This window comes from Pedobacter sp. GQ55 (genome assembly GCF_059758925.1).
Genome location: NZ_JCAXEI010000007.1, coordinates 230,687 through 279,060, shown reverse-complemented (window position 1 = coordinate 279,060; position 48,374 = coordinate 230,687). Strand labels below are relative to the sequence as shown.

General features: G+C 38.3%; 39 protein-coding genes (1 of these 39 cut by a window edge). 17 read left to right on the top strand and 22 right to left on the bottom strand.

Going from position 1 to position 48,374, the window contains the following annotated elements; translation table 11 throughout:
• Positions 1-252: 252 nt before the first annotated feature.
• The 6 genes from AC6CH7_RS19100 to AC6CH7_RS19075 are packed head-to-tail and all read left to right on the top strand — an operon-like array spanning position 253 to position 6,336.
• The gene (locus AC6CH7_RS19100) at positions 253-1,212 is read left to right on the top strand and encodes a stage II sporulation protein M (RefSeq protein WP_498264246.1); all 960 of its coding nucleotides are present in this window, start codon (positions 253-255) and stop codon (positions 1,210-1,212) included.
• Complete coding sequence (locus AC6CH7_RS19095) at positions 1,205-2,095, top strand: hypothetical protein (RefSeq protein ID WP_498264245.1); 891 nt, start codon at positions 1,205-1,207, stop codon at positions 2,093-2,095. Before AC6CH7_RS19100 ends, AC6CH7_RS19095 begins: the two co-directional genes overlap by 8 nt.
• Before the next feature lies 1 nt (position 2,096).
• Complete coding sequence (locus AC6CH7_RS19090; RefSeq protein WP_498264244.1) at positions 2,097-2,819, top strand: DUF4129 domain-containing protein; 723 nt, start codon at positions 2,097-2,099, stop codon at positions 2,817-2,819.
• Complete coding sequence (locus AC6CH7_RS19085) at positions 2,816-3,997, top strand: DUF4350 domain-containing protein (protein ID WP_498264243.1); 1,182 nt, start codon at positions 2,816-2,818, stop codon at positions 3,995-3,997. Before AC6CH7_RS19090 ends, AC6CH7_RS19085 begins: the two co-directional genes overlap by 4 nt.
• 3 nt (positions 3,998-4,000) lie before the next feature.
• Positions 4,001-4,978: an AAA family ATPase gene (locus AC6CH7_RS19080; protein ID WP_498264242.1), complete on the top strand. Its 978-nt coding sequence runs from the start codon at positions 4,001-4,003 to the stop codon at positions 4,976-4,978.
• An 11-nt stretch (positions 4,979-4,989) separates the two neighbouring features.
• Positions 4,990-6,336: a DUF58 domain-containing protein gene (locus tag AC6CH7_RS19075; RefSeq protein ID WP_498264241.1), complete on the top strand. Its 1,347-nt coding sequence runs from the start codon at positions 4,990-4,992 to the stop codon at positions 6,334-6,336.
• Between the two features lie 7 nt (positions 6,337-6,343).
• Here the strand turns inward: AC6CH7_RS19075 and AC6CH7_RS19070 are convergent, their stop codons facing one another.
• From AC6CH7_RS19070 to miaB, 9 genes are all read right to left on the bottom strand, one after another.
• Positions 6,344-7,771 (bottom strand): L-serine ammonia-lyase, encoded by a 1,428-nt coding sequence (locus tag AC6CH7_RS19070; protein ID WP_498264240.1) that lies wholly within the window; start codon positions 7,769-7,771, stop codon positions 6,344-6,346.
• A gap of 16 nt (positions 7,772-7,787) precedes the next feature.
• Positions 7,788-8,447, bottom strand: coding sequence for an MgtC/SapB family protein (locus AC6CH7_RS19065; RefSeq protein ID WP_498264239.1), 660 nt, complete (start codon positions 8,445-8,447; stop codon positions 7,788-7,790).
• A gap of 90 nt (positions 8,448-8,537) precedes the next feature.
• Positions 8,538-10,178, bottom strand: coding sequence for a chaperonin GroEL (gene groL / locus AC6CH7_RS19060; RefSeq protein ID WP_048907795.1), 1,641 nt, complete (start codon positions 10,176-10,178; stop codon positions 8,538-8,540).
• A 76-nt stretch (positions 10,179-10,254) separates the two neighbouring features.
• Positions 10,255-10,548 carry a co-chaperone GroES gene (gene groES / locus AC6CH7_RS19055; protein WP_048907794.1) on the bottom strand — a complete coding sequence of 98 codons (294 nt, stop codon included), beginning with the start codon at positions 10,546-10,548 and terminating at the stop codon, positions 10,255-10,257.
• A 229-nt stretch (positions 10,549-10,777) separates the two neighbouring features.
• Positions 10,778-11,137: a preprotein translocase subunit SecG gene (gene secG, locus AC6CH7_RS19050; protein WP_498264238.1), complete on the bottom strand. Its 360-nt coding sequence runs from the start codon at positions 11,135-11,137 to the stop codon at positions 10,778-10,780.
• Between the two features lie 14 nt (positions 11,138-11,151).
• Complete coding sequence (locus AC6CH7_RS19045; protein WP_498264237.1) at positions 11,152-12,288, bottom strand: DUF8458 domain-containing protein; 1,137 nt, start codon at positions 12,286-12,288, stop codon at positions 11,152-11,154.
• Between the two features lie 45 nt (positions 12,289-12,333).
• Positions 12,334-12,828 carry an LptE family protein gene (locus tag AC6CH7_RS19040; protein ID WP_498264236.1) on the bottom strand — a complete coding sequence of 165 codons (495 nt, stop codon included), beginning with the start codon at positions 12,826-12,828 and terminating at the stop codon, positions 12,334-12,336.
• A gap of 2 nt (positions 12,829-12,830) precedes the next feature.
• Positions 12,831-14,066, bottom strand: a complete 1,236-nt coding sequence (locus AC6CH7_RS19035) for a sigma-54 interaction domain-containing protein (RefSeq protein WP_048907791.1) — start codon at positions 14,064-14,066, stop codon at positions 12,831-12,833.
• 16 nt (positions 14,067-14,082) lie between these two features.
• The gene (miaB, locus tag AC6CH7_RS19030; protein ID WP_498264235.1) at positions 14,083-15,531 is read right to left on the bottom strand and encodes a tRNA (N6-isopentenyl adenosine(37)-C2)-methylthiotransferase MiaB; all 1,449 of its coding nucleotides are present in this window, start codon (positions 15,529-15,531) and stop codon (positions 14,083-14,085) included.
• A 66-nt stretch (positions 15,532-15,597) separates the two neighbouring features.
• On the opposite strand from miaB, the gene AC6CH7_RS19025 reads away from it, so the two are divergent.
• Positions 15,598-17,484: an AsmA family protein gene (locus AC6CH7_RS19025; RefSeq protein ID WP_498264234.1), complete on the top strand. Its 1,887-nt coding sequence runs from the start codon at positions 15,598-15,600 to the stop codon at positions 17,482-17,484.
• Positions 17,485-17,529: 45 nt separating this feature from the next.
• Positions 17,530-19,332: a hypothetical protein gene (locus AC6CH7_RS19020; RefSeq protein WP_498264233.1), complete on the top strand. Its 1,803-nt coding sequence runs from the start codon at positions 17,530-17,532 to the stop codon at positions 19,330-19,332.
• 10 nt (positions 19,333-19,342) lie between these two features.
• On the opposite strand, the gene AC6CH7_RS19015 is transcribed toward AC6CH7_RS19020, so the two are convergent.
• From AC6CH7_RS19015 to AC6CH7_RS18980, 8 genes are all read right to left on the bottom strand, one after another.
• The gene (locus AC6CH7_RS19015; protein ID WP_498264232.1) at positions 19,343-20,410 is read right to left on the bottom strand and encodes a phytase; all 1,068 of its coding nucleotides are present in this window, start codon (positions 20,408-20,410) and stop codon (positions 19,343-19,345) included.
• Between the two features lie 53 nt (positions 20,411-20,463).
• Positions 20,464-21,717, bottom strand: coding sequence for a right-handed parallel beta-helix repeat-containing protein (locus AC6CH7_RS19010; protein WP_498264231.1), 1,254 nt, complete (start codon positions 21,715-21,717; stop codon positions 20,464-20,466).
• Between the two features lie 31 nt (positions 21,718-21,748).
• The gene (locus AC6CH7_RS19005) at positions 21,749-24,514 is read right to left on the bottom strand and encodes a TonB-dependent receptor (RefSeq protein ID WP_498264230.1); all 2,766 of its coding nucleotides are present in this window, start codon (positions 24,512-24,514) and stop codon (positions 21,749-21,751) included.
• Positions 24,515-24,773: 259 nt separating this feature from the next.
• A complete protein-coding gene (locus tag AC6CH7_RS19000; protein ID WP_498264229.1) occupies positions 24,774-26,369 on the bottom strand; it encodes a tetratricopeptide repeat protein in 1,596 nt (531 codons plus the stop codon).
• A gap of 69 nt (positions 26,370-26,438) precedes the next feature.
• Positions 26,439-27,248: a glycoside hydrolase family 16 protein gene (locus tag AC6CH7_RS18995; RefSeq protein WP_498264228.1), complete on the bottom strand. Its 810-nt coding sequence runs from the start codon at positions 27,246-27,248 to the stop codon at positions 26,439-26,441.
• A 25-nt stretch (positions 27,249-27,273) separates the two neighbouring features.
• On the bottom strand, positions 27,274-29,391 hold the full coding sequence (locus tag AC6CH7_RS18990; RefSeq protein ID WP_498264227.1) for a S9 family peptidase: 2,118 nt from the start codon (positions 29,389-29,391) through the stop codon (positions 27,274-27,276).
• An 80-nt stretch (positions 29,392-29,471) separates the two neighbouring features.
• Positions 29,472-30,770 carry a hypothetical protein gene (locus tag AC6CH7_RS18985; RefSeq protein WP_498264226.1) on the bottom strand — a complete coding sequence of 433 codons (1,299 nt, stop codon included), beginning with the start codon at positions 30,768-30,770 and terminating at the stop codon, positions 29,472-29,474.
• Entirely contained in the window at positions 30,767-31,354 is a 588-nt protein-coding gene (locus AC6CH7_RS18980; protein WP_498264225.1) for an RNA polymerase sigma factor, read from the bottom strand. The genes AC6CH7_RS18985 and AC6CH7_RS18980 overlap by 4 nt, the downstream gene beginning before the upstream one ends.
• A 129-nt stretch (positions 31,355-31,483) precedes the next feature.
• On the opposite strand from AC6CH7_RS18980, the gene AC6CH7_RS18975 reads away from it, so the two are divergent.
• Complete coding sequence (locus AC6CH7_RS18975; RefSeq protein ID WP_498264224.1) at positions 31,484-32,407, top strand: class I SAM-dependent methyltransferase; 924 nt, start codon at positions 31,484-31,486, stop codon at positions 32,405-32,407.
• Between the two features lie 126 nt (positions 32,408-32,533).
• Here the strand turns inward: AC6CH7_RS18975 and AC6CH7_RS18970 are convergent, their stop codons facing one another.
• From AC6CH7_RS18970 to AC6CH7_RS18955, 4 genes are all read right to left on the bottom strand, one after another.
• Positions 32,534-33,598 (bottom strand): branched-chain amino acid aminotransferase, encoded by a 1,065-nt coding sequence (locus tag AC6CH7_RS18970; RefSeq protein WP_172661759.1) that lies wholly within the window; start codon positions 33,596-33,598, stop codon positions 32,534-32,536.
• A 79-nt stretch (positions 33,599-33,677) separates the two neighbouring features.
• Positions 33,678-34,643 (bottom strand): tryptophan 2,3-dioxygenase family protein, encoded by a 966-nt coding sequence (locus tag AC6CH7_RS18965; RefSeq protein ID WP_498264223.1) that lies wholly within the window; start codon positions 34,641-34,643, stop codon positions 33,678-33,680.
• Between the two features lies 1 nt (position 34,644).
• Positions 34,645-35,943 (bottom strand): HAD family hydrolase, encoded by a 1,299-nt coding sequence (locus AC6CH7_RS18960; protein WP_498264222.1) that lies wholly within the window; start codon positions 35,941-35,943, stop codon positions 34,645-34,647.
• Between the two features lie 2 nt (positions 35,944-35,945).
• Positions 35,946-36,914: an NAD-dependent epimerase/dehydratase family protein gene (locus AC6CH7_RS18955; protein WP_498264221.1), complete on the bottom strand. Its 969-nt coding sequence runs from the start codon at positions 36,912-36,914 to the stop codon at positions 35,946-35,948.
• A 75-nt stretch (positions 36,915-36,989) separates the two neighbouring features.
• On the opposite strand from AC6CH7_RS18955, the gene AC6CH7_RS18950 reads away from it, so the two are divergent.
• Complete coding sequence (locus tag AC6CH7_RS18950; protein WP_498264220.1) at positions 36,990-38,171, top strand: formimidoylglutamase; 1,182 nt, start codon at positions 36,990-36,992, stop codon at positions 38,169-38,171.
• A gap of 108 nt (positions 38,172-38,279) precedes the next feature.
• Positions 38,280-39,431 (top strand): redoxin domain-containing protein, encoded by a 1,152-nt coding sequence (locus AC6CH7_RS18945; RefSeq protein WP_498264219.1) that lies wholly within the window; start codon positions 38,280-38,282, stop codon positions 39,429-39,431.
• Positions 39,432-39,762: 331 nt separating this feature from the next.
• Here the strand turns inward: AC6CH7_RS18945 and purD are convergent, their stop codons facing one another.
• Positions 39,763-41,034 carry a phosphoribosylamine--glycine ligase gene (purD, locus tag AC6CH7_RS18940; protein WP_498264218.1) on the bottom strand — a complete coding sequence of 424 codons (1,272 nt, stop codon included), beginning with the start codon at positions 41,032-41,034 and terminating at the stop codon, positions 39,763-39,765.
• 158 nt (positions 41,035-41,192) lie between these two features.
• Here purD and AC6CH7_RS18935 point away from each other — a divergent pair, with 158 nt between their 5' ends.
• The 6 genes from AC6CH7_RS18935 to AC6CH7_RS18910 form a co-directional block, all read left to right on the top strand.
• A complete protein-coding gene (locus AC6CH7_RS18935; protein ID WP_498264217.1) occupies positions 41,193-41,495 on the top strand; it encodes a hypothetical protein in 303 nt (100 codons plus the stop codon).
• 157 nt (positions 41,496-41,652) lie between these two features.
• Positions 41,653-44,967, top strand: coding sequence for a preprotein translocase subunit SecA (secA, locus tag AC6CH7_RS18930; RefSeq protein ID WP_498264216.1), 3,315 nt, complete (start codon positions 41,653-41,655; stop codon positions 44,965-44,967).
• 69 nt (positions 44,968-45,036) lie between these two features.
• On the top strand, positions 45,037-45,489 hold the full coding sequence (locus AC6CH7_RS18925) for an SPOR domain-containing protein (RefSeq protein WP_498264215.1): 453 nt from the start codon (positions 45,037-45,039) through the stop codon (positions 45,487-45,489).
• Positions 45,473-46,660: a M20 metallopeptidase family protein gene (locus AC6CH7_RS18920; RefSeq protein WP_498264214.1), complete on the top strand. Its 1,188-nt coding sequence runs from the start codon at positions 45,473-45,475 to the stop codon at positions 46,658-46,660. The genes AC6CH7_RS18925 and AC6CH7_RS18920 overlap by 17 nt, the downstream gene beginning before the upstream one ends.
• A gap of 122 nt (positions 46,661-46,782) precedes the next feature.
• Positions 46,783-47,727 carry a hypothetical protein gene (locus AC6CH7_RS18915; RefSeq protein ID WP_498264213.1) on the top strand — a complete coding sequence of 315 codons (945 nt, stop codon included), beginning with the start codon at positions 46,783-46,785 and terminating at the stop codon, positions 47,725-47,727.
• 53 nt (positions 47,728-47,780) lie between these two features.
• Positions 47,781-48,374, top strand: partial view of an SGNH/GDSL hydrolase family protein gene (locus tag AC6CH7_RS18910; protein WP_498264212.1) — the 5' portion only. It continues 72 nt past the right edge of the window; only the first 594 of its 666 coding nucleotides appear in the window; it begins with the start codon at positions 47,781-47,783; its stop codon lies off the right edge, out of view.

Sequence of the window (48,374 nt, the reverse complement as noted above, 5' to 3'; positions counted from 1 at the left end):
TTATAAGCATGGGCAACTTTTGTAAATGCGCGTACAAGCATTTGAGAAGAAAGCTCAAATTTACATCTAAAAATAATAGCTATTTTAACTAAAAATAATAGTAATATTTTAGTTTTAAAACTAGAGGGTAGCTGCTTTCCCCCCACCCACGCTTAGGCCATGACTGGGTTTCCGCAGCTTTTTTATGAATTTTTCTTGTAAAAATCTTTTTTATGCTATTTTACATGAAAATTAAAGCCCTCGCAAAAACCTATGAGAGAATCGTTGTTCGTTAAACAGAATTCCACTAAATGGAAATCCTATGAGCAAATGAGTGCAGCCACGCCAGATGAGCTGGCTGATAGGTTTGTTGACATTACCAATGATCTCGCTTACGCCAAAACATTTTATCCAAAATCAAAAACAACAGAATATTTAAACGGGATTGCTGCATTGTTGCATCAGTCTATTTATAAGAATAAAAAAGAAAACAGCAATACCTTCATCGAATTCTGGAAATTTGAGTTGCCTATCCTTTTTTATACTTATCGCAGGCAGTTGCTGTATGCACTGATATTTTTTGTAATCTCTAGCTTAATAGGAATACTATCTGCAAAATATGATGACTCTTTCTTAAGGTTAATACTTGGTGATGGATATGTAAATATGACTAATGAGAATATTGCTAAAGGAGATCCATTTGGCGTTTATAAAAAGCAAGGTGAGTTCAGTATGTTTTTTATGATTGCGGCCAACAATATTTATGTTTCCTTATTGATGTTTGTAAGCGGAATATTCTTCTCGATTGGCCCCGTGTTCTTTATTTTAAGGAATGGAATAATGCTTGGCTCATTCGAATATTATTTCTTTAGTAAGGGATTGGGAATGGAATCTATACTGGTTATATGGATTCATGGAACTTTAGAAATATCAGCTATTATAATTGCTGGTGGTGCAGGTTTGGTTTTAGGGCATGGTTTATTGTTTCCTAAAACCTACACACGTCTTCAGGCATTTATAAAAAGCGCAAAAGACGGAACTAAAATAGCTTTGGGAATATTACCTATAATTGTAGTGGCCGCAATATTTGAGAGTTTTGTTACCAGGCATACCAATATGCCTGTTTGGTTAAGTGTATCCATTCTCGGAGCATCATTTTTATTTATGGTTTGGTATGTAGTATTGTATCCTGCCCAACTTATTAAACGCACTCAAAATATAAACAATGTCTGATAAATTAGAATTTAGAAAGCTTAGAGAGTTTGGAGAGATCATTAATGATATGTTCCAATTCATAAAACAGAACTTTAAGCCATTAATGAAAACGTATATTTATTTATGCGGGTTCTTTGTACTTGCCGGAATGTTGGCGGCAATAATGTATCAGGTCGGATTACAAAAGATCGGTTTCGGTAATGGTGGCAATCAGGCGAACGCCAACCCTTTTAATAGATTTGGCCAGCTGTTCACATTCAATTATTTTCTTGTGATTATATTTTCATTACTAAATTATACTGCAGTAATTGTTTCAACCTTGAGCTTTATTGCGCTATATATTCAAAAAGGAAACCAGGCACCAGCGGTGGAAGAAGTTTGGTCATATTTCAAATATTATTTTCTTCGGGTATTTGGGAGTAGTATAGCTGTGTGTATTTTTCTTATTGTTTGCCTTCTATTCTGTGGCTTGCCATTCTTTTACGTATTTCCGGCAATGTCTCTCTTTTATTCTGTAATGGTACTTGAGAATGGGAGTTTTGAATATTCATTTAGCCGATCTTTCAAACTGTTAAAAGATCAATGGTGGGTAACCGCGGGAGCGATATTAGTAATATGGATAATTACTTATGCATGCATGTCTATGGCTTCTATGCCAGCTATAATACTTACCATGGTTTCTGCATTTACAAAAGCATCCGGTGGTATGAGCACTTTGATCATTGTGGTCTCTACAGTTATTCAATATGTTTGTCAGGTGTTTATGGTCTTGCCTGTTATAGGTGTTACACTTTGTTATTTTAATTTGGTAGAACGTTTGGATAATACCGGATTATTGGAAAGGATAAATCAACTTGGAAAGTCCGAAACGGATTTGAATTCTACCCCTGAGGATTATTAGCATGCGTTTACTGCTCTTCATTTTTCTTTTTTTTGGAGTATCACTGGCTCGGGCCGATGTAGGGAAGCTGGATTCTGTTGCAGGAAAAACAGCCGTTAGGTTGGATACGACTAAGGTTGATCTGCGTAAGTTCGATAAAAGCAAACTGGAAGCACATAGTAAAGAAACTGATTTTATTTATGATGATGTGCCAGCGCCAAATCTTAGCTTATGGGACAGGTTTTGGCGATGGGTTTGGCACTTGATAGGCCAGGTTTTAAGCAATAAGGTGTCTGGTGGTTTAATAAAGTATTTAATAATTATTGCACTGGTTGGATTGGTGGTTTTCATCGTCCTAAAAATTATCGGAGCTGACCTGAAGATATTTTCCCGTAAGTCTCAAATAGTAGAGGTGCCCTATAGCGAGTCTGATGATAACATCCATGAAATTAATTTTAACGAGCAGATAGAAAAGGCAATAGGGAATACTAATTACAGATTAGCTGTCAGGCTTTTGTATTTGCGGACACTTAAGAAACTGAGCGATAAAAACCTGATTCATTGGCTCCCTGAAAAAACAAATCAAACGTATATCAGCGAGATTAATGATTCGGATAAGAAGAAAGAATTTAGCAATCTTACTCATCAATTTGAATATGTTTGGTACGGTGAGTTTTTTATTAACAAAGAGGACTTCAATGCCATTAAAGATAGTTTTGAACGGTTTAATCTACATAGCTCATGAAGGGATTAAGAAGATATCTTATTGTCAGTGCCGTGCTGTTGGTTGGTTATCTGCTTGCCCAGTATTATAAACCCAAACCAACAAACTGGACTCCCAGCTATTTAAAAGAAGATAAGATTCCGTATGGCACGTACATTCTGTTTCATGAAATACATAATTTATTTCCCAAAAGAGATGTGCGAATAATCAGAGATCCTATATATAATACTTTAAAGGATAGGAAGTTTAGTAATACCAGCTATCTTTTTATCGCTCATTCGATGGAACTTGATAAGCTGGATTTTAAAGAACTTATCAGCTTTGTAAAAGACGGGAATAATGCATTTTTTGCCGCCTTTGATTTTGGTAAAACTTTAGGTGATACACTTAAGTTTGATATAGGGTCGTCGTATAACTATTCAACAGAAAAATCTACCGGAATTAATTTCACCAATCCGAAGTTAAAAACGAAATACAATTATGCATTCGGAAAGCAAATCGCCGAACAGTATTTTAGTAAAATCGATACTTCCAGGGTAACGGTATTGGGTAAAAATGCGAATGGAAAGCCAAACTTTATTAAATACAGTTTTGGTAAAGGAAATATATACATTTTACCAAATCCTCAACTATTTACCAATTACAGCCTGATAAATCCTTTAGGAGCGGATTATGCAGCAAAGGCCTTATCATACCTTCCCAGCGCTGCAAGTTTAATGTGGGATGAACACAATACCCGAGGTAATATTGATGATTCTGCCGTTTTGAGAGTGATTTTCAGGAATGAATCACTGCGATGGGCATACTATATTGCACTAGTAGGGTTGATCATCTTTGTTTTATTTGAAATGAAGCGTAGGCAGCGGATAATTCCTGTAATAGAACCCTTAAAAAACTCATCCTTAGATTTTGTTAAGGTTGTCGGAAAAGTATACTATCAGCAACGGGACAATGGGGATATCGCAAGAAAGAAGATAAGTTACTTTCTTGAGTATATTCGAAGTACCTATAACCTGAAAACAACCTCACTGGATAAAGAATTGGAACAAGCTTTAAATATCAGATCAGGAGTGCCCGAAGAAACAATTGACCAACTGTTCAGTCTTGTAAATGTGATAAATAACAATCAGTATGTTGATGATAACTCACTGATCAACCTTAATAAACTAATTGAAAGATTTTATAAACAAGCTCAATAAACTATGGAACCGGAAATTTTTAATGAAAGAACCGACTTAACTGAACTTAATCAGGCTGTTGATCAGATAAGACAAACACTGAGCAGTATTATCATTGGGCAGAAGGAAACAATAGATTTTCTCATTGCAGCCCTACTTGCCGATGGCCATATATTGCTCGAAGGGGTTCCTGGTGTAGCTAAAACATTAAGTGCTAAACTTGTGGCCAAAAGCATTGATGCTTCATTTTCACGAATTCAGTTCACTCCTGATTTAATGCCTTCCGATGTATTGGGAACATCCGTATTTGACCCCAGATCTTCGTCGTTTGAATATAGAAAAGGGCCCATATTTGGACATATCATATTGGTAGATGAGATTAACCGCGCTCCAGCAAAAACTCAGTCAGCTTTGTTTGAAGTGATGGAAGAACGACAAATAACTGTAGATGGACATACCTATCATATGGATGAGCCTTTTATGGTATTGGCAACTCAAAATCCAATAGAACAGGAAGGGACTTATAGATTGCCCGAAGCCCAGCTAGATAGATTCTTATTTAAGATCGAAGTAAAATACCCTACTCTGGAAGAAGAGATAGTTATCCTTCAAAATCAACATCAGCAAAAGCTTGAGGTAGAAATAAATGCAGTTAAAGCAGTTCTAAGTATTGCTAAGATCAAGAAATGCAGGGCAATAATTAAGGCCTTGCATGTTGAGCCTAAACTAATAGAATATGCAGCAAGGATAACCCATGAAACAAGGAATAATAAATCACTTTACCTGGGCGCTTCACCTCGCGCATCCTTAGCAATGATCAATAGCGCTAAAGCGATTGCAGCAATGCAGGGCCGTGATTTTGTTACGCCAGAGGATATCATAAAAGTGGCGGTACCTGTTCTTGCACACAGAATTATGCTGACACCAGATAAAGAAATGGAAGGACTTACGCCTGCAGATGTAGTTGGTCAAATTATTCAAAAATTAGAGATTCCAAGGTAATACCTAAGCTGTTGAAGAACTTTTTTAAAACATATTATACAGACCTGTTTTTGGGTAGAAGGTTGCTTGCCGGGATCGGGCTTTGTACTACTTTGTTCCTGTTCTCTTTCTTTTTTCCGTGGCTTGGTGATATCCCATTTATTGCTTTTTGGACGCTGATCGCATTGGTTGTTATAGATATGCTTATGCTTTATCGACAAGCCAGGGGCTTCTTTTTAAGACGGGATCTTCCAGAAAGATTAAGTAATGGCGATGAAAATGAAATCAATATTTATATCGAGAGCTTTTATCCCTTTGCAACTAAAGTTGGTATTATTGATGAAATTCCTTTACAATTTCAAAAAAGAGACATCTGGTTTACAACTAATTTAAAGCCCCGTGAACATAAAACAATCAATTATACTTTAAGGCCAACCAAAAGGGGGGAGTATGCATTCGGATTGATTCGTTTGTATGTTAATTCGCCGTTAGGCTTAGTTGTAAGGAGGTTTAACTTTGGAGAAGAAACAACAGTGCCTGTTTATCCTTCCTTTCTGCAATTAAGAAGATATGAATTGATGGCCATATCAAACAGACTGAATGAAATTGGGATTAAAAAAATAAGAAGGATAGGTCATAGCCTGGAGTTTGATCAGGTAAAGAGTTATGTGCCGGGCGATGATTATAGAACTGTTAACTGGAAAGCAACAGCCCGGAAAGGAGAGTTGATGGTGAATTCCTTCACTGACGAAAAAGCCCAGCATGTGTATTGTGTAATTGACAAATCAAGGGTCATGAAAATGCCTTTTGAGGGCTTGAGCCTATTGGACTATGCCATTAATGCAAGCCTGGTTCTTTCTAATGTGGCTTTGTTAAAGGAAGATAAAGCGGGCTTGATAACGATAGCTGAAAAGACAGGAAGTATTGTGCCAGCTGATAGAAAACCTGCTCAGCTTGGTAAGATTATGAGCGTTTTGTATAAAGAAAAAACAAGATATCTTGAAACCAACATGGAAGCCCTTTATACCAGTATCCGAAGTGTTTTAAAGCAGCGTAGTTTGGTAGTTTTCTTTACAAATTTTGAAAGCATGTCTGCATTAAACCGACAGCTGCCATTTTTAAAGCGTGTTGCGAAATTCCATTTGCTGCTTATTGTGTTTTTTGAAAACACCGAACTGAAATCTCTTACCGAAGAGGAAGTAAAAGACGTAGAAGGGATTTACATTAAAACTATTGCCAGCAAATTTGCTTATGAGAAAAAGTTGATCGTAAAGGAACTTGCTAAACATGGAATCTTAAGCATCCTTACTCCACCAGAAAAACTGACCATAAATGTAATCAACAGATACCTTTCTATTAAAGCACAACAGAAAATCTAATAATAGTTTAGCACTCAGGCAAACTTATTGGGATATTGGTAGCTAAACCGCCATCAGATGTTTCTTTGTATTTCGAATTCATATCTAAAGCAGTTTCCCACATCGTATTAACAACGGCGTCTAAACTTACCTTGGCTTTGTCCGGATTACTTTGCAACGCAAGCTGGCTTGCCGTAATTGCTTTAATAGCCCCCATAGTATTCCTTTCTATACATGGTATTTGAACTAAACCACCAATAGGGTCACAGGTAAGCCCTAGGTGATGCTCCATGGCTATTTCCGCAGCCATCAAAACCTGCCTCTGAGAGCCTCCTAAGCACTCAGTAAGCGCAGCTGCAGCCATTGCTGAAGATACTCCGATTTCGGCCTGACATCCGCCCATTGCAGCAGATATAGTAGCTCCCTTTTTGAAGATACTGCCTACTTCAGATGCGCAGGCAATGAACTGTGTAATTTTTTCTTCATCAAATCCATCACAAAATGTGATAAAGTATTGTAGCACCGCTGGTATAACTCCAGCCGCGCCATTGGTTGGGGCCGTTACCACTCTGCCAAATGAAGCATTTTCTTCATTAACAGCCAGGGCAAAACAGCTCACCCAGTCAAGCGTATAATTAAACCCATTTCCACCTGTTCTAATGGCCATTACCCAACTTTCATAGTTAGTGTAAACACTATTGCCCATCAGCTTTTTATTAAGCGCTGCGGCCCTTCTGGCCACGTTTAATCCTCCCGGTAAAAATCCGGAGGTATGACACCCTCTGTAAATGCAATCTTTCATTACATTGAAGTGCTGCAAAATTCCTGTTCTTGTTGCAGCTTCTGTCCGCCAGGCCAGTTCATTCTCCATTACTACCTCAGAAACTTTAAGTCCTGTAGTAAGACACCAGTGTAACAGATCTCCTGCTTTTTCAATAGGGAATGGTAAATCTACCTGCTCTCTTTCTTTACCATCCTCCCCCTCTTTAACTACAAAGCCACCGCCAATAGAGTAATAGGTTTCAGATATGGCTTTGCCAGTTTTTAAAAAAGCTTGAAAAGTAACCGCATTGGGATGGAAGGGTAGGCTTTCAAAAAAAAGGAATACCAGATCATCATCATAATTGAATATAGTTGGTTTTTCTCCTGCCAGAATTAGTGAATGATCTTTTTTGATTGATTCAATAGTACACTCAATCGAGTTTACATCAAAGGTTACCGGATCTGCACCTGCCAATCCAAGTAATATGGCAACATCAGTTCCATGTCCTTTACCAGTTTTTGCTAAGGATCCGTAAAGCAAAATCTTTATTTGCTCAACATCATCTAGTAGATTTTGTTGTTTTAACGAAGTTGTAAATTGCTGTGCTGCTCGCCACGGACCAAGTGTATGTGAACTTGATGGCCCAATTCCTATCTTAAAAATATCAAATACTGAGATCTGTTCCCTTTGCATGATGCAAAGCTAAAACTTAAAAGTCAAATGCTATTATATTTCTATCCTGAAGCATGCGATCTACAAATCTTTTGTGGTTTTTAGGGCTTCCTACAGCTATCCATGTTCCGCTTATAATGCCATTTGCCAGTTCCTGCTTGCCTCGGGTAAGCTTTAATTTAGAGGTCTTGATGTCTTCTTCATATTTCTCGAGACTTTCATTTTCAAATCTTTTTACGATCCTGTAAACTCTTTTGGTAAAGCGTTGCTCTACCATATCTTCTAAAAAGGGAAAAGTAAATAAGGCAAGTAGAACAACCGATGTTACACCTATTGCCTGTTCATAATATCCAGAGCCAATGGCCATTCCAATTGCGGCTACAATCCATATTACACAAGCTGTAGTTAGGCCTTTAACCTGATTGTCTTCCTTAAAAATTACACCTGCTCCCAGAAAGCCTATTCCGGTAACAATATTGGAGGCAATACGATCATGACTACTTAAACCAATTTTTATAGATAGAATTGTGAATAATGTAGAACCAAGACCAATCATGATCATTGTTTTTAGTCCAGCTTGTTTGCTTCTAAACTCTCGTTCTGCACCAATTAAACCACACAGTAGTGTTGCCAGTAAAAATTTGTTCACTTCGCTAACTGTAAGGAAATGACCGTTCTCTAAAAAATTCTCCATCATGTTTTAACTACCTAAATATAACAAAGATTTAAAACAAAAAGACCCGCTGTTATCAGCGGGTCTTTTTTATATGTGTAAGGCAAATGATGATTACATCATTCCACCCATGCCACCACCACCCATAGGAGGCATAGCACCACCAGCAGGAGCTTCTTCCGGATCATCAGCTAAAACAACCTCAGTTGTTAATAACATAGCTGCAATAGAAGCTGCATTTTCTAATGCTACACGACCAACTTTAGTTGGATCAATAACACCAGCCGCAATTAAGTTCTCATACACATCAGTACGGGCATTGTAACCGAAGTCAGCTTTACCTTCTTTAACTTTTTGTACAACGATAGAACCTTCGATACCAGCATTCTGGCAAATCTGACGTAAAGGCTCTTCAATAGCACGACGAATGATCTGGATACCAGTAGTCTCGTCATCATTTGAACCTTTCATGCCTTCTAATGCCTCGATAGCACGGATGAAAGCAACACCACCACCAGCTACGATACCTTCTTCAACCGCTGCACGGGTTGCATGTAAAGCATCATCAACACGGTCTTTTTTCTCTTTCATTTCAACTTCAGAAGCTGCACCTACATAAAGAACTGCAACACCGCCAGCTAATTTAGCCAAACGCTCTTGTAATTTCTCTTTGTCATAATCAGATGTAGTAGTCTCAATTTGAGCTTTGATCTGGTTAACACGAGCTTTAATATCTTCAGACTGACCAGCACCATTGATGATTGTAGTGTTGTCTTTGTCAACAACAACTTTCTCAGCAGTACCTAAATAAGTAAGGTCAGCATTCTCTAATTTATAACCTCTTTCTTCAGAGATAACAGTACCGCCAGTTAAAATAGCGATGTCTTCTAACATTGCTTTTCTTCTGTCGCCAAAACCTGGAGCTTTAACAGCAACAACTTTCAGAGATCCACGGATTTTGTTAACTACTAAAGTAGCTAAAGCTTCACCGTCTAAATCTTCAGCGATGATCAATAGTGGTTTACCAGTTTGAACTTGTTTTTCTAATACAGGCAACAATTCTTTCATGTTGCTGATTTTTTTGTCGTAGATCAAAATGTAAGGGTTTTCTAATTCCGCTTCCATTTTGTCTGCATTAGTTACAAAATATGGAGATAAATAACCACGGTCAAATTGCATACCTTCAACTGTTTTTACTTCAGTTTCAGTACCTTTTGCTTCTTCAACAGTAATAACGCCATCTTTACCAACTTTGCCCATAGCCTCAGCGATCAATGCACCAATTACTTCGTCATTGTTAGCAGAGATAGACGCAACTTGTTTGATTTTGTTGTTGTCTTCACCAACAGTTTGCGATTGAGCTTTTAAGTTCTCAACAATTGCAGTAACTGCTTTATCGATACCACGTTTTAAATCCATTGGATTTGCACCAGCAGCTACGTTTTTAATACCAGCAGTTACAATTGCTTGAGCTAATACAGTTGCAGTTGTCGTTCCATCACCTGCAATATCAGCAGTTTTAGAAGCTACTTCTTTAACCATTTGAGCACCCATATTTTCAATTGGGTCTTTCAATTCAATTTCTTTGGCTACTGTAACACCATCTTTAGTGATAGCAGGTGAGCCAAATTTTTTGTCAATGATTACGTTACGACCTTTTGGGCCTAAAGTTACTTTTACAGCATTAGCCAAAATGTCAACACCTCTTTTCAGGGAGTCGCGAGCTTCTACATTATATTTTACTTGTTTTGCCATTTTATTTTTTTTGATTCTTGTTTAAGCTGAAATGAATTAAGCATTAACCAATTTCATTTCTATAATTATACTTGGATTAAAGAGTTCCTAAGATATCAGAATCTCTCATAATTAAATACTCAGTACCTTCAATGGTAACTTCAGTACCACCGTATTTACTGTATAAAACCTGATCACCAACCTTAACACTTAATGGGATTAGATTTCCAGTTTGATCAGCATATTTACCAGGTCCTACAGCTACTACTATTCCTTGTTGAGGTTTTTCTTTAGCGGTATCAGGGATATAAATACCAGAAGCTGTTTTTTCTTCTGCAGCAGCAGCTTCAACAACTACTCTATCTGCATTAGGTTTAAAGTTTAAAGCCATAACTTATTATTGTTTTGTTTTTAGATTTATAAATGTAAAAGTAATTTAATTACGCAGGAAAGAACATATCAGTTTTTGTGCCAAGGGGCTTAAGCTTGACAAATTTACACAGCCTTGTCAGCTAATGGATTAAGGCAAACTATTTTTGTGTCAGAGTGGCAGGGGGATAAAAAAGCCCGGAAGAGGTATTAACCTTCCGGGCTTTTGCATTCTTATAGAATATAAGAACTTATTTTTTTGTAGTGTCTGCTGCTGCTGGTGGCGTATTTGCCGGAGCAGGAGCAGTATTACCGCCACCAATTGGAGATGGAGTAGGAGTTTTGTCAAGTTGTTCCTGAATTTTAGAACCAGCTCCAGTTGCTGATGAGCCGCCTGATTTACCAATAGTTGTAATTGATAAAGTAAGCACTACAACAAGCGCTAATAAAACCCAGGTTCCTTTTTCTAAAACGTCACCTGTACGTTGAACGCCAAACATATTACTGCCAGATCCGCCTGTTGCCAGACCACCACCTTTAGGATTTTGTATCAAAACAAATAGCGCTAAGGCAATACAAACGATGATTAATAAAATAATTAAGAAAAGCATATTATGTTAGGTTGTTAAATTTTTTTTTCTATCGATTGAATAAGGTCGGCAAAGTAACGGCTTTTTTCTGGAAACATCAAACTTAATTTTCCATAAGTCTCTATGGCCTTGTCATAAAGCATCTGCTCAATATAGATGTTTGCCAGCGTTTCAGATACCAGGTCATTATGGTCCTCGGCGCTTTTTTTGGCTTTATTCTCGTTATTTATTTGCTCCGGCTTGGGTGGACTTATCTGAGGCTCGTTCTTTATAAAGCTTTCAATAATTTCAGCTCCCTTTGAGCGTTGTTTAAACTCATTTGGCGAATATTCACTTTCTTCTTCATCAAATGGACTCTGCATGTGAAATATATTCTCCACATATTGCTGCTGAAGCTCATTTGCTTTTTTGTTTCTATCCGATTTTTGCTCCTGATCTTGCTTAACATGCTTGGGCGAAGCGTAGGGTTGAAATATTTGCTGATGCTCTTTTCTTGTTTTAGCAAGCCACCATAAAAATGTGTAAGGAAGCTGATCATCATCATATTTACTGATTACAATCGTATCATCTTCTTCAACAGGCTCATCTTCTTTATATTCCTCAATTTGATTCTCAGTAACTTCCGAAGTTTCTGTTACTGGTTCAACTTTAAAGTTTTCCTGAAAGGCAAAGAAATCTGTAGCTACAATGTTCTCTAAAACAAGATCATCCTCTGGGTTCTCTCTGCTTTCTTCAGGAGTAATCGGATCTGTATCAGCGTAATTATAATGACTTATGTTTACTTCGCCAATTTCATCAAATACTTCCTGATCATCGCTTATCTTCAATTCTTCTAATTCAGAAGGAACCTCATCAATTACAAATTCATCTAAGGTTTCAGGGTTATTACCGAAAGCTTCTGAAGATGAATAGCTGATAACGTTGAAGTCTACAGGTTCTAAGTGTTCAGTTTCATGAAGCAAATTATGGAGTAACTGCCCGTTCGTGTACAGCGCAGCGGTAGCAAGATTGGTGTTACCCTCGTCGCTATTCAAAGTGGCTTTTGCCAGCAGCAGATGAACGGGCTGAAAATAAGGATACTGCTTAACGAGATCTTGAAGCATAACTGTGTCATCCTGAGATGTTTTCTCAGGTACAGCAATTAATCTTGTTAGCTGTTCTTTAATGTTCATATCCTGCTCCACGATGCTAAGTTAATAATTGATCTCTATTTTAGCCTACCATTGTGCAAAAGCTGCATTAAAAATATCTTCAGTAAGCTGAGCAGTAACGTCTTTAATTAATGCGGGTTCTTGAGCTTGTAAGTTTCCGGCCAGTTTAAAATCCTTATGACGCTCAAATGACTGCTCAAAGCTTTGTTTGGGATCAATGTTGTTTACATATTTCACGTTAACTGTTATTGATAACCTGTTGGCACCTGCTGTAGGTTGTTTGTTGTCTGTTATCGCTACAGGAGTAATGCTATATCCGGTAATGTTTCCTGTGAAAATGGCATTAGCATCATTCTGTGTAATACTTAAGCTAGTCTGGTTCCGAATACGTGTTTTCAATTCTTCTGTAAACTGTGAGCTTAAAGATGCTACCACTAATGGCGCATTGTTTTCAAAAACTTTAACGCTAATCGTTTTCAAGCCTACAGTAGACGCTCCGTTTAGTCCTATTTTACAGCTGCTAAGAAAGAATAGCAATATGATTACAGATAAATTTTTCATCCTTAGTTTAAATTCAATTCTTTAATTTTTCTATATAATGTACGTTCGGAGATGCCTAATTCCTGAGCAGCAAATTTGCGCTTTCCTTTGTGTTTTTTCAATGCTTTTTTGATCAGATCAGATTCCTTGTCTATTAAAGATAAAGATTCTTCAACTTCTTCTGCTTCATGGGTATAGTTGTAATCAACAGGAGCGTTTTGAACGGGTTTTTTAATCGTAAGGGTAGGCTGCTCATTGCCATAAGTCTGGTCTACCTCCTGATAAAGCTGATTGATATAATGAGGGTTGTCTGCCATGATGTGCGAAGTATTTCCTCCGCTCTGAATGATTTCGGCTACCAGCTTTTTCAATTCCATCATATCTTTTTTCATATCAAAAAGAACCTTGTAAAGGATATCTCTTTCTGTATAATCTTCTTTCGTGTTCCCGTTAATTGCGACAGGCAAATTTGTAGCACTTTCATTGGGGATGTAATTCAGCAAAGCTGCAGCAGTTACGTTTCGGTCTTTCTCGAGTACACAGATCTGCTCAGCAATGTTCTTTAACTGGCGTACATTTCCTGGCCAGCTGTAATTACTCAAAATCTGTATTGCTTCAGGCTCAAGCTGTATGCCCGGACTGCGGTATTTATCACTAAAGTCTGCCGAGAATTTTCTGAATAATAAATAAATGTCCTCTTTACGCTCATGCAAGGCAGGAATGCGCAACGGAACAGTATTTAGTCTATAATATAAGTCTTCGCGGAATTTACCAGATTTTACACGGTTATAAACATCAACGTTGGTTGCTGCAATAATTCGTACATCTGTTTTTTGCACCTTAGAAGACCCTACTCTAAGATATTCACCGCTTTCAAGGATACGTAACAAACGGGCCTGTGTACCTAATGGCAATTCTGCAACCTCATCAAGAAAAATTGTGCCTCCGTTTGCTACCTCAAAATAACCTTTACGGGCTTCATGAGCGCCGGTAAAAGATCCTTTTTCGTGGCCGAATAGTTCAGAATCAATAGTCCCTTCGGGAATGGCGCCGCAGTTTACCGCAATAAAAGCTCCGTGTTTGCGGGTACTCATCTGGTGGATGATATGAGAGAAAACCTCTTTACCACTACCACTTTCACCAGTAATTAAAACAGACATGTCGGTTGGTGCAACCTGCCTGGCAATATCTATAGCCCGGTTTAATAGCGGAGAACCACCAATTATCCCAAAACGATTTTTTATGTCTTGTACGTCCAATGTAATCTGTGTTTAATTAAACAATTTCAGGTTCTTCAACTACAACGGTCCCCAATAAGGTTGCCGAGGTACAACGGTCTATATGTACATATACATATTGCCCTGCGGCAACACCTTCTGTTGCCGGGAAAACCACCATTGCATTCTGATCATTTCTGCCACAGAAATCTTTATCTGATTTTTTTGAAGTCCCTTCCACTAAAATCCTAACAGTTTTTCCAACAAATTGTTGTAAACGATATAAAGAAGTTTCCTGTTGCTTAATCAGGATCTCACTTAACCTGCGTTTTTTAACATCTTCCGGAATATCATCTTCAAACTTACGTGCAGCAAGGGTTCCTGGTCGCTCAGAATAACTAAAGGTAAATGCGAAATCATATTTCACATAGTCCATAATGCTAAGCGTTTCCTGATGTTCTTCTTCTGTTTCTGTACAAAAACCGGCAATAATATCAGATGAAATTGCACAGTCAGGAATGATATTCCTAATCGCATCAATCCTGTTAATGTACCACTCTCTGGTGTAAGTACGATTCATCAATTCTAATACCCTGCTGCTTCCTGATTGAACAGGTAAGTGTATGTAGTTGCAGATATTATCGTATTTAGCGATGGTGTATAAAACTTCGTCGGTAATGTCTTTAGGGTGAGAAGTAGAGAAGCGAATTCTTAATTCAGGACTAATCAAAGCTACTTTTTCAAGCAATTGAGCAAAGTTAACCTCAATTTCAGTACTGTCATCAGCATCGTTACCCTTCCACTTGTATGAATCTACATTCTGGCCAAGTAAAGTAACTTCTTTATAGCCACGGTCAAATAAGTCCTGAGCTTCCGCCATAATCGAATGTGGGTCTCTGCTGCGCTCGCGACCTCTTGTAAAAGGGACTACGCAAAAAGAACACATGTTATCACAACCACGCATAATAGAAATAAATGCGGTAATGCCATTTCCGTTTAACCTGACAGGACTAATGTCTGCATAAGTTTCCTCACGTGATAGTAGTACATTTATAGCTTTGTGGCCACTTTCTACTTCACTTAGCAATTGTGGCAATTCACGGTATGCATCTGGCCCAACAACTACATCAACCAATTTCTCTTCTTCCAGAAATTTTGATTTCAAGCGCTCGGCCATACAGCCCAGAACACCTACAATAAGTTTAGGGTTTCGGCGCTTTTCGGCACCAAATTGCGACAGGCGGTTACGTACTCTTTGTTCTGCATTTTCGCGGATAGAGCAAGTATTTATAAATACTACATCAGCCTCCTTGTAATCACCCGTGGTTTCAAATCCCTGATCTAATAATATAGATGCAACAATTTCGCTATCGGCAAAATTCATTTGGCAACCATAACTTTCGATATACAGTTTGCGGCCATTGCGCACCAAAGGTGCATCAACAATTAAAGCCTCGCCCTGGCGCTCTTCATCATGTGTCTTATCTGTCAGCTGTAAATCAATCATAAATGGTCAATTGTTTTATGGGCTTCAAAAATACGTAATTTAATTTACAAATGACAAATTGGCAGAATGCTAAATGAATATTTTGTGACAATAGCCAGCCTTATTTCTCATTATGGCCTTGATATTGTATGCTACACGAATATGACGTCCAATAAACCAGGAAAATACAAAGTATTAAAGTGGCTTGCAGGCATCCTTACAGCCCTGATCCTCATAGTTGGAGGTGTGGCTTTATATTTTAGCGCAAAATGGAAACCTCTACTTACCGAAAAGATAAAAGATGGGGTTTACAATGGTTCTCATAAACTTTATAGGATTAATTTTAAAGATATTCGCCTCAATCTGATTACCGGAAGTGCGGTACTGGATAGCGTTACTTTAACGCCTGATGCTACTGTTTTTAATCAGTTAAAAGAACTAAAACTTGCTCCTGCTAACCTGTTTCAGATAAAACTGGCGCGTCTTCAGTTAAGCGGAATCGGTGTGCTTACTGCCTACTTTAAGAAACGGATAAGCATGAATTCCATCATCATGGAGCAACCCTCCATTAATGTGATTCATTATAAAGTAACTAAAAAAACAGATACCGCTGCAGATAAGCAGAGTTTGTACGATCAGATATCCAAAACATTAAAATCTATCCACGTAAAGGCCATTAAAATAATAGATGCTGACTTTCAATATATTAATGGAGCTACTTCTAAACCGTTAAATTCCATAAAGCATCTAAACATCAATGTAAAAGACCTGCTTATCGATTCTCTTTCCAAGTTCGATACCACACGTTTTTATTATACCAAAGACATCAGCTTTGAATTCACCGGATATAGGGCTACAGGGAAGGATCGAATGTATACCACCAAAATAGATACAATTGCAGGTTCGGTAAGGGATAAGAATATTCGTATAAAGGGTTTGCAAATGATTCCCCTTCATCCAGACTTAGCATTTACCCGGAAATATAAATATGGAAAAGACAGGTACGATTTAAAATTTAATGAAATAACCTTTACAGGGATAGATTTTGGTAAATTAAGTGCAGAAGGCAGTTTATATGCGAGGGCCCTAAAGGTAGGTCCTGCAAAAGCCGGCATTTTTGTGAATAGGGAATTACCTCCTCCCCCTAATTTTGATAAAGCTCATAATTTTCCTCATATCGCACTGAAAAGATTACCTATTGAAACCATTATTGATACCGTTAAACTGGCTAATATCGATGTTGCCTATACAGAGTACAATCCGATCACTCAAAAAAGAGGGACGGTGTACTTCCAAAACCTTAGCGGGAATATTCTCAATTTAACTAATGACTCTCTTGGGCTTACAAAGAACAACCATGCTATTGCTAATTTAAGGGCATTGGTAATGAAATCCAGCCGGATTAAGGTTACTATAAACTTTAATTTAACAGATAAAAATGCCTCTTTTACCTATAAAGGTAAGATAGCTGCAATGAATATGATGGTTTTAAATCCAATGGCAAAGAACATGGGCTTAGTTGAAATAGAAAGCGGACAAATGCAGGGAATCGATTTTGACATTCAGGCCAATGTAAAAGGTGCTTCAGGTATTGTTCATTTCTATTATAAAGACCTTAAAATAAAGCTACTTAAAGAAGGGGAAAATGGGGGTATAGGCAAGAAAAAAGGATTCTTGTCTTTTCTTGCAAATAGCCTTCTAATTGAAGATGCAAATCCGGGTAAAGGAGCTGCACCCAGAACGGCCAGGATTACTTTTGAAAGAACACCTGCCGCCTCGTTTTTTAATTTATTATGGAAAGGTGTTTTCATAGGGATGCGTGAAACCGTTGGATTAGGTGCTGTTCCAGTAAAAACACCGGAACAGGCAATGGAAAAAGTAAAGGATAAAAAACAGGAGCGGCGCGAAAAAAGAGAAGAAAGACGGAAGGAGCGCGCCGAAAGAAAGGCCAAGAAAAAAAAGACTGATATCTAACGCCTGAGTAATAAATTCGTATATTAGGTTAAACCACTAAGGCCTATGATCAAAAAAGTCCGAAAGAGTTATAGTACGCTTAAATGGGTTTCTGGGATTATGCTTTTCTTTATTTTACTGTTGGTTGCTGCATCCAGACATTTAAGCGCCAGGTTTCAACCGATAATTAAGGCACAAGTCAGAGATCTTGTTTTAAATGCTACGGACAGCTTGTACAGCATAGAATTTTCTGATGTGGGGACAAATTTTATTACGGGGAGAGCATCATTGTCAGACGTTAAAATTATCCCGGATACTAATATTCTGAAAAAGATGGTTCGTTTAAAACACGCACCAAATAACATCTATTACATACAGTTAAAAGAGCTGGTTATAAAGAACTTTCATCCTATTGATCTGCTGCGATATAAGAAGGTGAAAATTGACCTCCTATTGTTTGACAATCCGGAAATTGTAATGGTAAATAAGCAACTGGAATTTAATGAACTCAAAAAGCCATTTCCTGATAAGTCGCCTTACGACTACATCTCTAAATTTGTAAAGGAGCTCAAAGTAAAAACCATCGACCTTAAAAATATCAGCTTTAAATACGTTAATAAAAACGTTGCCAAACCAGAGGTTGATTCCATTAAGAATCTAAATGTCACGCTAAAAAATTGGTTAATCGATAAAAACTCAGTAAGAGATACGAGCAGGTTTTATTTGCTTAAAGACGTGGTTATAAATTTAAACAATTACACCTTCGCCACGCCAGATAGCTTGTATCATATCAATCTTAATCAGTTAGATTTTAGGGCATCATCAGGTAAGCTCAATATAAAGCGTTTTAGTGTTGTTCCTCGGTACGATGAAATGAAGTTTGGAAAAGCGGTAGGCTTTTCAAAAGACAGGTTTGATATTCAGATGAGTGATATTAGTTTAGAAGGCATTAACCTGCCTTTGTATGTTCGTAAGCAGGAATTGTATGCTACCGAGATGAATGTAAACAACGGTTCAGTATCTGTTTTTAATAATAATGAACTTCCTAAAAGAACCGAAATTAAAATAGGGAAATATCCTCATCAGCTATTGCAAAGGGTTAAAGGGTTACTCACCGTTAAACAGCTTAATTTAAGTAATATAGATTTGACCTATGCAGAGTTCGATAGGGATAGTAAACAAAAGGGGAGAATCACCTTTGAAAAAACCTCAGGAAGCATAACCAACATAACCAACTCCGAAAAAATCAAAAACAAAAACCCCTTTATGTTTGCTAAATTAACGAGCTACATGATGGGGCAGGGCAAGTTGGACGTAAATTTTAAGTTTAATCTTGCCGCAAATGATGGCGCTTTTTCTTACTCAGGAACTTTGGGCCAGATGGATGGAAGGGTACTTAATAGAATTACAAAGCCGTTAGGAATGGTTGAGGTGAAAAGCGGGCACGTTAAAAAACTTGAGTTTAACATCGATGCAAATGAAACCCTTGCAACAGGTAAAGTCAAATTTGCTTTTAATGACCTTTCTGTAGCACTGCTTAAAAAAGAAGAAGGGCGCGATCATTTAGTTAAACAGGGGTTAATGTCCTTTTTAGCAAATGCAATGATTATTAATTCAGATAACCCTAAAACAGACGGTGTACTTATAGCGGCATCAATAAAATTTGAGCGGGAAAAAACAGCTTCCTTTTTTAGTTTTATCTGGAAAACACTTTTTCAGGGGATAAAGTACAGTGTTGGTGTAACTCCACAAAAGGAAAAAAAGATAAAAGAACAAATAGCAAAATTCGAAAAAATAAAAACCGACAGAGAAAAACGCAGGCTCATCAGACAAAAAAGAAAAGCTACCCGAGAAAGGAGTAGCTTTTAACCCGCCAGTTTTAGTTTACTTTTAATAGTTTACCTGCCAGATCTTCCCACCTGTAATACTGAAATGTTTTGTTATCGCTCATTGCAACAAAAATTCCGTGCTTAAAATCATCATTAAGTGGTTTTGAGTAAATGTCTGAGCCATCACTCTGGTTGGTTGAAACCTTAATACTTGTAATGAGCTGGTGGTCGTTCTTATTTTTAACGCCTTCCCTGCTATAAACTTTAAACTGGTTGGCACTTTGATCTGATACCAGGATGTAACCTGTTGTGTCGGTAGTTTTATAGATACTAATGCCCTCATTATCCTCCCTAAAACCTTCTTTCGCAAATAAAGCCAGCTCTTTGTTCCCTTTTGCCGGATCAGCATAATATTTGCGAACGCCAAACTGCTCATCTGAGTAATAGAGGTATCCCATCTCATTGTCTACTGCAATAGACTCAATTTCTTTTTTGCCGCTGTAGTATCCAAATTTGCGCTTCAAGGTTGCCTTGATGTGTCCTGTGCCATCATCTTCCAGCAAATATTGCCATAAGTAAGAACCGTCTTTAGGCCCTGTTTTTCTACCGGCAATGGCATAAATCTCTCCTTTTGGGCCGGTGTACATCGCAATGCCCATCAGGTCTCTGTACATCTCGCCTTTCTCACCTTCATACACCGGAACACCACCATTATCGAGGGGCTTCATATCAGGTAGAGAATAGATGCGGAGTTTGTGTGTCATTCTCTCTGTAGTAACTGCTATATCTGTCTTTTTACCCCCAAGCACCAGGCCATAGGCGATATCAACGTTATTAGGGCGCTTTAATCCTTTTATAGTCTTGTCCTTAATGATCTTTCCTTTCAGATCAAACACATATAAACCGCCATTTTCGTCTTTGTCAGTTCCAATGATCAATGACTTTGAAGAATCTACCGGGTTAATCCATATTGCCGGATCATCAGAGTCAAATTGTACCGGTTCTGTAGTGTATAGAGGCTTTACGGTCTCAGTAGTATCTGCTTTTTGTGGAGTGCAGGCCATGCTGATCGACATAAGCGTTGCCGAGAATATAGTTATCTGGGTGTATTTATTCATGAGGTATTAATTTAATATTTCTTATTCTTTAAAGTGGTAACTTCTTAATTAAACTAGTTTGTGCCATATGCACCAATGTAGCCAGATGGTTCAGGTGATTTATAGGTAACCCCATTCAAAACCAGTCCTGAAGCATAATGTCTGGTAAAGTTTGCTGTACCTTTTCCAAGAGCCGGAGAACCTGGTTTTAAATGGAAATCCCATGTGGTATTAAAAGTTGCATTATCAACCGGAGTGTTCAATGGGTAATTTAAGAACATAGGATCATTATCACCGGCTGTTTTGCTGATGATGTCATTCGTACCTGCAATGATCTCTTTTGTAGGTTGGAACTGATCTACAGTGACCTGATTAAATCCATAATAGTAATTGTTCCCGAATACAGACCTGTCATCTTCTGGTTTTTTCGTATCTCTTTTAATTCCAAAACGAGTATTTGCAAACATATTGTTATAAACACTTACGCGTACCGTTGCCTCTACCCAGATAGATCCTCCCTTTGCTGTAGGACGTCGCCATCCTGTATTTACCATAGTATTGTTGTAAACAACAATGTAAGCCTGTGGTGTGCGGTCGCCACTGTTTGATAACTTTAAGGCATTAGTGTTGGTACTGTAAACTAAATTGTAAGCAACATCAGCCAGACACCCAGATTTCAAATTAATGGCCTCGCCACCAGTAACTCCTGTAGTGTAAAAAGAATTGTTTGCAAAAATGACTTTACCGCCATCTATATACGTACAGTCCTCCTGCAGGTTCCTAAAAATACTATTTGTTACTACTAGTTTTCCGTTTACATTGGAAAACCAAAGTGCCGGCAAGTTTTCACCCGCCACTGCCTTGTACAAATGTTGCTTCACCGAAGTTGAAGCATCTGAAGTCGTTGCACCTGCATATTCTATTATCGTATGATCAAGTAACAACTCTTCGCAGCTTGGTGCAGCAAGAATACCTCCCCAAAGTTTGCCAAACTTTTTTGCTTCAGTTCTAAATTCCTCTTCAACTGTAAATTTTATTGGAAAATCGGATGTTCCCTGCGCATATAAATTCCCTTTTACAATAATCTCTGGCTTTGCAACAGTATCCATTATAATGGTAACACCCTCCTCAATAGTTAAAGATTTACCCTCTGGAATAATGATGTCGCCTTTAATAAATTGTGTGCTTCCTTTTAGCCAGATTCCCGAAACCTCACCGGTAACAGTCCCGTTTCCTGTATCAGGATCCACGTCGATATTGGCCTTCTTGCATCCCGCAATAACTGAGGTTAAAATAGCCAGATAGATAAACAAATGTTTTGCTTTCATTTTTTTCTCTTTTATAATAAATAAGATTGAGTTATAATTTATAGCGTAAGCCTAACAGATACGTTTGCTCGTAATAATCGTTTCGGATCAATGTTTTACCATCAAACTGGTTCCCCGTATCTGCATTCGTCGGATTAATACCTTTAATAAATAGCTTCGAAGGTGTATTTAGCAGGTTTCCTGCTTTTATGAATATGCTAAGGTTTTTCTTGAATTTTTTCTCAGCCGATGCATCCATCTGGATAAAGCCTTTTTGCCAAAGGTCATTATCCAGGAACTGTGATACGGTGTTAATGCGCGGACCTGTATAGGAGCCGGCAACCTGCGCATCCCATCCACTTTTTGTGTTTTTATAGATAAGGGAAAGATTGGCGATATGTTCCGATTGTCCATAAAGCGGACGTGATTGCAGCACAGTGATTTTTTTGGAATCATTGGTTTCAGGGTCTATGGTTAACAAATCCTTTGGTGTTGTAATTCTGGAATGGGTATAGGTATAGTTTGCCTTTATACCGAACTGATTAATAAATTTGATGTAGTCAATTTCCAAACCATAGTTCCTTGCCGTCCCGAAATTGCCCGGTAGGTAATAGGTGTCCTGAGGGCGGATAGGGTCTGCCTGAAAGCTATATTCAATCGGGTTTTTAATGGCTTTATAAAATGTTCCAACCAATAGTTGATCATTACTATTTGGAAATAGTTCATAGCGCAAATCAAAATTATCAGCTATAGCACGCTTAAGGTCCGGATCTCCTTTTTCCTTGTAATCATCCTGAACCACACCTCCTGGAATAAGTTCATAAAATCCCGGACGGTTTAAAGAGCGGAAGTACGATGCCCTTAACTGTTGCTTCCCACTCAGTTTATACTTGACATTTACAGATGGAAGAAAATCGGTATAAACCTGATTCCCCTTCGGGCGAAGCTCTCCGGCCGGGAACAGCATTGCGTAGCTCTGATTTGTATGTTCAATGCGTAAACCTCCAACTACCTCAACTGCATCCTTACTGATGTTAAACATCCCATAACCAGCAGCTAGTTTCTCTGAAGCATCATAAGTAAGGGGGTTGTTTACCGCTCCGCCCGGAGTTTGAACGGTCCAATCTATCTCAGTATAATTGTTGAAATCAACCCCGTATTTAGCTGCAGTGTTTACGGGAGTTAAAGTGTAATTGTTAAAGAAGCTGCTGCGCTGTTTGTCGCGATATAATCCGCCTGCAGAAAATTCTATCTTCAGTCCGCCAACAGGAATTTTATAGCCAATGTCAAGATACCCGGCTTTGTCTTCATCCGTGTTACGTTCCCAGCGATGCGTTGTACCGTTTGTTTTTGCAACAGTACGGCTGTCAGTAAAATTCTCGCGTTTTCCACTTAAGGTAATGGTCGTGTTATCTGGCACTTCATTTTTGGCAGACGAATAAACGGCCGACCAGGAGATCTTTAATTTATCTGTAATGATCTGGTGATCTCCATGAAGTGTACTGTTGTAGATCTGCTGTTCTGTTACTCTCGATCGTGTAGCATATTCCAGTTGTGCTTTTCCAGCTGCGGGTTCGTATCCGGTAGAGAAATCTGTAGATTTTTCGTCTCTAACCTGGATGTTATTCAGATCCACATAAGCATTATAAAGGCTTAGCTTATTATTTTCGTTGAATGCATAATCCAGCTTACCATGAAAACCATAACGTTTCTGTTGTTCCGAATACTGGCGCTCATTCATACTTGTTATGGTTGCAAACTTATTTGATGCGTTGGCTGCCGATGAGCGGTAGAAAGTGCCGTTGCTACCACGATAGGTGTTCTGATAACTTCCTGCTATGATTATCCCTAGCTTATTATCAAGAAACCGTTGCCCTATAGATAAACCACCTACAAGGTTAGGGGTAGGATGGCTCGACTTATAATCTGCTGTACCTTTTGGGAAGTCTACCTGCGTGGCTTTGTAATCCTTCCCATTAATCTCGTATGGTGATTTACTATGAATTGATGAGGCATCAAATGAACTAAAGCCCCGATCTATAAATAGCTGACTATAGCCTCCGGCAAGGTTTGCATTGATCTGTAGTTTTTGCGGTGCATCTTTCATTACCATATTTACCACACCACCTATGGCATCGCCTTCAAGGTTTGGAGTTAAGGTTTTGTATACCTCCAGTCTGTCCAAAAGTTCTGAAGGAAAAATGTCTAAAGGGACGTAACGGTATTTATTATCCGGACTAGGTATTTTAATTCCATTAACCAGCGTGTAGTTGTATCTTTTGTCCATCCCCCTAAGAATAGCATACTGTCCGTCGCCACTATTGCTCCTTTCTACTGATACCCCTGATACACGTTGAATGACATTCGCGACAGTCAAGTCAGGAGAAATCTCCATCGCCTTGCCCGATACAACATTAATTAACTGCGCAGATTTTTGCTCGATGCGTCTTGCAGTTTTCTCTGCCGAGCCATCATTTTTTGCCGAAATAACTACCTCATTTAATTCTTTCTCTTTCGTTTCAGATAGATAAATCCTGATGGTTGGATTATCCTCTTTAAGTATTGTAATCTGTTTAGATAAAACCTTATACATCAGATAGGATACTTTTAATGTGAAGTTTCCTGCGGGTGGGTGTTTGATCTCAAACGAGCCATCTAACCCTGTTAATACTGCCTTGTCAGTATTTTCCAGATATACTGATGCGCCTACTAAAGCTTCACCTGTTTTCTGATCAAAAACGTAACCTTTTAAACTGGTTGCACTGGCGGTGGCAATACCAATTAATAAGCAAAAAAGAACTTGTAAAATTGACTTCATTTTCCTGAAAATTTGTTTGTGGTGGTTGTGTTTTTTAAACCGTGAGGCAAATGTGCAAACCAGGTGATGGAGTTTTATCTTTGAGGCGTGTACAAAATGTATACAGCGTTACAAATGATGTATACAGAACGGATACAGCGTGAACATAATTTAGTTAATTAATTGATTATTAGCTGTTTACTTGTAACCTAAATCGCCATTATCATTTGGTTAGCGTTATGTTAACAGCTTGTTAAGCCTCCGGAAATCGTGGTTTTTGTTATAGTGTCTGTATAAAAGAACTCAGGTTTTCTCCTTGTGGGATATTTAGTTTTTTACGCAGACGGTAGCGTGAAACACGTAAACTATCCTGAGAAATACCAAAAATAACAGCCATATCTTTTGAGCTTAAATTCATCTTTATAAGGGCAACCAAACGGATGTCGTTTGCCGTTAAATCATCGCTATGTTTTTTCAGGTTATCAAAAAAGGCCTGGTGAATTTGTTCAAATAAAGTAGAGAACTCTTTCCAGTGCCTGTCATGATTAACGTTTTGATTTATTTTCTGCATCACTTGCTGTAGCTGTCTTTTCTGATCTCTTTTTTCATCCTTTATCATGTCAGATATTTCCTCCTTAAGCTCTTCCAGAAACTGATTGCTTTGAATTACATGGAGTGTATTGCTGGTTAATTCTTTGCTTTTAAGTTCCAGCTCGGCCTTTATAGCATTCTTCTGGATTTCATAAAGCATATTATTCTGCTCATTAAGTTTTTGCTCATTTCGGAGTTTCAGACGCTGCCGGCTAATAATACTTATGCCCAGTAAAATCAATAATAGGATGATCATGATCACAGCAACAATGATATATTGATTCGCTTTTCGTTCATTTTCAAACCGTACAATTGCATCGTCCTTTTGTTGTATTTCAAATAAGGTCTGTAACAAGGCCAATTGCTTGTTATTGTCAGCTGTATAGATCTTCAGGAAGATATTACGGCTTAGTTCGCTGTAGTGGTAGGCGCTATCATATTTTTTAACGAGATCAAATGTTTTCGATAAGTCTCTGTAGGCACTACTAAGCTGATATTGATCATTTAGCAGTAGAGCCATATGCTCAGCCTTTCGGGTATAGGTCATTGCCTCTGGGTACCTCCCCGTTTTTCTGTAAACGTCGCCGATGTTATTTACAATCTCTATTTGAGCAAGATCATTGGCTGCGGCCTCGTTTAGTTTTAGCGATAAAGAATAGTACTTAAGGGCGGAGTCAAGGTGTAATTTATCTTCATAAATGCTGCCCAGGTTCTCATAGATCTTTGCAATACCGGTTTGATCCTTTTCCTTTTTGTAGGCCGTAAGCGCCAGTTGCTGATATTTCATGGCACTTTCGTACTTACTACTTTTCTCATAAGTTTGACCAATAAGTCCATAGCATTCTGCTATACCTGTCCGGTTGCCTATCTTTGTAAAGATATTTAAAGCTTCCTGAAATTTGGTCAGCGCTGTTCTATATTGCCTGCTGTAATAGTACGCATCGCCAATTTTATTCAGGTTTTCGGCCAGGTTAGCCTGATCATTATGGTTTCTGAATATGCGGTCTGCTTTGTAAAAATAATTTACTGCCTGAGAATAAGCCGCCTGATGATAAAAGATCTCGCCAAAATATTGATAGTATTTTGCAGCAGAGATCAGGTCATTCTGTTTTAATGCTGTATTTAATAACCCCTTTATTTTTATAAAGGCAGAGTTTGGGTCCTTCTTAATCTGTGTGTCTATATCACTTTTTCCTGGAGCTTGATTATAAACCGCAGAAACAGGCAACGAATAACAAAGCAAAATTAAACCTATTGTTATACTATTTAAGGTAAGTTTTTTCACCCTTTAAAAGTAAAACATACTGTATTAAACTAATGTTAAATTAAAGCGACATGCACTTAAGGTATAATCCTAATCTAATTTGTAAACGCGGACATAATCCACATAGAACTTTTGAGCGAATATAGAATCATCAATATCACCACCCCATTCGCCACCAATGGCGGTATTCATCAAAAGATATAGTGGAGAGGTAAACGAACCTTTATATGCCGTTGCTGGAGCCGACATGCTGAAATAATACTTGTCGTCCATAAAAACCTTTACACTATCACCCTTACGTTCCAAGCCATAAACATGGTATTTTTTATGAACATCATCCATCTTTACGTTGGCACCGCTGCTCTTATGACCATTAGGATCTTTTAACCCGCTGTCTGCCCAATGGAGGGTTCCGTGAATAGTTGAGGGCGTATGACCTACAAACTCCATAATATCAAACTCTACACATTTAGGCCAGCCCACCTGCTTTATATTTGATCCCATCATCCAAAGGGCAGGCCATATGCCCTTTCCTGATGGGATCTTTGCCCTTATTTCTACGCGGATATTTCCATCGAAATGTTGTTTCCCAAGGGTGTTAATACTTGCCGAAGTATAATCGGCATCCTTATATTTTTCCTTTAGAGATTTAATCACTAGTTTGCCACGTTTAACATAGCAATTTTTTAATCTGGCACGTGTATAGAATTGTTTTTCCCGGTTCCTTACAAAACCTTCCTCATAGTCCCATTTTGTAGAATCAGGGAGGCCTTTATAGTTGAATTCATCACTCCACATCAAAGTCCTGCCTTTTTCCATGGGAACAGATTTAGTTTGAGCCATACCCGAAAAGGCAGACATTAACAATGCGGCTCCAATTAAACGGTTAAATGCTTTCATAACTAGGGATGATAAATATTTAGCGCTATTTAAGTAACTCTTCTGGTACAGGTTTGTTCAATAGGTTTTGGTAGTAAAAGCGGAAACGCTCAGCCTTATCATGAGCAGACTTTACACCTCCCCAGCCATGTCTTCCACCCGGATAGATCATCAATTCAAAATGTTTGTTCGCATTTTGAAGCTTATCTATAAGTTGTATCGTATTCTGCATATGAACATTGTCGTCCATATCGCCATGCATAATCTTTAGTAATCCTTTATAGTTGTTAACGTAAGTCAAAACAGAACCGTTTTTATAACCCTCTGGGTTTTCTTTAGGTGTATCCATAAAACGCTCTGTATAATGAGAATCGTAAAGTTCCCAGCTGGTAACAGGGGCTCCCGCATATCCGAAATCAAAATCGTCGGCTCCTTTAGTAAGGGCAAGGCAAGTCATGTAACCGCCATAGCTATGGCCTGTAATCAGTAGTTTCTTGTTGTCAACCCAAGATTTGGCTTTTAACCATTTTGCAGCAGTCGTGTAATCCTGCATTTCCCACTTACCCAGGTTACGGTGCATTAGGGCGACACCCTCTTTGCCAAATTGTCCTGATGCACGGTGATCTACAGAAATCTGTATAATGCCTTCATTTGCCCACCATTGTCCGCCAATTCCTTTCCAGGTATTGGTTACATTACCTGCATTTGGCCCGCCATATATACTCATCACTACCGGATACTTTTTATTCTGATCAAAATCAGTAGGGTAGGTTATTACAGCCGGTAAATTATAGCCGTCGTCAGTAGGGATAGTAATCATCTCTGTTTTACCATAGTTGAACTGGGCAAAATCATCAGATTTAGTGTCGCCAAGTTCTTTAATGATCTTCCCTTTATTGTTTAATAATGTTCTTTTAGTAGGGGTAGAAACATTGGAATAAGTGGTAATGAAATAAGAACCGTTAGGCGACATCATTACCTGATGAGAATATTCACCAAATGACAATCGCTTCAAGTTCTTACCATTGTAGCTTACGCTGTAAAAGTCTGTTCTGGTAGAGGCTTCTTTACGTGCCATAAAGTAAACAACCTTATTTTTCTCATCAACATGAACAAGATTAGTAACCTGCCACTTACCACTGGTTAGTGGATTTACCAGTTTCCCATCTAACGTGTACAAATAGAAATGTGCCCATCCGGTTTTATCACTTTTAAGGATATAGTGTTTTTTATCTTCAAGATATTCTATGCGCCCATCATAATCTAAATCTACCCACGAAGACTGCTTCTCGTCGTAGATTTCTTTTTTAGATCCATTGGTAGGGTTTACTGAATAAAATTTTAAGTTATCCTGTCCACGGTTCATCCATTGTACCATTAAGTTACTGCCATCAAAGCTCCAGTAAGGTGTACCGAAGTATTGATCATCTTTTTCGTTAAAGTCGGCCCATACAATAGAACCTCCGGTTACCGGAACAAACCCTACTTTTACTTCCGGGTTAGGATCACCAGCCTTTGGATAACGTGTTTTTTCCGTATATCCATGTTGCCCGGTTGATCCATTAATTGGAAACATAGGAACCTTAGTATCGTCAAAACGCATAAATGCAATATTCTTACTATCAGGCGACCACCAGAAAGCTTTGTAATTGGTAGATCTGCCAAGAATCTCTTCGTAATATACCCATGACGACCAACCATTATAAATTACATCAGTTCCGTCATTTGTATATCTGATCTCTTTCCCGGTTTCAACATCAACTGAATACAGGTCATTATTTCGGGTAAATGCTACATGTTTTCCATCAGGAGATAGCGTTGGGTTCTTCTCCTCTTCTTTATCATTGGTTAGGCGTTTTGCCTCATCCTGCCCGTATTGTATGTAAACATCATTGTTTTTAACAGATAGATTTACATTGCTTTTTGGAGGTGGGGTATAAGGTGTTCTTTGGCCCGATTTAACATCTACTGCATATAAGTTATGATCTTTGGTGTCCATCTCAATGTAGTGGTGATCATCGCTCCACCCGTTTACCATATTGATAGATTTAGTAAGTGAGGGCTGGCCGCCAAAGATTTGCTGTTGTGAAAGTTTTTTGAGCTGAGCCTCTGATTTGATAATAAATAATGACATCGCTAAACAAGTAAGTAGTATTTTTTTCATGCTGTAGATACTGTTGATTTCTATAACGCGCCTTAGCGCCGTGGAAATTACTAAAGTATAAGTACTTTACGAAAAATCTTCTATTTAAAGTTATATCCTATCCCAATTTGAAATGTTCTAAACTCTTTTTTGTAAGAACCTAAATCACTACTCACTTTATAAGGCTTTAAGTTTTGTCTATAGCCTGCCTCAATGTTAAATTGTTTGATGCGAATGTTTAGTCCGCCAGAGAAACCGATGTTAAGCTTATTTATAGTAGAGCTGCTCAATGCGGCGTTAATTTTTTTGCTGTTGAAAATTGTATCCAGTGGATTTTTAACTGTGCTTAACTTGCTACCTTCTCCTCCTTTACTTAATAGTAAGCTAATAACAGGACCAGCCTTTATGCTAATTCTATTTGATATTTTATATTCTAATCCCAGCGGAATGTCTGCCGTTGTTAATTTCCTTTGGTCCAGTATTATTAAGTTCTCCTTTGACGCCGAGTCTTTTAAATTGTAATTTGGGTGTGTATAGCTCCCCTCCAACGCATTAGCGAAACTGAGCCTAAGCCCTGTATTGAGTAATAAGCGCCTATTTATTGCATAGGCAGCATTTGCACCAAGGAAAATATTCTGGTTCGACTTATAAACGTTAAGTCCTGCTTCAACGCTATAATTGTATCTAGGGGTATAAACTTCCTTTTTCTGTTTAATCTTTACGCTTTTCATGCTGCCGGTCTTTTTGTAAAGGATCTCTTCTTTTTCATTCCATTTTCTGTAAGCACTCAAACTGGCCATCCGAGTATTCAGAGTAAAGAATTCTGTATTTTGAATTATGGATCCTGGGGCATTTGAATAAATTTCTACGTGATCAATTGAACGTGAAAATTGCTGATTTGAAAGAGCAGGTAGTGTTTTGATAATATCAGTGTTATCGGGGTTGTTGGAACTGCTCTGGAATGATATCGGATCTTCATCAGTATCTATTCCATTGGAAGTAGCATATGCAACGACCTGATTAGTGCTGGCCCCAATCGTCACATTAGAGGATAGAATATCTTTTACACTGTCAGCATCCTTTAAAGTATCTGGCACTTTTAATAATGAATTCTTATTAATGTGTTTTGTAATTGATGGTTTCTCCTTTTTCGGAGATTTTATTGTAAAATAAGTTATTCCAATGATCATTGCAGCCGCAGGTAGTATATAACCCAGCATAGAAACTATTTTACTGGTAAATATTTTTACCGGAGTCCCGCCTTTAGGAAGGTCACCCAGTGGTAGGTCTTTATCTAATATAGATTGCATTTCAGACCAGGCCGTATTCAGGTCAATATCTACGGGAAGCTCATTGAGCTTTTTCTTCCAAAATTTATAATGCCATACTGAATTTTTCATCTTGTTCTGTTATTAGATTCAGTTGGATAATCATTACCTGTTCCCTTGGGCGCAAGTAAACCTCTTAATTGTTTTTTTCCTTCAGATAAATGCCACCTGGAGGTGCTTTCTGAAATGTTTAGTTGTTCACTAATCTCTTTGTGGGTATAGCCGTCTATTACTGATAAATTGAAAACCATTTGAGAGGCATCAGGAAGTAGCCTAATCATAGATATTAAGTCTTCTGCATATAATTTATCTAGTACTGCAGGTGAAACAAATATATTCTCAGTAACCGCGGCTTCATCTATGTCTGTTATGAACTTAAGTTCCTTTCTGTTTAGGTCTATACATGTTCTGATCATGATTGTTCCTATCCATGCACCCAATTCTCCTTTCTCATCATTAAATGAGTTAATGTTCTGAAATACTTTTAAGAATCCCTGGTTTAGGGCCTCTTTTGCAAGATCATTTGTTTTTAGATACCTGATGCATAGCCGCAACATGTCCGCATAGAACAGCTTATACAAGCCCTCCTGCGCTGAGCGTTCATTGGCCATACAGCCTTTTATGAGCTTTATGGTTTTTTTAGCGGGAGCGCTCATTTAAATGGTTAAGAGGTCGAATATACATAAGTTTCTTATAGGTATAACGTATCCCGATAGGCAAACGCTGGGTAAATAATAAATAAATTTTTCTCCCAGCGTTTTATCATTTAAGGGCGTAATCATTCTATGGAGGCACAGCAAATGTTTAACAAAGAAAGTTATGATAGACACAGGGGGTGGTATAACCTGCAATTCCCCACAGAACAGTCCAAAGTTGATTATCTAAAAAAGAATGCTAATGTACTGCAGAAAAATAATCTAGGCGTATGGCTCCAGAATATATTTTTTGGGTGCTTAGATCCATTGCTGAAAAATATAAATCAGACATGGCTTACTATAGGGGATGCATACGGCTTTGACGCGCAATATATACTTGGAAAAAATAATAATGCCACTGCCTCTGATTTGAATGTAGATTTTTTGAATATCGCTCAAAAGGAAGGAATAATTGATAGCTTCAGCTCCCAAAATGCCGAACAATTGTCTTATGGCGATGATCAGTTTGATTACTTGCTTTGCAAGGAAGCATATCACCATTTCCCACGACCATATGCCGCCTTATACGAAATGATCAGGGTAGCAAAAAAGGGTATTGTAGTGATAGAACCCCAGGATCCTGTCTCCAAAATGGCAGGACTGCTTTTCTTTTTGAATATATTATCTGCGTTTAAAAATAATTTTGCAAATCTTCTTTGGAAGAATAGATTTTCCTACGAGCCCGTAGGGAATTTTGTATATAAAATATCAGAACGTGAAATGGAGAAATTTTCCGCAGGGCTCAATTTACCTCTGGTAGCGTTTAAAAAGATCAATCCCAATTTTTACTTTAAGGGAGCAGATGAGATAGAATGTACGCTAAGGAACCCCAACTTCCTGAGGGTGTATCTAAAGAAGAAGTTACTCGATGTACTTGTGAAAGTCAGGCTTATTCCAAGCCAGGTCTTGTCTGCCATTGTTTTTAAAGAGGTACCTGATGAAACACTTTTGATGGAGCTAAAGAATAGCGGTTATCAATTGGTTTATATTCCAAAAAACCCATATCTGACATGACAGATTGCTTAAATCAGCCATCCTCGACGAGACCGTGATAACATGGCGATTGTATAAAAGACCATTGCATAAAAAAAACGCCCTTAAAAAGGGCGCGATATAATTTTAAAAAGTACTAATCTTCAATTATACGATCCAATTCCAACCGAATTCATCAGGAGCTAATCCGTAGCGAATATCATTCAATGTTTTAGCAATACCTGCTGAAACTGTACGTGTTGAAGGATCAGTTAACTTATAAACCTGGCCTTGGTATCCGATTTCTCCAATTGGCGTTACGGTTGCTGCAGTTCCTGCTGCAAAAGCATCAGTTAATCTGCCGTTTTCAATTCCTTCTATTACTTCTTTTACACTAACGCGTCTTTCTTCAACTTCAATGCCTGCTTTTTTAGCAAGTTTGATAATTGTATCGCGTGTTACGCCATCTAAAACAGTGCTTCTTACCGAAGGAGTTACCAATTTGCCATCAATTACGAAGATCAAGTTAGCTGTTCCTGCTTCCTCAATAAACTCATGAGAAACAGCATCTGTCCAGATTAACTGGTCAAAGCCTTCTTTTTGAGCTTCTGCAAATGGATATAGAGAACGAGCATAATTTCCAGCGGTTTTAGCATAACCTACACCACCTTCATCTGCACGAGTATATTCAGTTTCAATTTTAACTTTTAAAGCTTTGCTGTAATACGGACCTGTTGGCGTAGTTAATAAAGCAAAAGTATACTTGTCAGATGCTTTAACACCTAAATAAGGATCTGTAGCAAACATCACCGGGCGAATGTATAAAGAATAACCATCCTGATTAGGGACCCATTTGTTGTCAATCTCAATCAGCGCTGCAATTCCCTGCATAAAAATATCCTCAGGAATGCTTGGCATAGCCATACGTGTTGCCGATTTGTTAAAACGCTCAAAGTTTTTTTCTGCTCTGAAAACACTGACTTTTCCGTCAGCTAAACGATAAGCTTTCATACCTTCAAAAATTGCCTGTCCGTAGTGAAGGGCGGAAATTGCAGGGCTCATAAGAATCGGACCGTAAGGTAATACCTGTAGGTTCGTCCACTCACCATTTTCGTATTCTGCAATAAACATGTGATCGGAAAACACCTTTCCGAAAGGTAATTGAGAAAAATCTGTTACTGTTAATCTGGTCTGCTCAGTCTTGGTTACTGTTATATCCAATGTCTCGTTCATTTTGACTTGTATTTTATTACTGCAAATTTAATAAAAAAAAGCCTTGTTTATTCTTTATTATTTTGGATTTTAACAATGTTTATGCCTCATTTCTAAGTGTTTTCAATACACTAAGCACCCAGCCCTTGCCCCATTCCTCCATTTGTTCTTCAGTCCAAAGGAAAGGATAGAAAATTCTTTTCTGAAAACGCGGGGGTAAATACTTCTGCCAGTTGGTGCCGCCGGTAGCAGCAATATCTACTGGATCTCTTTCCAAATACCTGACCGCAGATTTATAATGAGACAATGGCCACTCTACATTAACATATAAATCAAGCTTTCTAAGCTCATCTGCCAAAGCAGAAACATCATGGCCCTTTTTTAACAGCTCATGGTATAAGGCTGAAAAATTAGTCCCTTTCCTGTCTTTTACCAATTGCAGGAACTGCGCAGCATACTTGTTTATAAATTGCTTTAATGTAAGGGTTTGTTTACCGCTGGCGAGTTCTGTAGCTCCAAACTTCCAGTAAATGAATTCAAATTGCTCTTCAATGCTTTTATCTGCAAGCGCTTCTCTTTTGCTTTTGTCAACCAGCCTGATAAAATCAGTTGCACAAATCTCTATCATTCGGTATTGACCAGATTGAAAACCACTGGCAGGTAACAGCGACATCCTGAACTTCAGGAACTGATCTTTATCCATGCCGTTCACCATCACGTCGAACGACGTAACCAACGCATTAAAATAAGCATTAATGCGTTTTACCCGATCGGTAAAAAACTGAACCGTTAGCTCCTGATTATCCGCAATCTGTTTGCATTCATGAAGTGCAAGTTTAAAATATAGCTCAGTAATCTGATGGTACATGATAAAAATCTCTTCATCCGGGAAAGGCGTTTTCGGGTTTTGCAGGCTCAGTAAAGTATCCAGGTGGATATAATCCCAATAGGTTAAGAAATCAGCATACAACAAGCCATCCAAATAGGCCGACATATCCTGGCCCATTGCTGCATACTTTTCCTGCAGTTTATCCAGTTTTTCCTTTATCTGAGGTGTAAGTTCCATTCTAATATAAAACTCTGAATTTTATGGTGTGCTCAATCTTTTTTAACGATTTAAACAACTGCTTGTCGTACTGTGCATTTATATCCGTAATCACATACCCAATTTCAGGATTAGTCATCAAAAACTGACCCACAATATTGATGTCGTGCTTGGCAAAAACAGTGTTTATTTTAGCCATAATACCCGGTACGTTTTTATGAATGTGTATTAACCTGTGCGATTTCTCGATTCTTGGCAATTGCAGGTTCGGGAAATTACTGCTAAGGTAACTGGTACCTGTATTCATAAAATCAATCATCCTTTTTGGAATGAAATCGATATTACGTGGGTTGTGTTTTGGATCTTCAAAAACCACAACACCCTGCTCAGTACAAGTAGCAATATCAATCTTGTTTTTTGTGCTGCCAAGGTAGCCAATGGTTTTAAGCTTAACTGCTCTTTTTAATTTCTCAAGCTCAATCTTTTCGCCATCTGCCAACAACATCATGTGTACATCAGCTACATATTTCTCTTCGAAAGTAGTTTTATGGCGAACAGAAAAGCCATCCTTTTTCAGTAATTCAATACTCATGGGGTCTGCCTCACCAATAATCAAACACAGAATCCTGTTTTTAGGATATGATATAGCTCTTGGTAAATTGTTTACATACAAAAACTCGTCAAAACTAGGGGTAATGTGATCTGCTTTTTTAACAATGCTTTCTCTAGAAATATTCTCAGTAAAAGCATAGAATTTCTTTATCAGACCACTTTCGCGAAGCTGAAAATCAGAATAGCCATCACCAATTCCGTAAAGATCACCTTCAAGGTTTAGCTGTTGCATCAATTTTACCTTACCACCTTCTTCACTTAAAGGGTTCGAGTGGTCGTAATCAATTATTTTTCCATCACCGGTAGTTACAAATGTATTGGCGTAGATGTTTTCTTTTTTAATGTGAAACTTGCTTACTACCGGGGTGATAAATTCTTTAAAACCACCGGACACGATCAAAACTTCATCTGCATGTTTTTTAAAGAATTCGGCATTACGTGAAAAAGAGGCAGAAACTTTTTTCTTTAAATGCGTAATCAGTTGTTTCAGGTGATCTTCATTAGCTTCAAGAAGTTTTACCCTTTGAGCCAAACTTTCACCAAAGGAAAGTTTTCCCTCCATCGCAAGGTTGGTGTAGTCTTCAATCTTCTGAAAAATAGCGTCTTTCTCAGGATGCTTTTTAAGAGAGATGCGGGCCAGCTCATCTAAAGCCTCTACCTGAGTAAAGGTGCTGTCAAAATCAATAATGTAAATATTTTTCTGCTTCATTTTTAGTTATTCTTTAACCCTTCGCAAACTTCTTCAATGCTTTGCTTAAGTGGTTTAAATTGTATTCCGATTGTATGCTTTATTTTTTCGTTGCTATATAAGCTTTGATTTAAGCTGCTTCTTGCTGCGTCGCTTGTTAATGCTGCGGGTTTTCCTGTAAACACAGACGCCAGCTTTGCGGCTCTCCATGCAATGCCCAGCATCCATGGTTTTGCTTCTTTGGCAGGCGCTTTTACATTAAAACCCTCTGCAATTTCTCCAAAAAACTGCTGGTAATGATAGTTTTCAGAAGATATGGTGTAACGCTCGCCGCTTTCTTTGCTGTTCATTAAAGCAATCATGCTTTTTGCCACATCATAAACATCCACAATTCCTGTTGCACCCCTGGTATAATAAGAAAGGCCATCTTTTACCAGCTTAAATATTGCACCACTACCTTCAAAACCTGCTCCGGCACCAATAATTACCGATGGATTTACAATTACCGCATCTAATCCCTCCGCTATTCCACGCCAAACTTCCATTTCACCTTCGTATTTAGAAATGGCGTATGAATGTGCTTTTGAATCATATTCCCAGAAATCTTTTTCGGTAATCAGTTCGCCTTTTTTGGCGTTTCCTAAAGCGGCAACAGAGCTCACATGAACCAACCTTACGTTATTTTCTGCGCAAAGGTTAACAATGTTGCTGGTGCCTTCTATGTTAACCCTTAGCAATTGGGTTTTATCCTTTGGATTAAAAGATACCAATGCTGCGCAGTGGTAGACCTGATCAACACTTTCAAAGGCATCCTCAAGTGAAGAAATATCATTTATGTCCGCAACAAACCACTCAATATCTGCGTTGTTGCTTATTGATTGGGGTATAACAGAGTGCTCGCGTTTTAATGCTTTTACCTTTACACCCGACTCAGTTAATTGATTTATTAATTCTGCTCCTAAAAATCCAGTGGCGCCGGTAACTAATATCATTTCATTTTTTTTAGGATGTTCATTAAAATATGCTCTCAAAAATAGATATTTGATGGCATACATTTATAGTACTATATGTCTTTATCCGATTTTTTTTCACCTTTAAGTCCAGACAAATTCTCGCCAAAAGTGGGATTTTATACCAGCCAGCTAGGTTTGAAGGCTACTTTTTACACAGATAAATTTCCTGATCTTGAAGAAAATGAATACGATATTGCCATTTTTGGAGTACAAGATGACCGCGCTTCTGTAAATAATGAAGGCTGCGGCCTGGCTCCCGACTATTTTCGTGCCCAGTTTTATAGCTTAAATGAAGGTGCGTACACCAGTAAAATCATAGATCTGGGAAATATAAAGGCCGGGGCTTCAATTTCTGATACCTACGTGGCATTAAAAATGGTAGTATCTGAATTGATTAAGCTAAACATTGTACCTATAATTATTGGTGGCGGGCAAGACCTTACTTATGCGCAATATCTGGCTTACGAAAGCCTGGAGCAAAAAGTAGATCTGGTTGTTGTAGATAGTAAATTTGACCTTGATGAAGAAGATCAGGAAGGGCTTGCTGCTAAATCAGACACCTATTTAAATAAAATATTACTTCACCAGCCAAATTACCTTTTCAACTTTAGTAATATCGGTTACCAAACCTATTACGTTAATCAGGAAAGCTTAAAGGTAATGAGCAAGCTGTACTTTGATGTGCACCGCTTAGGTGAATTTGCAGATGATATCAGTTTAACCGAACCTATTGTTCGCAATGCGAATATGCTCAGTTTCGATATTGGCGCAATTCGCTCATCGGATGCTGGGGCAAATGCAAATGCAGGGCCAAATGGCTTTTATGGTGAGCAAGCTTGCCGCATTGCCAGATATGCGGGGATGAGTGATAAGCTTACCTCTATCGGTTTTTACGAATTTAATCCCGCCTTCGATACCAACGGGCAAACAGCCATGCTGCTGGCTCAAATGGTTTGGTATTTTGTTGATGGCTATTACAACCGTAAAAAGGATTTTCCGCTCACACCAAAATCTCAATACCTTATTTACAGAGCCAGTTTAAATGATGGAACAGGAGAGATGTTGTTTGTTAAAAGTAAAAAATCAGATAGGTGGTGGATGCAGGTCCCTTACCCTACAGGGATCTCAAAAAATGAGCGATTTCACTTAGTGCCATGTCGTTACGACGATTATACGACTGCTGTAAATGGCGAAATGCCCGATCTCTGGTGGCGCACATTCCAGAAACTACTATAATTTTACATTTTTTATTACGTTATGTAGGGGCTTGAATTTATATTTGGGTGCAGGCATACTATTATATAATAAATTGTACCAGTGCTTGTTAAAATTAAAGAACACAATATGAGGAAATTATTAATTACTGCGGTTTGTTTATTACCTGTTGCAGTTATGGCGCAAGGGAAATTTACATTGCAGGCTAAAGTTGGGAACTTAAACGCCCCCGCCAAAGCATTTTTATATTATAAAAGTGGAAATACCCAGGTTGCGGATTCAACAGTTATTGCTGGAGGTAAGTTTTCGTTTACCGGTCCTTTAACCGGAATATCACAAGCAGTAATCAGAGTTGTTCATGATGACAAAGCTCCTGCTCCAACAGATCCGGCATCTGTTGATTTATTTCGATTTTACCTGGAGCCAAAAACTGTTGTGGTTAATTCAGCTACCGATTCTGTTAAACATGCGATAGTAAAGGGCTCGGCTGTGAATGATGATGATGCTAAGTATAAGGCCATAACAAAATCTGTTATGGATAAAAACGCAGTATTAGAGGCCGAGTACAAAAGCAAAACGGATGCAGAACGAAAGGATGAGAACTATATAAAAACCGTGCAGGCACGTAGCGAAGCACTTCAAAAAGAATTTATAGATATTAATAAACAGTTTTATTTAGCTAACCGTGATTCTTATGTTGCCCTGGTAGCATTTGCAGGTACAATAGGGCCTGATGCTAACCCGACTGTTGTGGAGCCTGATTTTAATAAATTCTCTGCCGAGGTTAAAGCTACTGATCTTGGTAAAAGCATAGCCGAGATGTTATCCTCATTAAAGAAAAATAATGTTGGTTCGTTGGCAATGGATTTTACTCAAAATGATGTAAACGATAAGCCTGTTAAATTATCTGATTTTAAAGGAAAGTATGTATTGCTTGATTTTTGGGCTTCATGGTGTGGACCTTGCAGAGGAGAAAATCCGAACGTAGTTAAGGCATATAATACTTATAAAGACAAAAACTTTACTGTTCTTGGTGTTTCTTTGGATAAGCCTGGTCAAAAAGAAGCTTGGTTACAAGCCATTAAAGATGATGGCTTAACATGGACACACGTATCAGACTTAAAGTTTTGGGATAATGCCGTTGCCAAAATGTATGGTATTCGTGGTATTCCTGCAAATTACTTGATTGATCCAACCGGAAAAATCATTGCAAAAAATGTAAGAGGAGAAGAATTGCAAAGCAAACTTGCGGAAGTATTAGGCGCTCCAAAAAGTAAATAAAACCCGCTTAATTGGTTGCTGATTTTGAGGAGAAACCCTGTGAAAATTGGGGGTTATACAATGTACAATCATTGCGCATTGCACGGTCAATTGTAAATTGTTTAAAGAATGTACAGAAGTTGATTAGCGTCTAATGATCGGTTAATGAATGCATAGTCGTTATGCTATAGTGTACGTCGACAACTTTAAGAATCTGAAGAGTGATAGAAAAAGCGATAAAAAACAGGGTGTGTCATCAATCATGACACACCCTGTTTTTTATTTATACCGTAAAAGTTTTTTATCCCATAAAAGGCAGGGCGGTATTCCTTAAAGGAAGATTCCTACTCCCTTATACTAAGTCAAAGCCAATATCTTCTCTAAAGTATTTGCCATCAAAATAGATGCGAGCAGCATCAGCTGTTGCTGATTGTAATGCATCAAACTGGCTATCTTGTAAGCTGCTAACTGCAATAACACGACCGCCGTTTGTTTTTACAACACCACCCTCAAGCACTGTTCCTGCATGAAACACCAAAGACTGACGTACATTGTCAATACCGGTAATGGCTTTGCCCTTTTCGTATTCGCCAGGGTATCCGCCTGCAACGATCATTACGGTTGCCGCATTTTTAGGGCTGATATTTAATTTATAACCTTTTAATTTCTGTTTGGCCGTTGCAAGGAAAAGTTCTACCAGATCATTCTCGATTCTTGGAACTACACTTTCCGTTTCCGGATCGCCCATACGGCAGTTGTATTCAATTACAAAAGGTTTTTCGTTTACTTTAATTAAGCCGAAGAAGATGAAACCTGTATAATTGATTTTATCTTTCTTTAAACCGTTAATGGTTGGAATTATAATATCACGTTCAACCTCGTCTAAAAATGCTTTGCTGGCAAAAGGAACTGGAGATACCGAACCCATACCACCAGTGTTTAGACCAGTGTCTGCTTGTCCGATACGTTTGTAATCCTTTGCTTCAGGGAGTATCACATAGTTTTCGCCATCTGTAAGCACAAATACTGAAAGCTCGATGCCACTTAAAAACTCTTCAATTACTACTGTCGTTCCGGCATCACCAAACTTGCCGCTAAGCATTAATTTTAATTCTTCCTGTGCTTCTTCAGCATTATCTATAATTAAAACACCTTTTCCGGCTGCCAATCCATCGGCTTTTAATACCACCGGAAGGGGATGAGATTGCAGGTAAGTTAAACCTTCATCTAAATTTTTGCTGGTAAAAGAATGCGAGCTTGCTGTAGGAATACCATGGCGCGCCATAAATTGTTTAGAAAAATCTTTACTGCCTTCTAAAATTGCGCCCTCTCTTTTTGGTCCGATAACGGGGATTTTTGATAAACTTTCATCCTCAGCAAAAAAATCATGAATACCATTTACAAGAGGTTCTTCGGGGCCAACCACCACCAGCTCTATGTTTTCTTTAAGAACTAATGCTTTTACGGCTTCAAAATTATTGATGTTAAGGTTTATGTTTTTTCCATAAGCTCCTGTACCACCATTACCAGGTGCAATAAATAATTGAGAGCAAAGAGGAGACTGGCTCATTTTCCAGGCAAAGGCGCTTTCTCTTCCTCCTGATCCTAATAGTAAGATATTCATCTATATATGATTTAATTGTTGGGTCTGTGTGGGCAAATATACCGCTTTAGCTAAATTATCACAGGCTAAGTTTAAATTAGGCATAAAATATGCTTAGAAAAGGTTGTTTGTCAATAGATTTCGGTTTGTAAAAGATTAAAATTAGATTTGCCGCCAACATGAGACACATTGTTACTTTATCACTTGTATTTTTTAGTCTTACCCATCTGGCCAAAGCCGAGCGGGTTGAGGGGCTAAGACTTATAACCGAAAAGTACTGCAATAAGCAGCAGGTGAGCACCGAACAGGCTACTGTTCGCTCAAGTCAGCCTGACGATTCGAGGTATCCTTTTTTCTTATCTTATAGTGCTTTAACTACTATAGGGGTACTTCCTGAAACACACATCATCAAATATAGGGCTCATAATCAAAGCATTTCAAACCTTACCATAAGGGAGCAGCCCAAGAATAATAGTCCCTAAGTACCTCATTTTTAATAAAACCGCATTAAAAGACAAGGTACAGGATATTTTGTATTTTTAAGCCCCGCAACTGACATTCTGGCTTACAGCCCGGTAATGGCTTGGTTGTTGTAATTTTATCAGTTTTAATAATAGTAATAAACAAACACAAGTATACATGTTAGGATTTTTAGCCAAGGTTTTTGGAAGCAAATCAGAAAGAGATATTAAGGCACTACAGCCTATAGTAATCAAAATAAACGAAGAGTACGCAAAACTATCAGCACTAAGCAATGATGAGCTGCGTAATAAAACAGTTTATTTTAAAGATGTTATCGCTAAAGCGTTAGCAGAAATAGACGGTAAAATAAGCGGTTTAAAAACCGATGCTGAGAGTCAGGAATTGTCATTGCCTGAGAAAACGGCTATATACGACCAGATTGATGCCTTAATCAAAGATCGTGATAAGGAATTAGAAGTAGTATTGTCGGAAATTTTACCTGCTGCATTTGCGGTGGTAAAAGAAACTTCGAGACGTTTCTCTGAGAATGAGCTACTGGAAGTTACGGCTACTCAATTTGATCGTGACTATGCTGCACGCAAAAAGAATGTAACTATACAAGGTGATAAAGCACTTTGGGCTAATAAATGGGATGCTGCAGGTACTGAGGTAGTGTGGAACATGGTACATTACGATGTTCAGCTGATTGGTGGTATGGTATTGCATAATGGTAAAATTGCAGAGATGGCGACAGGTGAGGGTAAAACCTTAGTAAGTACGCTGCCTGCTTACCTGAATGCACTTGCCGGACAAGGTGTACACATCGTAACGGTGAATGATTATCTTGCACGACGTGACTCGGAGTGGAATGGTCCTTTGTTTGAATTCCATGGTTTAAAGGTTGATTGTATTGATAAACATGAGCCGAACTCTCAGGAACGCAGAGACGCATATCTTGCAGATATTACTTATGGTACCAACAATGAATTTGGTTTTGATTATTTGCGTGACAATATGTCGCAAACTCCTGACCAGCTGGTACAACGCAAACTACATTTTGCAATGGTGGATGAGGTCGATTCAGTTTTAATTGATGATGCCCGTACTCCGTTAATTATATCAGGACCCGTTCCTTTTGGTGATCAGCATGAATTTCATGAGTTGAAACCACGTATTGAGCGTTTGGTTACTGCTCAGAAGGAATATGTTTCCAAAGCTTTAAACGAAGCAAAAAAATTAATTAATGATGGTAAAACAGGTACAGAAGAGGGCGAAGGTGGTTTAGCACTTTTACGCGCACATCGTGGTTTACCTAAAAATAAAGCATTGATCAAGTTTTTAAGTGAGGGTAGTGTAAAACAGACCTTATTGAAAACTGAAAACCATTACATGGCAGATCAGTCTAAGAATATGCCTAAAGTAGATTCAGAGCTGTTCTTCTATATTGATGAGAAAAACAATCAGGTTGAACTAACCGAGAAAGGTATTGAACTGATCACGAAATCTGGTGAAGACCACAATTTCTTTGTCTTACCTGATGTAGGTACTGAGATTGCTGATATCGAAAAATCATCATTAACAAGTGAAGAAAAAATAGCTCAGAAAGATGCTTTAATGCGCGACTACTCTATTAAGGCTGAGCGCATCCACTCTGTAAACCAGTTGTTGAAAGCATATACTTTATTTGAGATCGATGTTGAGTATATCATTGATGAAGGTAAAATTAAAATTGTAGATGAGCAGACTGGTCGTATTATGGATGGCCGTCGTTATTCAGATGGTTTACACCAGGCAATTGAGGCAAAAGAAAATGTAAAAGTTGAGGATGCTTCGCAAACATATGCTACAGTTACCTTGCAAAACTTTTTCCGTATGTACCACAAGCTTTGTGGTATGACGGGTACAGCTACTACAGAGGCTGGCGAGTTCTGGTCTATCTATAAATTGGATGTGGTAGAGATACCTACAAACAGGGTTATTTCAAGAAAAGATCACCAGGATTATGTTTACCGTACTGTTCGTGAAAAATATAATGCAGTAGCAGAAGAGATTGTGAAATTAACTGAAGCTGGCCGCCCAGTATTGGTGGGTACAACTTCAGTTGAGATTTCGGAATTGCTTAGCCGTATGCTGAAACTAAGGGGTATTAAACATAACGTGCTGAATGCGAAGATGCACCAGAGAGAGGCTGATATTGTTGCAGAAGCAGGACAACCTGGTCAGGTAACAATTGCAACCAACATGGCTGGTCGTGGTACGGATATTAAATTAGGCCCAGGCGTTAAGGATGCTGGTGGTTTGGCAATTGTTGGTACAGAGCGTCATGAGTCTCGTCGTGTAGACAGGCAGTTACGTGGTCGTGCGGGTCGCCAGGGAGATCCGGGTTCATCTCAGTTCTTCGTATCATTAGAGGATAACTTAATGAGGTTATTTGGTTCTGAAAGAATCTCTAACATCATGGTAAGAATGGGTATTGAGGATGGTGAGGTAATTCAGCATTCAATGATCACCAAGTCTATTGAGCGTGCACAGAAAAAAGTAGAAGAAAACAACTTTGGTATTCGTAAGCGTTTACTTGAATATGATGATGTTATGAACTCTCAGCGTTCTGTTATTTATGCTAAACGTAAAAATGCTTTATTTGGTGAGCGTTTAGATGTTGACATGAGCAATATGGTATTTGATGTTGCCGAAGATATTGTAACTGAATACAAAGAAGAAGGAAATTACGAAGGCTTTAAGCTTGAAGTAATTAAAAACTTCTCTGCAGATACAGCTATTGATGAAGCTGAGTTCAGCTCAAAAGGAGTTAATCACTTAACCGATAAATTATTTGAGGAAGTAACTGCCTTTTATGCAAGAAAATCTGATGCAATTATTGCTCAGGCTATGCCGGTATTAACTCAAGTATATCAGGAGCGCGGTGAGCAGATAGAGCAAATTGTCGTTCCTTTTACTGATGGCGTGCGTAGTGTGCAGGTTCCGGTAGGTTTGAAAAAGGCAATTGATAATGGTGGTCGTGAGGTGACCAGATCTTTTGAGAAAACAATTGTACTTGCGCTTATTGATGAGTCGTGGAAAGAGCATTTACGTGAAATGGATGAGTTAAAGCAATCTGTACAGAATGCGGTATACGAACAAAAAGATCCATTGATCATCTATAAAATGGAAGCGTTTAACTTATTTAAAAACATGTTAAATGCAGTAAATAAAGAGGTAGTTAGCTTCTTGTATAAAGGTGGAATTCCGGTACAGACAGACCCTAACGATGTAAGAGAAGCTCAGGCCCCAAGACCTGCACCAAGCAGATTGAAAATGTCTAAACCTGAATTTAATCAGGCTACAAGTTCAGCTGATGTTGCTCAGATGGATGATACACGTGAACACGTGCCTCAGCAGCCTATCCGTAAGGAAACGGTAATTGGAAGAAACGAACCATGCCCTTGTGGAAGTGGTAAGAAATACAAAAACTGTCACGGTGCAGGATTGTAATTTGTAATAAAGATAAAGAATGCCGATTTTTGTAAAAAAAATCGGCATTCTTTTTTTAAAGCCTTGTTCATGAAACTACTATTTGCTGCGTTATTCTGTTGTTCCTCTTTTGGTCTGTTTGCTCAAACCAGGGGTCAGGTAACTATAATTAAGGACCCGATGATAGATAGCTTAATAGCGAAACGCATTGTGTTAAATACAAAGCAACCAGGGGCTGCGACTGTGCCTTACAAGCCAGGACCAGTGGTATCGCAGATGGGATACAGGGTTCAGGCATTTTATGGATCAGACAGAAGACAGGTTTTTAATGAGCAATCAAGATTTAATTCACTTTACCCAGCGGTTAATACTTACATCACTTATAAAGAGCCAAATTATTATTTAAGGGTTGGAGATTTCCGGACACGCCTGGAAGCTCAGCGATTTATGAACGAACTAAGAAGTAATTTCCCTACACTATTTATATTCAGGGAAAAGATTAATGCACCTAATTTAGAATACAACGATGATCCAGAAAGATAAGATACAGGCACTTTCAAATGATATTTTTGAACAAGTTGTTGGCTACCGTCAGCACCTTCATTCAAATCCAGAACTTTCCTTTAAGGAATTTGAAACTTCAGCATTTATTAAAAAGCATTTAACAGATTGGGGTATTCCTTTTTCTGATATGGCCAATACAGGAGTTGTAGGAATTATTAAAGGAGATCTTCCATCTGATAACATTATTGCATTACGAGCAGATATGGATGCCTTGCCAATACTGGAAGCTAATGAAAAACCTTATACATCTAAAAACCCTGGAGTAATGCATGCTTGCGGGCACGATGTACATAGTTCTTCTTTATTAGGCAGTGCTTATATTCTGAATAGCTTAAAGGCTGAATTTGGTGGTACTATTAAGTTGATCTTTCAGCCTGCCGAGGAAGTTTTGCCAGGTGGTGCAAGTATTATGATTAAAGAGGGTGTGCTTGAAAACCCTAAACCACACTCAATAGTTGGACAGCATGTAATGCCTTTAATTGATGCCGGTAAAGTGGGTTTCCGTTCAGGTATCTATATGGCGTCTACTGATGAATTGTATGTAACAGTTCATGGAAAAGGCGGGCATGGTGCACAGCCACATCAAAATATAGATCCTGTATTGATCACCTCGCATATTATTATTGCATTGCAGCAGATTGTGAGCAGGAATGCGGATCCAAGATTGCCTTCTGTGCTTTCTTTTGGAAAGGTACAGGCCAATGGTGCAACGAATATTATCCCTAATGAGGTAAAAATCGAAGGTACCTTTAGAACATTGAACGAAGATTGGCGCAAAGAGGCAAAACGTTTGATGAAAAAAATGGCCGAAGGAATTGCTGAAAGTATGGGTGGAAGCTGTGATTTTAGGATCATGGACGGCTATCCTTATTTGATAAATGAAGAGAAGTTAACGGCTAATGCGCGTGCTTTTGCTGAAGATTATTTGGGTAAAGAGAATGTGGTTGATCTGGATATATGGATGGCTGCAGAGGATTTTGCATATTACTCGCAGGTTACAGACGCTTGCTTTTATAGGTTAGGAACCGGAAATAAAGAAAAGGGAACTACCTATTCTGTTCATACGCCTAACTTTGATATTGATGAAGATGCGCTAAGAACATCTACAGGATTAATGGCTTATGTTGCGCTTAAGCAGCTAGGTAATTAATAAGGTTTGGATAGGGAAAAGTGTTTGGGTAGGTAGTTAATTACACATTCCGTCATCACGACGACAGCTCCAAATGACGATTGCTCTAAACGAGATGACCACCGACTACATAATTAGAATAGATGAAGAAAATACTTTTGTTAGCTGTACTAGTTGGAATTACTTTAAAAGGATCTGCTCAAGAAATAGATCGTTTTAATCCGGATACTATTAAAACCATACAGCTTGATTCGGCCGTAAATATCTCTGCTCAGAAATTTGGTGTAGAGACCTTTATTAACGCCATTATTACTGATGAAAGCTTTTATAAGGCTTTCAGGAACATGAAAAAGTATAATTTCATTGCAGAGAACAACATCTATACTTATAATAAAAAAAATAAGGTAGACGGGCGGATCTATCGCAAGATCAAACATACTAATGAAGGCCCCGAAAAGATGGTATACCTTGCAAAACAGGATACCGGAAAGGTGTACAGAAAGAATGGCAAATACCAATTGTATACGATTGAAATGTTTGACTATATCTTTATGAATGCTTACAAAACTGAATTCTCGGAAGAAGATTCAAGGGGGGGTAAAGCAGATGGTTCAAATGCCGGATATAAGGATAAATTAAAGACATTGATATTTGCTCCGGGGAAGCCAATTAAAGGGTTACCTTTTATTGGTAGTAAAACAGAAATTTTTACTGCGAATATGCGACAGTATTACGATTACAGCTATTACAGCGGGACATATCTGGATTCAATTCCGGTATATCGTTTTAAGGTTACGGTGAAGAAGGATTTGAGCAACGGGACCAAAGAAGGGCTGATGATAAAGGAGCTTACTACCATATTTGATAAGCGTACTTTCGAAATTCTGGGCCGTTATGTAGATATGAAATACAGTAATATGCTGTTTGATTTTAATGTGCAGATGAACATTGAAACCAGTTATTTTGGCGACGAGAAACTGCCTACGAAAATCTCTTATCAGGGGAATTGGGACTATCCTTTAAAAAAGGAAGAACGTGCCAGCTTTTTAATTGTACATAAGGATTATCACCTTGGAAAAGGAAAGTAATTTTTTAACTTCGTAATAAGCTCTTTAAGCTTTGTTCTTAAAAAATTATAACAATGAAAACTTACTTCAAATCACTGACATTACTGTCTGCATTTCTTATGGTATTACTTTTCTCTGCTATGAATAATAAACCCAAAAAGATCATCTTCTTTGGAGATTCTATTACTCAGGCTGGCGTTGAGCCGGGTGGGTATGTTGACCTGATAAAAAAAGCGCTTGACCCCGCAAAATACGAAGTTATAGGTGCAGGTATCGGTGGTAATAAGGTATACGATCTTTATCTTCGAATGGAAGAAGATGTGTTGAACAAAAAACCAAATCTGGTAGTAATTTACATTGGGGTTAATGATGTATGGCACAAGCAGTCGAGCAGAACAGGAACAGATTACGATAAGTTCATCAAGTTCTATCAGGCATTGATAAATAAGATTCAGGCAAATGGCGCCAAAGTTGTTCTTTGTACTCCGGCGGTAATTGGCGAAAAAAAGAATGGCGTAAATGAGATGGATGGAGATTTGGATAAGTATTCTGGTGCTATAAGAGAACTTGCTGCTAAAAATAACCTTCCACTTTGTGACTTGAGGGCGATATTTAAGACTTATAATACTGAGAATAATACTGAAGATAAAGACAAAGGAATTTTAACT

Coding starts and splice junctions, on each gene's coding strand:
- AC6CH7_RS19100 (WP_498264246.1), top strand. CDS start 253: ATGAGAGAATCGTTGTTCGTTAAACAGAATTCCACTAAATGGAAATCC.
- AC6CH7_RS19095 (WP_498264245.1), top strand. CDS start 1,205: ATGTCTGATAAATTAGAATTTAGAAAGCTTAGAGAGTTTGGAGAGATC.
- AC6CH7_RS19090 (WP_498264244.1), top strand. CDS start 2,097: ATGCGTTTACTGCTCTTCATTTTTCTTTTTTTTGGAGTATCACTGGCT.
- AC6CH7_RS19085 (WP_498264243.1), top strand. CDS start 2,816: ATGAAGGGATTAAGAAGATATCTTATTGTCAGTGCCGTGCTGTTGGTT.
- AC6CH7_RS19080 (WP_498264242.1), top strand. CDS start 4,001: ATGGAACCGGAAATTTTTAATGAAAGAACCGACTTAACTGAACTTAAT.
- AC6CH7_RS19070 (WP_498264240.1), bottom strand. CDS start 7,771: ATGCAAAGGGAACAGATCTCAGTATTTGATATTTTTAAGATAGGAATT.
- AC6CH7_RS19065 (WP_498264239.1), bottom strand. CDS start 8,447: ATGATGGAGAATTTTTTAGAGAACGGTCATTTCCTTACAGTTAGCGAA.
- groL (WP_048907795.1), bottom strand. CDS start 10,178: ATGGCAAAACAAGTAAAATATAATGTAGAAGCTCGCGACTCCCTGAAA.
- groES (WP_048907794.1), bottom strand. CDS start 10,548: ATGGCTTTAAACTTTAAACCTAATGCAGATAGAGTAGTTGTTGAAGCT.
- secG (WP_498264238.1), bottom strand. CDS start 11,137: ATGCTTTTCTTAATTATTTTATTAATCATCGTTTGTATTGCCTTAGCG.
- AC6CH7_RS19045 (WP_498264237.1), bottom strand. CDS start 12,288: ATGAACATTAAAGAACAGCTAACAAGATTAATTGCTGTACCTGAGAAA.
- AC6CH7_RS19040 (WP_498264236.1), bottom strand. CDS start 12,828: ATGAAAAATTTATCTGTAATCATATTGCTATTCTTTCTTAGCAGCTGT.
- miaB (WP_498264235.1), bottom strand. CDS start 15,531: ATGATTGATTTACAGCTGACAGATAAGACACATGATGAAGAGCGCCAG.
- AC6CH7_RS19025 (WP_498264234.1), top strand. CDS start 15,598: ATGCTAAATGAATATTTTGTGACAATAGCCAGCCTTATTTCTCATTAT.
- AC6CH7_RS19020 (WP_498264233.1), top strand. CDS start 17,530: ATGATCAAAAAAGTCCGAAAGAGTTATAGTACGCTTAAATGGGTTTCT.
- AC6CH7_RS19015 (WP_498264232.1), bottom strand. CDS start 20,410: ATGAATAAATACACCCAGATAACTATATTCTCGGCAACGCTTATGTCG.
- AC6CH7_RS19010 (WP_498264231.1), bottom strand. CDS start 21,717: ATGAAAGCAAAACATTTGTTTATCTATCTGGCTATTTTAACCTCAGTT.
- AC6CH7_RS19005 (WP_498264230.1), bottom strand. CDS start 24,514: ATGAAGTCAATTTTACAAGTTCTTTTTTGCTTATTAATTGGTATTGCC.
- AC6CH7_RS18995 (WP_498264228.1), bottom strand. CDS start 27,248: ATGAAAGCATTTAACCGTTTAATTGGAGCCGCATTGTTAATGTCTGCC.
- AC6CH7_RS18990 (WP_498264227.1), bottom strand. CDS start 29,391: ATGAAAAAAATACTACTTACTTGTTTAGCGATGTCATTATTTATTATC.
- AC6CH7_RS18985 (WP_498264226.1), bottom strand. CDS start 30,770: ATGAAAAATTCAGTATGGCATTATAAATTTTGGAAGAAAAAGCTCAAT.
- AC6CH7_RS18980 (WP_498264225.1), bottom strand. CDS start 31,354: ATGAGCGCTCCCGCTAAAAAAACCATAAAGCTCATAAAAGGCTGTATG.
- AC6CH7_RS18975 (WP_498264224.1), top strand. CDS start 31,484: ATGGAGGCACAGCAAATGTTTAACAAAGAAAGTTATGATAGACACAGG.
- AC6CH7_RS18970 (WP_172661759.1), bottom strand. CDS start 33,598: ATGAACGAGACATTGGATATAACAGTAACCAAGACTGAGCAGACCAGA.
- AC6CH7_RS18965 (WP_498264223.1), bottom strand. CDS start 34,643: ATGGAACTTACACCTCAGATAAAGGAAAAACTGGATAAACTGCAGGAA.
- AC6CH7_RS18960 (WP_498264222.1), bottom strand. CDS start 35,943: ATGAAGCAGAAAAATATTTACATTATTGATTTTGACAGCACCTTTACT.
- AC6CH7_RS18955 (WP_498264221.1), bottom strand. CDS start 36,914: ATGATATTAGTTACCGGCGCCACTGGATTTTTAGGAGCAGAATTAATA.
- AC6CH7_RS18950 (WP_498264220.1), top strand. CDS start 36,990: ATGTCTTTATCCGATTTTTTTTCACCTTTAAGTCCAGACAAATTCTCG.
- AC6CH7_RS18945 (WP_498264219.1), top strand. CDS start 38,280: ATGAGGAAATTATTAATTACTGCGGTTTGTTTATTACCTGTTGCAGTT.
- purD (WP_498264218.1), bottom strand. CDS start 41,034: ATGAATATCTTACTATTAGGATCAGGAGGAAGAGAAAGCGCCTTTGCC.
- AC6CH7_RS18935 (WP_498264217.1), top strand. CDS start 41,193: ATGAGACACATTGTTACTTTATCACTTGTATTTTTTAGTCTTACCCAT.
- secA (WP_498264216.1), top strand. CDS start 41,653: ATGTTAGGATTTTTAGCCAAGGTTTTTGGAAGCAAATCAGAAAGAGAT.
- AC6CH7_RS18925 (WP_498264215.1), top strand. CDS start 45,037: ATGAAACTACTATTTGCTGCGTTATTCTGTTGTTCCTCTTTTGGTCTG.
- AC6CH7_RS18920 (WP_498264214.1), top strand. CDS start 45,473: ATGATCCAGAAAGATAAGATACAGGCACTTTCAAATGATATTTTTGAA.
- AC6CH7_RS18915 (WP_498264213.1), top strand. CDS start 46,783: ATGAAGAAAATACTTTTGTTAGCTGTACTAGTTGGAATTACTTTAAAA.